Annotated in this window: 55 protein-coding genes, 5 tRNA genes and 2 riboswitches (2 of these 62 cut by a window edge); of the genes, 5 read left to right on the forward strand and 55 right to left on the reverse strand. The window is 33.7% G+C overall.

What is annotated here, in order from left to right:
- A protein-coding gene (locus ACYUJ6_RS15530; protein ID WP_461843605.1) for a hypothetical protein crosses the window boundary here: on the reverse strand, positions 1–1,018 show its 5' portion. The gene continues 740 nt to the left of window position 1, outside the view; 1,018 of the gene's 1,758 nt are visible here — the first part of the coding sequence; its start codon is at positions 1,016–1,018; its stop codon lies off the left edge, out of view.
- A gap of 126 nt (positions 1,019–1,144) precedes the next feature.
- Positions 1,145–1,771 carry an ECF transporter S component gene (locus ACYUJ6_RS15535; RefSeq protein ID WP_461843606.1) on the reverse strand — a complete coding sequence of 209 codons (627 nt, stop codon included), beginning with the start codon at positions 1,769–1,771 and terminating at the stop codon, positions 1,145–1,147.
- 99 nt (positions 1,772–1,870) lie between these two features.
- A riboswitch (FMN riboswitch) is annotated at positions 1,871–1,987 on the reverse strand.
- A 152-nt stretch (positions 1,988–2,139) separates the two neighbouring features.
- Here ACYUJ6_RS15535 and ACYUJ6_RS15540 point away from each other — a divergent pair.
- Positions 2,140–2,400, forward strand: a complete 261-nt coding sequence (locus tag ACYUJ6_RS15540; protein WP_461843607.1) for a glutaredoxin family protein — start codon at positions 2,140–2,142, stop codon at positions 2,398–2,400.
- An 87-nt stretch (positions 2,401–2,487) separates the two neighbouring features.
- Here the strand turns inward: ACYUJ6_RS15540 and ACYUJ6_RS15545 are convergent, their stop codons facing one another.
- Positions 2,488–4,641 (reverse strand): Tex family protein, encoded by a 2,154-nt coding sequence (locus tag ACYUJ6_RS15545; protein WP_461843608.1) that lies wholly within the window; start codon positions 4,639–4,641, stop codon positions 2,488–2,490.
- Between the two features lie 120 nt (positions 4,642–4,761).
- Here ACYUJ6_RS15545 and ACYUJ6_RS15550 point away from each other — a divergent pair, with 120 nt between their 5' ends.
- Positions 4,762–6,099 carry a M28 family metallopeptidase gene (locus tag ACYUJ6_RS15550; protein WP_461843609.1) on the forward strand — a complete coding sequence of 446 codons (1,338 nt, stop codon included), beginning with the start codon at positions 4,762–4,764 and terminating at the stop codon, positions 6,097–6,099.
- Here the strand turns inward: ACYUJ6_RS15550 and ACYUJ6_RS15555 are convergent.
- The 15 genes from ACYUJ6_RS15555 to ACYUJ6_RS15625 form a co-directional block, all read right to left on the reverse strand.
- Entirely contained in the window at positions 6,076–7,323 is a 1,248-nt protein-coding gene (locus ACYUJ6_RS15555; protein WP_461843610.1) for an MFS transporter, read from the reverse strand. The two genes, ACYUJ6_RS15550 and ACYUJ6_RS15555, sit on opposite strands and share 24 nt — an antisense overlap.
- 74 nt (positions 7,324–7,397) lie before the next feature.
- Positions 7,398–8,505, reverse strand: a protein-coding gene (prfB, locus tag ACYUJ6_RS15560; RefSeq protein ID WP_461843611.1) for a peptide chain release factor 2 whose coding sequence is annotated in 2 segments (ribosomal slippage) — positions 7,398–8,426 and positions 8,428–8,505 — 1,107 coding nt in all. Because the reading frame shifts where the segments join, the coding sequence is not laid out codon by codon here.
- Positions 8,506–8,535: 30 nt separating this feature from the next.
- Positions 8,536–11,043 carry a preprotein translocase subunit SecA gene (gene secA, locus ACYUJ6_RS15565; protein ID WP_461843612.1) on the reverse strand — a complete coding sequence of 836 codons (2,508 nt, stop codon included), beginning with the start codon at positions 11,041–11,043 and terminating at the stop codon, positions 8,536–8,538.
- 170 nt (positions 11,044–11,213) lie between these two features.
- Complete coding sequence (gene hpf, locus ACYUJ6_RS15570) at positions 11,214–11,741, reverse strand: ribosome hibernation-promoting factor, HPF/YfiA family (protein ID WP_461843613.1); 528 nt, start codon at positions 11,739–11,741, stop codon at positions 11,214–11,216.
- Between the two features lie 297 nt (positions 11,742–12,038).
- The gene (locus ACYUJ6_RS15575) at positions 12,039–12,233 is read right to left on the reverse strand and encodes an alpha/beta-type small acid-soluble spore protein (RefSeq protein ID WP_369703166.1); all 195 of its coding nucleotides are present in this window, start codon (positions 12,231–12,233) and stop codon (positions 12,039–12,041) included.
- A 208-nt stretch (positions 12,234–12,441) separates the two neighbouring features.
- A complete protein-coding gene (locus ACYUJ6_RS15580) occupies positions 12,442–13,215 on the reverse strand; it encodes an SDR family NAD(P)-dependent oxidoreductase (RefSeq protein ID WP_461843614.1) in 774 nt (257 codons plus the stop codon).
- A 565-nt stretch (positions 13,216–13,780) separates the two neighbouring features.
- The gene (locus tag ACYUJ6_RS15585; protein ID WP_461843615.1) at positions 13,781–14,428 is read right to left on the reverse strand and encodes a ComF family protein; all 648 of its coding nucleotides are present in this window, start codon (positions 14,426–14,428) and stop codon (positions 13,781–13,783) included.
- A 5-nt stretch (positions 14,429–14,433) separates the two neighbouring features.
- The gene (locus ACYUJ6_RS15590; RefSeq protein WP_461843616.1) at positions 14,434–15,456 is read right to left on the reverse strand and encodes a hypothetical protein; all 1,023 of its coding nucleotides are present in this window, start codon (positions 15,454–15,456) and stop codon (positions 14,434–14,436) included.
- Positions 15,440–17,677: an SF1B family DNA helicase RecD2 gene (recD2, locus tag ACYUJ6_RS15595; RefSeq protein WP_461843617.1), complete on the reverse strand. Its 2,238-nt coding sequence runs from the start codon at positions 17,675–17,677 to the stop codon at positions 15,440–15,442. The genes ACYUJ6_RS15590 and recD2 overlap by 17 nt, the downstream gene beginning before the upstream one ends.
- Positions 17,678–17,791: 114 nt before the next feature.
- Complete coding sequence (gene metK, locus ACYUJ6_RS15600; protein WP_461843618.1) at positions 17,792–18,967, reverse strand: methionine adenosyltransferase; 1,176 nt, start codon at positions 18,965–18,967, stop codon at positions 17,792–17,794.
- A gap of 71 nt (positions 18,968–19,038) precedes the next feature.
- A riboswitch (SAM riboswitch) is annotated at positions 19,039–19,143 on the reverse strand.
- Positions 19,144–19,213: 70 nt separating this feature from the next.
- Positions 19,214–19,298 (reverse strand) — tRNA-Tyr (locus tag ACYUJ6_RS15605).
- Between the two features lie 5 nt (positions 19,299–19,303).
- Positions 19,304–19,379, reverse strand: a tRNA-Thr gene (locus ACYUJ6_RS15610).
- 16 nt (positions 19,380–19,395) lie between these two features.
- A tRNA-Val gene (locus ACYUJ6_RS15615) sits at positions 19,396–19,471 on the reverse strand.
- Positions 19,472–19,479: 8 nt separating this feature from the next.
- Positions 19,480–19,564: transfer RNA gene (locus tag ACYUJ6_RS15620), tRNA-Tyr, on the reverse strand.
- 5 nt (positions 19,565–19,569) lie between these two features.
- Positions 19,570–19,645, reverse strand: a tRNA-Thr gene (locus ACYUJ6_RS15625).
- A 272-nt stretch (positions 19,646–19,917) separates the two neighbouring features.
- Here ACYUJ6_RS15625 and yyaC point away from each other — a divergent pair.
- A complete protein-coding gene (yyaC, locus tag ACYUJ6_RS15630) occupies positions 19,918–20,457 on the forward strand; it encodes a spore protease YyaC (protein WP_461843619.1) in 540 nt (179 codons plus the stop codon).
- Positions 20,458–20,494: 37 nt separating this feature from the next.
- On the opposite strand, the gene mreB is transcribed toward yyaC, so the two are convergent.
- From mreB to ACYUJ6_RS15770, 28 genes are all read right to left on the reverse strand, one after another.
- Positions 20,495–21,526, reverse strand: a complete 1,032-nt coding sequence (gene mreB / locus ACYUJ6_RS15635) for a rod shape-determining protein MreB (protein WP_461843620.1) — start codon at positions 21,524–21,526, stop codon at positions 20,495–20,497.
- 100 nt (positions 21,527–21,626) lie between these two features.
- Positions 21,627–21,881 (reverse strand): sporulation transcriptional regulator SpoIIID, encoded by a 255-nt coding sequence (spoIIID, locus tag ACYUJ6_RS15640; protein WP_461843621.1) that lies wholly within the window; start codon positions 21,879–21,881, stop codon positions 21,627–21,629.
- A gap of 264 nt (positions 21,882–22,145) precedes the next feature.
- Complete coding sequence (locus ACYUJ6_RS15645) at positions 22,146–22,853, reverse strand: peptidoglycan DD-metalloendopeptidase family protein (RefSeq protein WP_461843622.1); 708 nt, start codon at positions 22,851–22,853, stop codon at positions 22,146–22,148.
- A 135-nt stretch (positions 22,854–22,988) separates the two neighbouring features.
- Complete coding sequence (gene spoIID, locus ACYUJ6_RS15650; protein ID WP_461843623.1) at positions 22,989–24,017, reverse strand: stage II sporulation protein D; 1,029 nt, start codon at positions 24,015–24,017, stop codon at positions 22,989–22,991.
- Positions 24,018–24,183: 166 nt separating this feature from the next.
- Entirely contained in the window at positions 24,184–25,440 is a 1,257-nt protein-coding gene (gene murA, locus ACYUJ6_RS15655) for a UDP-N-acetylglucosamine 1-carboxyvinyltransferase (protein WP_461843624.1), read from the reverse strand.
- Between the two features lie 54 nt (positions 25,441–25,494).
- A complete protein-coding gene (locus tag ACYUJ6_RS15660) occupies positions 25,495–26,229 on the reverse strand; it encodes a hypothetical protein (protein WP_461843625.1) in 735 nt (244 codons plus the stop codon).
- Positions 26,230–26,472: 243 nt separating this feature from the next.
- Entirely contained in the window at positions 26,473–26,874 is a 402-nt protein-coding gene (locus ACYUJ6_RS15665) for a F0F1 ATP synthase subunit epsilon (RefSeq protein ID WP_461843626.1), read from the reverse strand.
- Between the two features lie 12 nt (positions 26,875–26,886).
- Positions 26,887–28,281, reverse strand: coding sequence for a F0F1 ATP synthase subunit beta (gene atpD, locus ACYUJ6_RS15670; protein ID WP_461843627.1), 1,395 nt, complete (start codon positions 28,279–28,281; stop codon positions 26,887–26,889).
- 12 nt (positions 28,282–28,293) lie between these two features.
- Positions 28,294–29,145 carry an ATP synthase F1 subunit gamma gene (atpG, locus tag ACYUJ6_RS15675; RefSeq protein WP_461843628.1) on the reverse strand — a complete coding sequence of 284 codons (852 nt, stop codon included), beginning with the start codon at positions 29,143–29,145 and terminating at the stop codon, positions 28,294–28,296.
- 25 nt (positions 29,146–29,170) lie between these two features.
- Entirely contained in the window at positions 29,171–30,682 is a 1,512-nt protein-coding gene (gene atpA, locus ACYUJ6_RS15680) for a F0F1 ATP synthase subunit alpha (RefSeq protein ID WP_461843629.1), read from the reverse strand.
- Between the two features lie 4 nt (positions 30,683–30,686).
- Complete coding sequence (locus tag ACYUJ6_RS15685; RefSeq protein ID WP_461843630.1) at positions 30,687–31,232, reverse strand: F0F1 ATP synthase subunit delta; 546 nt, start codon at positions 31,230–31,232, stop codon at positions 30,687–30,689.
- A gap of 4 nt (positions 31,233–31,236) precedes the next feature.
- Entirely contained in the window at positions 31,237–31,716 is a 480-nt protein-coding gene (locus ACYUJ6_RS15690) for a F0F1 ATP synthase subunit B (RefSeq protein WP_461843631.1), read from the reverse strand.
- Between the two features lie 50 nt (positions 31,717–31,766).
- Positions 31,767–32,009, reverse strand: a complete 243-nt coding sequence (gene atpE / locus ACYUJ6_RS15695; protein ID WP_461843632.1) for an ATP synthase F0 subunit C — start codon at positions 32,007–32,009, stop codon at positions 31,767–31,769.
- A 68-nt stretch (positions 32,010–32,077) separates the two neighbouring features.
- Positions 32,078–32,758 (reverse strand): F0F1 ATP synthase subunit A, encoded by a 681-nt coding sequence (locus ACYUJ6_RS15700; protein ID WP_461843633.1) that lies wholly within the window; start codon positions 32,756–32,758, stop codon positions 32,078–32,080.
- A 29-nt stretch (positions 32,759–32,787) separates the two neighbouring features.
- Positions 32,788–33,156: a hypothetical protein gene (locus tag ACYUJ6_RS15705; RefSeq protein ID WP_461843634.1), complete on the reverse strand. Its 369-nt coding sequence runs from the start codon at positions 33,154–33,156 to the stop codon at positions 32,788–32,790.
- A gap of 267 nt (positions 33,157–33,423) precedes the next feature.
- A complete protein-coding gene (locus ACYUJ6_RS15710) occupies positions 33,424–34,602 on the reverse strand; it encodes an acetyl-CoA C-acetyltransferase (RefSeq protein ID WP_461843635.1) in 1,179 nt (392 codons plus the stop codon).
- 177 nt (positions 34,603–34,779) lie between these two features.
- A complete protein-coding gene (wecB, locus tag ACYUJ6_RS15715) occupies positions 34,780–35,928 on the reverse strand; it encodes a non-hydrolyzing UDP-N-acetylglucosamine 2-epimerase (RefSeq protein WP_461843636.1) in 1,149 nt (382 codons plus the stop codon).
- Positions 35,929–35,943: 15 nt separating this feature from the next.
- Complete coding sequence (locus tag ACYUJ6_RS15720) at positions 35,944–36,972, reverse strand: MraY family glycosyltransferase (RefSeq protein ID WP_461843637.1); 1,029 nt, start codon at positions 36,970–36,972, stop codon at positions 35,944–35,946.
- A 44-nt stretch (positions 36,973–37,016) separates the two neighbouring features.
- Entirely contained in the window at positions 37,017–37,433 is a 417-nt protein-coding gene (locus tag ACYUJ6_RS15725) for a deoxycytidylate deaminase (RefSeq protein WP_461843638.1), read from the reverse strand.
- A 213-nt stretch (positions 37,434–37,646) separates the two neighbouring features.
- Positions 37,647–38,276, reverse strand: coding sequence for a uracil phosphoribosyltransferase (gene upp, locus ACYUJ6_RS15730; RefSeq protein ID WP_461843639.1), 630 nt, complete (start codon positions 38,274–38,276; stop codon positions 37,647–37,649).
- A gap of 56 nt (positions 38,277–38,332) precedes the next feature.
- The gene (rpiB, locus tag ACYUJ6_RS15735) at positions 38,333–38,782 is read right to left on the reverse strand and encodes a ribose 5-phosphate isomerase B (protein WP_461843640.1); all 450 of its coding nucleotides are present in this window, start codon (positions 38,780–38,782) and stop codon (positions 38,333–38,335) included.
- Between the two features lie 81 nt (positions 38,783–38,863).
- Positions 38,864–39,322: a low molecular weight protein arginine phosphatase gene (locus ACYUJ6_RS15740; RefSeq protein ID WP_461843641.1), complete on the reverse strand. Its 459-nt coding sequence runs from the start codon at positions 39,320–39,322 to the stop codon at positions 38,864–38,866.
- A gap of 65 nt (positions 39,323–39,387) precedes the next feature.
- Entirely contained in the window at positions 39,388–40,440 is a 1,053-nt protein-coding gene (locus tag ACYUJ6_RS15745; RefSeq protein ID WP_461843642.1) for an L-threonylcarbamoyladenylate synthase, read from the reverse strand.
- Between the two features lie 62 nt (positions 40,441–40,502).
- Positions 40,503–41,225 carry a ZIP family metal transporter gene (locus ACYUJ6_RS15750; protein WP_461843643.1) on the reverse strand — a complete coding sequence of 241 codons (723 nt, stop codon included), beginning with the start codon at positions 41,223–41,225 and terminating at the stop codon, positions 40,503–40,505.
- Between the two features lie 70 nt (positions 41,226–41,295).
- On the reverse strand, positions 41,296–41,922 hold the full coding sequence (locus ACYUJ6_RS15755) for a hypothetical protein (RefSeq protein ID WP_461843644.1): 627 nt from the start codon (positions 41,920–41,922) through the stop codon (positions 41,296–41,298).
- A gap of 80 nt (positions 41,923–42,002) precedes the next feature.
- Complete coding sequence (gene prfA, locus ACYUJ6_RS15760) at positions 42,003–43,076, reverse strand: peptide chain release factor 1 (protein WP_461843645.1); 1,074 nt, start codon at positions 43,074–43,076, stop codon at positions 42,003–42,005.
- Between the two features lie 108 nt (positions 43,077–43,184).
- Positions 43,185–44,051 carry a peptide chain release factor N(5)-glutamine methyltransferase gene (prmC, locus tag ACYUJ6_RS15765; RefSeq protein WP_461843646.1) on the reverse strand — a complete coding sequence of 289 codons (867 nt, stop codon included), beginning with the start codon at positions 44,049–44,051 and terminating at the stop codon, positions 43,185–43,187.
- Entirely contained in the window at positions 44,041–45,087 is a 1,047-nt protein-coding gene (locus tag ACYUJ6_RS15770) for a DUF1385 domain-containing protein (RefSeq protein ID WP_461843647.1), read from the reverse strand. The genes prmC and ACYUJ6_RS15770 overlap by 11 nt, the downstream gene beginning before the upstream one ends.
- A gap of 371 nt (positions 45,088–45,458) precedes the next feature.
- On the opposite strand from ACYUJ6_RS15770, the gene rpmE reads away from it, so the two are divergent.
- The gene (rpmE, locus tag ACYUJ6_RS15775) at positions 45,459–45,671 is read left to right on the forward strand and encodes a 50S ribosomal protein L31 (RefSeq protein ID WP_461843648.1); all 213 of its coding nucleotides are present in this window, start codon (positions 45,459–45,461) and stop codon (positions 45,669–45,671) included.
- Positions 45,672–45,736: 65 nt separating this feature from the next.
- Here rpmE and rho read toward each other — a convergent pair whose 3' ends face one another.
- The 6 genes from rho to ypeB form a co-directional block, all read right to left on the reverse strand.
- Positions 45,737–47,197 (reverse strand): transcription termination factor Rho, encoded by a 1,461-nt coding sequence (rho, locus tag ACYUJ6_RS15780; protein ID WP_461843649.1) that lies wholly within the window; start codon positions 47,195–47,197, stop codon positions 45,737–45,739.
- Positions 47,198–47,403: 206 nt separating this feature from the next.
- Positions 47,404–47,748, reverse strand: a complete 345-nt coding sequence (locus ACYUJ6_RS15785; RefSeq protein WP_369703215.1) for a hypothetical protein — start codon at positions 47,746–47,748, stop codon at positions 47,404–47,406.
- A gap of 205 nt (positions 47,749–47,953) precedes the next feature.
- Positions 47,954–49,564 (reverse strand): CTP synthase, encoded by a 1,611-nt coding sequence (locus ACYUJ6_RS15790; protein WP_461843650.1) that lies wholly within the window; start codon positions 49,562–49,564, stop codon positions 47,954–47,956.
- 268 nt (positions 49,565–49,832) lie between these two features.
- On the reverse strand, positions 49,833–50,141 hold the full coding sequence (locus ACYUJ6_RS15795; protein WP_461843651.1) for a ribose-5-phosphate isomerase: 309 nt from the start codon (positions 50,139–50,141) through the stop codon (positions 49,833–49,835).
- Between the two features lie 211 nt (positions 50,142–50,352).
- Entirely contained in the window at positions 50,353–50,769 is a 417-nt protein-coding gene (locus tag ACYUJ6_RS15800) for a YwiB family protein (protein ID WP_461843652.1), read from the reverse strand.
- Positions 50,770–50,976: 207 nt separating this feature from the next.
- Positions 50,977–52,347 (reverse strand): germination protein YpeB, encoded by a 1,371-nt coding sequence (gene ypeB, locus ACYUJ6_RS15805; protein WP_461843653.1) that lies wholly within the window; start codon positions 52,345–52,347, stop codon positions 50,977–50,979.
- 236 nt (positions 52,348–52,583) lie between these two features.
- Between ypeB and ACYUJ6_RS15810 the strand changes: the two genes are divergently transcribed.
- Positions 52,584–53,825 carry an MGDG synthase family glycosyltransferase gene (locus tag ACYUJ6_RS15810; RefSeq protein ID WP_461843654.1) on the forward strand — a complete coding sequence of 414 codons (1,242 nt, stop codon included), beginning with the start codon at positions 52,584–52,586 and terminating at the stop codon, positions 53,823–53,825.
- 152 nt (positions 53,826–53,977) lie between these two features.
- On the opposite strand, the gene spoIIR is transcribed toward ACYUJ6_RS15810, so the two are convergent.
- The 3 genes from spoIIR to ACYUJ6_RS15825 all read right to left on the reverse strand — a co-directional run.
- Entirely contained in the window at positions 53,978–54,622 is a 645-nt protein-coding gene (gene spoIIR / locus ACYUJ6_RS15815) for a stage II sporulation protein R (RefSeq protein WP_461843655.1), read from the reverse strand.
- An 85-nt stretch (positions 54,623–54,707) separates the two neighbouring features.
- Positions 54,708–56,963, reverse strand: a complete 2,256-nt coding sequence (locus tag ACYUJ6_RS15820) for a Ger(x)C family spore germination protein (protein ID WP_461843656.1) — start codon at positions 56,961–56,963, stop codon at positions 54,708–54,710.
- A gap of 72 nt (positions 56,964–57,035) precedes the next feature.
- Positions 57,036–57,671, reverse strand: partial view of a spore germination protein gene (locus ACYUJ6_RS15825; RefSeq protein WP_461843657.1) — the end only. 822 nt of this gene lie beyond the right edge of the window; the window shows 636 of its 1,458 coding nt (coding positions 823–1,458); the start codon falls outside the window, past its right edge; its stop codon occupies positions 57,036–57,038.

Raw genomic sequence — 57,671 nt, forward strand, 5'->3', positions numbered from 1 at the left:
TGCTTTCTCCTTTCAAAGTCACCTCGCCACTTTTTAAGGCTTCCCCTCCTTTTAAAGTTCCATCACCCTTTAAGTCTTTCACCTCATGAATTTCTTGATTATCTGCCGATTTTTTTAAAATATCAGTTTTCACACTGCCATTGTTTTCTCCGCTTTGCTGTATGGCTGGTTGGTTTTTATTAACATTCACGCTGTTTTTATCAGTACTATCCATATTGTTTTCTTTTAAACTATTTAAGGCATTTTCAGCTTCATTCTGCAATTGGACATTTTCCAATATATTCTGCTGGACAATCTGCTTTGGTAAAAGCTGTCCTAGATTTTTAATCTCATTATATATAGTGCCCTGTTTTTTAAATACACTGTTAAAACTTTTTATATTGTTTTCACTTAATTCCATATTGTTTTCCAAAAAAGTCAGCAGATCATCCCTGCTCATACTTTTTAACTGATTGAAAAAACTTTTAAGGGTAGTGCTTATAGAACTGCCCTCCTGATGGTTAAGCGATATGTTTTTACTTAGTAAATACTTCTGTATAAACACATCTTCTTCCTCTGGGTTCTGCCTTATTTTATTTATAAAATCCAACGTACTCTTTATATTTGAAATATTATCCTTTGTAAGGGGTATGTCACGCTTCACCATTTTATCTATGAGCTCATAATCTTCATTACTGAGATTAAAATCATTTTCTTTAATGAATAGACTAACGGGATTCTTGTCCCCATTATTATGCTCCTGTTCCGGGTTCACAATTCTTAATTTAAGTTTTCCATTTTCAAATCCTTCTACTTCCAATCTTATCAGTTGATTTTCCAATACATTTTGAAAATTTTCTATTTCTCCGGAAAACTGCCAGCCGTCTAAAAGCTTTAAAAGTATTTCACCTGTGGACTTATTCAGCTGTACAACTCTAGCAGAAAATTTCTCTCCTATTTCAAAAGATAGTTTTGTGGATATCTTTCTGTTGTTCACATTATAGGTACTGTTTATATTCCATATTCCTGCCAAATTCATCACCCTTTATAATTTACTATAAAAATCTTCCCTTTAATCTATATATAATTTATCGTTCAAATCCCCTATTTCATAAATAAAAAAATCCGGGAATATCCCAGATCTTCTTATTATTAATTATATCCGTTAATTTTTATTTTCTGCCAGTTTCCCATCTTTTATCTGCTCCTGCTTCAATATTGGAGATACACTTTTATAAAGGACAAGTGTTAGGGCAGTAAGCGCTATTCCCTTTAACAGGTTAAATGGAATAATAGCAAATAGTACCAATGTATTCAAATCCGTTATACTTCCGTTTATCTTTCCTGCTACTGCTACCATTGCACTTATAGGGAAATTAAGTACTTTTTCATAAAGAGGAAGCAATATAAAATAATTTAACAGCGCAGCAGCTGCGGACATGGTGATGGTTCCAGCTCCCAGGCTGATCACAGCTGACTTTTTAGTCTTCTTTTTACTGTATATATATCCTGCTGTAAAAACCAGAACCGATCCTACTGCAAAATTGGCAACTTCTCCTATGAAAGCAGTCTTTCCATCAAATATTCCATGAAGTATGTTCTTTAAAAATTCTATGGCAATTCCAGCTCCTGGTCCCAATGCAAAAGTACCCATTAAAGCTGGCAGGTCACTTATATCAACTTTCAAAAAAGATGGAAATATTGGAATGGCAAACTCTATAAACATAAGCAGAAACCCTACTACCCCTAATAATGACACCTTGATCAACCTATTTAATTTGTTACCTTTCATGGTTAACACCCTCCTAAAACATTGAGTATAATCTACCAGGTGAATAAGCATAATAAAAAAACCTGATAAATAGAATATCAGGGCTTAATAAACATTATATTTTCACTTCTTCCATCCAGACTTTACTGTCGGCCTCGGAATTTCACCGAATCATACCACTTGTGGCTCGCGGGCTATACCGCCGGTGGGGAATCACACCCCGCCCTGAAGATTATCTTTTAAATTTTCAAATTTATTATAATACTTTTATCTATACATTGCAATAGGTTTTTTAGATCACATCATGAAAAATATAGTCTGTTGGTATATAATTAAATTGTAAAATGTAAATAATATTAGAAAAATATATAAAGTTGGGTGATGATAATATGAAACCTGTACACATGTTTGTTACAAGCTGGTGTCCCTATTGTAAACAGGCACTTTCATGGATGAATGAACTTCAGAGCAAAACTCCCGAATATAAAAATGTAGATGTAGAAATAATTGACGAAGAAAAGCAGCCTGAAATAGCTAAGAAATATGACTATTATTATGTACCTACATATTTTGTGGGAAATACTAAAATTCATGAGGGAGTTCCATCCAAGGAAATCATAAAAGAGGTTTTTGAAAAGTCCCTTCATTAGGGAAGATTATATTCATTAAAGGATTTAGTGTTTAAAATGCACTAAATCCTATTTTTATCTATGGTATACACTTAACCCTTGTTCCATTTATTTCATACTGAGAGAAATCCTCTTTCTCTTTTCATCAACATCAAGTACGGTTACCTGTACAATATCTCCCACCTGTACTACATCAAGGGGATGTTTTACAAATTTATCAGAAAGCTGACTTATATGCACCAGACCATCCTGATGTACTCCAATATCCACAAAGGCGCCAAAATCAGCTACATTTCTAACTGTACCTGTAAGCACCATTCCAGGTTTCAGCTGGTTAAGATCTACAATACCAGTTTTAAGCACTGGTTTTGGAAGTTCCTCCCTTGGATCTCTCCCTGGTTTTTTTATTTCCTTTATTATATCTTCCAGGGTAGGTATACCTACCTGCAGCTTTTCAGAAAGAGTTCCCATTCCCACTTTCTCAACCCGGTCATCTATATGGGAAATGCCTGACTTTTTAAGATCTTCTGCAGTATAACCAATGGTCTCCAGGAGTCCTCTTGCTGCATCATAGGATTCTGGATGCACCGAGGTGTTGTCTAAAGGATCGCTGCTTTCCATTACCCTCAAAAATCCGGCACACTGCTCAAATGCCTTGTCTCCAAGCCTTTTCACCTTTAAAAGCTCTTTCCTGTTTTTAAATTTTCCATTTTCCTCTCTATAAGCCACAATATTAGCTGCTATAGTTGAATTTATTCCTGATATATAAGATAAAAGAGCCGGTGTTGCTATATTCAAATCCACTCCTACACTGTTTACACAGTCTTCTACTACACCCCTTAAGGATTCATCCAGTTTTTTAGGAGCAACATCGTGCTGATACTGTCCTACCCCTATGGATTTAGGATCTATCTTCACAAGTTCCGCCAGCGGATCCTGGAGCCTTCTGCCTATGGATATGGCCCCTCTCAGAGATACGTTTATGTCCGGATATTCCTTTGCTGCAAGTTCAGATGCAGAGTAAATAGAAGCTCCTGCTTCAGATACTATTACATAATAAAGTTCTTTATCTTTCTCTTCCTTTACTTCTTTTATGAGCCTGCCAATGACTTCTTCAGATTCCCTGCTGGCAGTTCCATTCCCAAGGGATATTACATCCACATTACATTTATAGACTAAGTCTTTAAGTTTTCTTATGGAACCTTCTATGTCATTTTGAGGTGCAGTGGCATAAACTATGGCAGTATCAAGCAGCTTGCCTGTATCATCCAATACCGCAATCTTACATCCATTTCTAAATCCGGGATCATAGCCAAGTACATTTTTGCCTTTTATAGGAGGCTGCATTAAAAGAGCCTTTAAATTTGCCTTAAATATTTTTATTGCCCCTTCTTCTCCCTTGTCTGTAAGTTCTGATCTTATTTCTCTTTCAATAGAGGGATAAATAAGCCTTTTCAGAGAATCTTCCACACTTTTTTCTATATATGTATCAGTTATACTGTTGCCTTTCAGGCATTGATTTTTCAGATAGATAATTATATTGTCCATATCACAGATTATTTTTACGGATAAAACCTTTTCCTTTTCTCCTCTGTTTATTGCAAGTATTCTATGGGCAGGAATGGACTTTACAGCCTCTCTATAATCATAATACATTTCATAGGGTGTTGGTTCCTTGCTTTCACCTCTGGTTTCAATTATGCCGCTGTCATGGACAAATTTCCTTATCCACTTTCTATACTGAGCGTTGTCTGAAATAATTTCACTTATTATATCTACAGCACCATCCAGTGACTCATCTGCTGACTTTACCCCCTTTTCTTCATTTATAAACTGTTTTGCATATTGTTTTATATCCTCTTTAAAGTCTCCGCTTAAAATGACTTTTGAAAGTGGTTCCAGTCCCTTTTGTTTTGCAATAATAGCTCTGGTTCTTTTTTTAGGTTTGTAAGGTCTGTATATGTCTTCAACCTCTGTAAGGGTGGTGGATTTTTCTATTGATTTTTTTAAGTCTTCTGTAAGTTTATTCTGCTCTCCTATTATTCTTATTATATCTTCCTTTCTGGTTTTAAGGTTTCTAAGATATGTAAGCCTTTCCTCAAGCTTTCTTAAGATCACATCACTCATGCTTCCAGTGAGCTCTTTTCTATATCTGGCTATAAAGGGTACTGTGTTACCCGAATCTAAAAGCTCAATTACATTATTTATGTATTTTTTATTTACATCCAGCTCTAAAGCCAATGTATTTATTATATTATCCATGTTTTCCTCCTGATATCTTTTTGTTTGAAATAATATGGCTAAAAATATATTACAACAGTTATATACATTTTGGCAAATTAATATATTTATAAAGACATTAATTGAAGGGATTTATTTATAATGAAAAATTTCATACTGCATTTACTCCTGACTGTATTGTGCTTAATCTGCTCATTAAGCTTTCAATACTGCTATTTTATAACTCCCATGAATTCAAATGAGGTGAAAGACAACATATCCTATTTATCTTCTGACTCATTTAAAGGCAGACTTGCCGGAACTTTGGAAAACTACGAAGCAGTTACGTTTATAAAAAACTATTTTGAAAGTCAGCACCTTACTCCATATAAAGGCAGCTATCTGGAAGGCTTTAATGTTCTTTATCCCAAAAGAACAGCTGGCACACCCTACCTGAAAGTTCTGGATAAAAATGGTTTCATAGTAAAACAATATAAATACGGTGTGGATTATAAAGAGGACATGTTAAATTTTAAAGACAATAACATATCTTTTAAAAAAGCTGATATTCTCATGGAAAGAGGGAACAACTTTCAAATACATAAGGATAACAAATACTTTATATTCTATAATCCGGAGGATGATAATCTAAATTTCAGAAGTTCCTTTATTGCAAACTCCAGCCAGGACATGTATATAATGATAAAAAAGCAAACTGCCCGGGATATAAAAAAATATGTGGATTCAGGATGTGAAATCAGTTGTTTTATACCTTTCAAAAACGAACCAACTTCCATATACAATATAATAGGATACATAAAAGGAAAAAATCCAAATCTTCCGCCTCTTGTTTTATCTGCACATTTTGACCATCTTGGTACTGATTTATCCGGAAAAGTATACAGTGGTTCACTGGACAATGCCTCCGGCACTTCCTTTTTACTTGGACTTGTAAAATATATAAACTCTCTTGGAAGACCAGATAGAAATATAATAATTGCATCTTTTAATGCAGAAGAATTTGGATGTCTGGGTTCAAAAGAATTTGTCCAAAAATATTCAAATGATTTAAAAGGAAGTAAAGTAATAAATTTTGACATGATAGGAAGCAATAAAAAGATACCACTTACTATAATGGGGGGCAAATGGGATACAAAAAACTCAAATTTTATAAATGAAATAGCTAATTTATGCCGCAAAAACAAAGTGGACTTTAAATATACCTTTGAAAACTGCAGTGACCATGAATATTTCAGAGCTTATAATATAGATGCTGTAACCCTGTCAGATGAGGATATGTCAAAAATCCATACCCCCAAAGATAAGGAACGGTATATAAATGCACAATCCATAGACAGATGTTTTGACATGGTCTCAAAAGAAATTAAAAATTATGCTTTTAAAGATAATTTCTATGTTTTATATTGCCGCAATTTATTTATACTATCCCTCATAAGCCTGATTATAGTATCAAAGCTATGTATTAGCAGAAGTTTTTAAATGATTTTTTCTGGATTGAATAAAAAACACTATGCCAATAGTGACTAAAAATATGGCTAAACCACAGCTGAAAAATCCAAATTTCCCACCGAATCTTTCCATTACTATACCTGCAAAGGCACTCCCAAGAGGGGTGCTTCCTATATTTAAAAGAGAATATATGCTCATTACCCTTCCTCTATACTCATCTTCAGTATTAAATTGAAGTATGGTATTTGCTTTGTTTAAAAATGTAAGATTAAAAAATCCTATTAGTATGAAAATTATGCCTACAGATACATAGTTCCTTGTAAACAAAGTTATTATCTGCAAAATGGCAATTATGAAAGAATCTATAATAAGGTAGTATTTATTCTTGATTCTCCTGCCCTGACCTGCCATAAACATGGCTCCAAAAAGAGATCCTAGTCCTATAAGGCTTAGAAGTAAACTATAGACTTTAGAACTGCCATTCATCACTTCTTTTGCAAAAACAGGCACAATAACATTGCTGTTAAATGCAAAAGTACATACTATAGCCATTATAAACATGGTAGATACAATTATTCTCTTATTCATTGTATATATTATACCGTCTTTCAGATCCCTAAACAGGCTGGATTTTTTATTCTTAACTACAGGATTACCTTTGGTCTTTATTTTAACTACACCATATATTACAGGTATGAAGCTAAAAGCATTTATCAGAAAGCACTGAAGCACTCCAAAATCATCCATAAGTATTCCCGCTGCTGCAGGCCCAATTATACGTGACATATTAAATATAGTGGAATTTAGTGATATTGCATTGGGTAAATCACTTTTTCCCACAAGTTCAATAAAAAAGGACTGCCTTGTAGGCATGTCAAAACTTGTTATAATTCCATTTACAGCAGCCAGCGCTGCAAGTATCCAGTATTTGTTATCACCGCTATATACAAAAAAACTCAAGGTAAAAGCCTGAACCATATAACACACCTGAGTTATAAGAAGAATATTTTTCTTTGGATGTCTTTCCACTATGACACCGCTTAAAAGTGTTATCAAAAGTACGGGAGCATATTGAAACACACCTATAAGTCCAAGTAAGAAAGGAGAATTAGTTATTTTATAGACATACCAGCTTAAAGCCGTATTCTGAATCATAGTTCCCATAAGTGAGAGAAATTGTCCTGATAAAAAGTACCTGAAATCCCTGTGGTTAAGAGAAACAAAGGTGCCCTTAAATTTTATTCTAGTACCCATATTATTACAATCCTTTCGTAAATATTTAAAATTAAGATACTGTCAGATTTTTATCATCGGACAGTATCTTAATTTTATCTATTTGCCTGCTGTTGTAAATACTCTTTTATAAAATCATCTATGTTCCCATCCATTACAGAAGATATATTTCCGGTTTCTACACCTGTCCTATGATCCTTTACAAGGGTATAGGGATGAAATACGTAGGATCTTATCTGGCTTCCCCATCCCATGTCCTTCAGTTCTCCTGTTAAATCCTCTATCTTATCTTTATGTGCTCTTTCCTTTAGCTCCACCAGTTTTGACTTTAACATTCTCAGAGCCTGTTCTTTATTATAATGCTGACTTCTTTCATTTTGGCACTGTACAATTATGCCCGTAGGTATATGAGTTATTCTCACCGCAGATTCAGTTTTATTTACATGCTGTCCACCTGCACCGGAAGATCTGTAGGTATCAACTTTTAGATCCTCCGGCCTTATATTTATATCCTGGCTATCTGTAAGCTCAGGAAGCACTTCCACTGATGTAAAAGAGGTCTGTCTTTTCCCATTGGCATTAAAGGGGGATATCCTAACCAGACGATGAATTCCTTTCTCAGACTTTAAATACCCGTAGGCAAATTCCCCCATAATCCTCAGTGTAACACTTTTTATTCCTGCATCGTCAGCTTGAAGTATATCCAGAGTTTCAATTTTATAACCTTTTTTTTCTGCCCATCTTGTATACATCCTGAGGAGCATTTCCGTCCAATCCTGTGCATCCTTTCCTCCAACACCTACATGTAAATTTAGTATGGCATTATTTTTATCATACTCACCGCATAAAAGTATTTCCGTTTTAAATTTTTCTATGTTAAATTCAATATCTTTTATTTCATTTACAATGTCCTTAAGCAAAATACTCTCATCTTCCGATGCAATTTCAATTAAAACCCGGGCATCTTCTATCCTCTGCAATAAATTATTGTACTCACTGAGTTTATTCTCTAAATTTTTTTCTTCAGTGGATATTTTTTGTGCCTTTTGAGAATCATCCCAGAAACCAGCTTCCTGCATTTTCATTTGAAGCTCTTCTATTCTATTTTTAGAACCTTCTATGTCAAAGTGAATCCCTTATTTGTGTTATATTTTGTTCTAAACCGTCTAACTTATTCAAACTTTCTTCCAGCTGAAATATCATTTAATCACTCTCCATCATGTATTTACAATTTTAGGCAGTTCTTCCACAGCAATTTTTATATTTTTTCCCACTGCCGCAAGGACAAGGATCATTTCTTCCTACAGTCTTTTCCTTTCTTACAGGTCTTTTCTTTACCACACTGTCTTCCTGTTGATTGGTGCTCAAATTTTTAGCCACTCTCTCTCTTTCCGGTGCTCTCTCTATTTGAACATGAAGCAAATACTTTATAGTATCCACCTTGATGTTGTAGATCATTTCATTAAACATTTCGCTGCCTTCAAATTGATATGCCTGAGCAGGCTCCTGCTGCCTGTAAGCCCTCAGTCCAATAGCCCTCTTTAAATGCTCCATGTCATCTATATGATCCATCCATCTTGTATCAACGACCCTCAGCAGAATGACCCTCTCAATTTCCCTCATCTGCTCTGGAGTAAATTCTCTTTCTTTTTCTTCATAAATCTTTACACCTATGTCTGTAAATTTAGCTTTAATTTCTTCATTGGCAAGATTGATAATGTCTTCTTCTTTAACAGAACCCTTAGGTATATACACTTCTTCCATATAGTCAATTAACTTTGCTATTTCATCTTCAAAGTCCTCTTCTACACCAGATATATGAGAATCCACGATAGAAGATACCATATCTTTTATCATGTTCAGCATATCTTCTCTCAAATCCTCACCTTCAAGAACCTGAGATCTCTGTCTATATATAATTTCTCTCTGTTTATTTATTACATCGTCATATTGAAGCAGTGTTTTTCTTATGTCAAAATTGTTTCCTTCTACTTTCTTCTGGGCATTTTCTATAGCGTTGCTAACCATTTTGCTCTCTATAGCCTCATCATCTTTAAGGCCTAATTTTTCAACTATGCCCTGAAGTCTGTCTGATCCGAATATTCTCATAAGATCATCCTCAAGAGATACATAAAATCTCGACATTCCTGGATCTCCCTGACGACCTGAACGTCCTCTAAGCTGGTTGTCAATTCGTCTGGATTCATGCCTTTCCGTACCTATTATCTTGAGTCCCCCTAGGGCAACTACGCCTTTACCAAGTTTTATATCCGTACCACGTCCAGCCATATTAGTTGCTATGGTAATAGTTCCCTTTTCGCCTGCATGAGAAATTATATCTGCCTCTTTTTCATGAAACTTTGCATTTAAAACTTGATGTGGAACTCCTCTCTTCTTAAGCATATCTGAAAGCAGTTCGGACTTTTCTATACTTACCGTACCTACAAGCACCGGCTGGCCTTTTTTATATGTTTCATATATTTCATCGGCTATAGCCTTAAATTTCCCCTTGGCATTTTTATAGACTATGTCCGGCAAATCCTTTCTTATAACCGGTTCATGGGTAGGTATAGCTATTACATCCAGCTCATATATTTCCCTAAATTCATTTTCCTCAGTCTGGGCAGTACCCGTCATACCTGATAACTTGTTGAACATCCTAAAATAATTCTGATATGTAATAGTGGCCAGAGTTTTAGATTCCCTCTCAACCTTGACTCCCTCTTTGGCTTCTATAGCCTGATGAAGTCCATCACTATATCTTCTTCCCTCCATCATTCTTCCTGTGAATTCATCTACTATTAATACTTCACCGTTTTTTACCATGTAGTCCTTATCTCTCTTCATTATATAATTGGCCTTTAAGGACTGAACCACGTAATGTTGTATTTCCATATTTTCCGGATCTGCATAATTGTCAAAATGGAAGAAATCTTCGGCTTTCTTTACACCTGTATCCGTAAGTATTACCGCATTTGCCTTTTCATCTACAGTGTAATCCTCTTTTTGCAGGGATTTTGCAAAACTGTCTGCTACATTATAGAATTCAGTTGACTTTTCGCCCTCTCCTGAAATAATAAGCGGTGTTCTTGCTTCATCAATTAAAATTGAGTCAACCTCATCCACTATGGCAAAGTTCAATCCTCTCTGAACTCTTTCTTCTTTATATATAACCATATTGTCCCTCAAATAATCAAAACCAAATTCACTGTTTGTTCCATAGGTTATATCACAATTATAAGCTTCCTGTCTCTGAGCCTGATCCATGTCATGTAAAATTACACCTACTTTAAGGCCCAATGCTTCATATATTGGTGCCATAGAATCTCTGTCCCTTTTTGCAAGGTAGTCATTTACTGTAATTATATGCACGCCTTTACCTGTAAGGGCATTTAAATAAGCTGGTGCAGTGGCAACCAATGTTTTACCTTCACCAGTTTTCATCTCCGATATCCTTCCTTGATGCAGCACTATTCCACCTATTAACTGCTCTTTATACTGTTTTAAACCTATATTCCTATATCCTGCTTCTCTAACAACTGCAAAAGCTTCAGGCAGTATTGAATCCAAAGACTCACCTTTAGAAATTCTATCCTTAAATTCAGCTGTTTTAGCTTTAAGTTCCTCATTAGTTAATTTCTTCATTATTAAATCCATGCTATCTATTTTATCTGCTATAGGGATAACTCTTTTTACTTCTCGCTCACTGTATGATCCAAATATTTTTTGAAAAAGTTTCATTTTTTTCATCCTCACCACGTTAAATTTTATAAAAATTCATGCATTATAAATTATATCATCTAATTATTAGCTATTCAACTCATATGGGTAATAGTTTACTTTAGCTTAATAATATAAGCTGTATTTTAAAGTATAAAAAGAGGAAGCATTTGCTTCCTCTACGCTGCTAATTAAAATTCAGGTTCTATTAACCCGTAATTTCCATCCCGTCTTCTATAAACCACATTTACTTCTCCATTTTCAGCATCCCTGTATACGAAAAAGCTATGACCCAAGAGCTCCATTTGAAGAACTGCCTCTTCTGATGACATAGGTTTCACTGCAAATCTCTTAGTTCTTACTATTTTATGTTCTTCATTATCCTCTTCCACATCATTTTGTATGAATTGGAATTTTAAAGATTTAGAATTGTTTCTCCTTAAAAGTTTTGTTTTCTGTTTACGTATCTGTCCTTCTAACTTATCTAAAACCAAATCTATTGAAGCATACATATCCTCATTTTCTTCTTCTCCTCTTAGTATAACTCCTGCAAAAGGAATTGTGACTTCAATTTTCTGCCTATTTTTTTGTACACTTAATGTAGCATGAGCCTCTACATCAGGGTTGAAATACTTATCAAGCCTAGATAGTTTTTTCCTCACAACATTTTTCAATGCATCAGTTATCACAATATTCTTTCCAGTTACAGTTATTTTCATATTTTCAGCCCCTTCCTTATTGTTGTCCCAAACAAATTAAATATGTTCAGGGTTAAATTACTTTATATTTATTAATATTATTGTAATACTACTTGGTATAAATTACAATAGTCACTGATTTACACCTTTTTCCATTCTTAATAGAATAGTTCCAGTGCCTCTATTTAAACATTTCTATAGTGACACCGTATTCATCCGTGAAAACATGAAATAGATAAGCAACTGTCCATTAAAAATTCACATAAAAAAACCTGTACCTTATAAATTAAAAGTACAGGTTTTTCAATATATTATCTACTACTTCAAATTTTGCTCATATGCTTCAATCATTTTTTTAACCATATTTCCACCTATTGAACCAGCTTCTCTAGAAGTTAAATCCCCATTGTATCCATTTTTTAAATTTACTCCAACTTCTTTTGCTGATTCCATCTTAAATTGATTCAGTGCTTCTTTAGCCTGTGGAACCACTGGTTTATTACTGTATGCCATAATACTCACTCCTTTTTATAGTAAACTTTACTGCTTACAATTACAGTTTGTACTTTACTACAAAAATTATTCCCGGTAATTAAGTGAGCTTTTGTAAATATTTAGAACTTAAAATCATGCTTTATTACCATCAACTTCTTCCACAAATTCCATCTGCTCACTTGTCTCTGTGTTTTCTACACAATCACCATCCTGTTTTTTTGATCCTCTATAATTTTCTTATTAACTCCCATATAAGCATCATAATCTCATGTGGAATAAATTTAGCTGCTATTCGATGAATAAAACATATTGGTCCCGGAGTGGATACTGGAAGTCCTATTCTGCTGTCATTAAGTGCACTACTCACTACATTTTCTGCCTTACTTGCAAATATAAAATTCTTTATTTCTTTTCCATCTCCATTATATTTTGCTTTGGAAATAAATTCAGTGTCCTTAATCCAGTAAGGACAAACTGCTGTTACGTGTATACCTCTTGGCAGCAATTCTAATCTAAGAGCCCTGCTATATCTATAGAGGAATGCCTTTGTAGCAGCATATACATTCAGGTATTGAAAAGGCTGAAAAGCAGACGTTGAACAAATTTCAAGAATACGGCTTTTCTTTTTCATGTATGGCAATACAGCTATAGTCATGTCCACAGCAGCACGACAATTTAAATCTATCATATTATCGCTGTCCAGGCGGCTTATATCATTATAATTTCCTATCTTACCAAATCCCGCTGCATTTACTAAAATATTTACCTGAGGTTTTCGGATTTTCAAATATTCTATGAAGCCATCAATATTTTCTCTCCTGGTAAGATCAAGAGGGAAAACTACAATTGGAACGTCAACCTTGCTAGCCAATTCCTCAAGACGTTGTTTTCGCCTTGCAATCACCCAGATTTCACTAACATATTTTTCTTTAGAGGCAATTTGCCGAACAAACTCCCTGCCTAATCCACTTGAAGCTCCAGTTATTATAGCAATACCCATTTTCCCCTCCTTATGGTTTTAGCATATTTTTGCGGTCTTAAAATTTTTTGCAGATTAATTATTTTTTCATAAAAAACACAATTTGATATTAAAGTCATTATTCATTATTATTAACATAAACCCGGAAACTATAGCTATTATAAAATAATCTACTGATATGTTATTTACATTTTTAATTTTAATTTTTCCCACTGCATCTTTGCTATTAGGAAATCATAAACTTGCCGTATCTAAGACATAATTTAGTGTGTTTCAATTTTTCTAGGTCGGGAATAGGTCGGAATTTTTTATTTTCAAAAGAAAACATAGCAGCCCTTTATGAGCTGCCATGACGCACCATTGGTGCAATGTCAAGCCAGCTGACCTGGTCTTTGACCCCACACTCGCCTGCTGGAATTTTCACTACCCGGAATTATCCTCTCACTACTAACCCTCTCGTATTCTTACGGCAGGACTTACTTCTAAGCCGCACCATGCTCATTAAACATTTTATTTAACTTACGTGGATCGTTTCGCCTGCGACTGGCATCGACTTTCAACCACAAACCTAGCTTGACTATTAAAATTATACCCTACTTTTTGCTCCAGTCAATATATTAATTTTTTTTGCTCCATTTTTCAAGAGTTCCTCACTACAGTAAAAAGCCGTAGCACCAGTAGTTATAACATCGTCTATCAATAAAATTTTCTTATTTTTAATATGATAATTATCATGAACTTTAAAGCTTCCCTGTATATTGTTCCATCTATCCTCCCTGCTCAATCCTATTTGATCTTTAGTATCCCTGGTTTTGGTCAAACAGCATACAACAGGTTTACCAACATATTTTCCCAGAGTCCTTGCCAGGTATTCACTTTGGTTGTATCCCCTTTTTTTAAGAGATTTCTTTGTCATAGGAACATAAGTTAAAATATCAAAAGCTATATTGCTGTTGTAGATAGTATCTTTCATATATGAAGCTATAATATCTCCAGATCTAAAAGAATTTTTATATTTCAATTTTATTACAAGTTCCATCATAGCACCTGAATAATATGCACTGCTGTAGCAGATGAATTCACGATCATAATTTCCAATTTGAAAACTGTCCCTGCAAATTCTTATATTGTCTTTACACATTTTGCATATGTTTTCATCATCATATATATCTTTTTTACACAATACGCATTTTCCATCACCACAATATACCAACTCCAATACACAGTCCAACAAAAACTCTAACTTCTCAATAAACCCATATCCCATGCTTCTCTGTTAAAGTTTCTAGTTATACTTCTGGCCTTTTCCATATCTTCCGTTTCCAAATTTGCCACCAGTATAACCTCTCCCTTTACATTTTTTTCACCTCTTCTCATATTTCCACATAAATAAACAAATTTTTTATAGTTGAGATTTGTATTATCAGCAAAGTACACCATTATATCTGAATTCTTTCCATTAGATAGGATTTGTTGAAAACTGTCAGTTATTAATATTGAATTCTTTACCTGTAAGAATTTATTTATAGATTTCTTATTAGATTCTTCCTCTACAAAATATATAATACTTTTACAAAAATTCTTGCAATACTTATGAATATAGGAATAGACATTTTCCACTTTAAGTCCATCCGGCACATATATTATGGCCTTTCTTCCCTGACTTAAGGACCACTTCAAGTAGTCATATACTACAAATGGTATATCTTTATTCATGTCAAATCTGGTAAGTATAGTTCTAGGCTCTACTATAGGACCTTCTTCTGCAATGGGAAAAAACAATTCCCTTCTATTCTTAAGTATATTTTGTATTGAATATACAATTACCTTGCTCTGCTTATAGATTAATCTGTCAACTAAGTAAATTATTTCATAACTGTTATACATAGAAAAACTATTTATATCATCGTATATAACCAGCTGAAACTTTTCTTTTAATCTTAAAGCATTTTGAAAGCTGCATATTTTAAATATACAATTCACATTATTTTCTGCATTTCTTAAGTAAGCATAATTTCTAAAACTTGTATATTTCTTTATATTTTTTATTATGTCAATGTTATCAGGATTTTCGTCTGTAATATAAATTACATTTCTATTTTGTTTAATATATGTGATAATAATGTCCATAAAAACCTTAGAGGAATTGTATGGGACAGAAATAACATTTAAAAATTTTTCTCCAATGCTATCCCATTTCACTATTTCTTTTTCTATTTCCTTAATCTTATGAATAAAATTCATCTTATTCCACAACAACATTTGTTTCACTCTCCATTATATCCATTATTCTGTGTTTTAATAATGAATATCTTTCAAAGCTTTTATTATTATTTATCATAAAATTCAAGGCTTTCAAATCTCCTACCAATACTACCATCTGCTTTGCTCTGGTTATAGCTGTATACAATAAGTTTCTGTTCATAAGTAAAGGCGGACCCATAAATACAGGTAAAATAATTACCGGAAATTCACTTCCTTGACTTTTATGTATGGTTATTGCATAGGACAAATCCAGTTCATCTAAATGCATGTTATCGTAAACAACCCTCCTGCCTTCATCAAATACAACCGTTACTGTATTTTTTTCTTCATCTATATGGTCAATGCATCCAAAATCTCCATTAAAAATTCCCATGCCTTCTTCTGAGTTTTCTTCTGAAATTTCGGTCCACTTTAAAGTATAATCATTTTTAATCTGCATTACCTTGTCACCTAATCTAAAAATAGTATTTCCAATCTTTTTCTCCTTTTTTTCAGGGATTTTAGGATTCAAAACCTCCTGAAGTTCAGCATTTAAATTGGACACTCCCAAAATACCTTTTCTCATTGGAGATAATATTTGAATGTGCTGCATTTTGTTCCAGTTTTTATTGAAGTTTGGCAATCTTCTGTTAATCAGGCTTATCACTGTATCCAATATATCTGAAGGTTTTTTACACCTTATAAAATAAAAATCCTTGAGTCTTTTATTCAAGATAGGCATTTCTCCTGAATTTATCTTATGGGCATTTACTATAATCATGCTTTCTTTTGACTGCCTAAATATTTCCTTCAACCTAACTACTTTAATACAATTACTATCTATAAAATCCCGGAGTACATTTCCCGGTCCCACTGAAGGAAGCTGCTGTGCATCTCCTACTATTATAAGTCTGGTCCCAACTGAAATGGCCCTTAATAAATTATTCATAAGCATTATATCTATCATGGAAGCTTCATCTATAATTACCACATCACATTGAAGGGGTGATTCCTCTCCTCTTGAGAAAAACATGGCTTCTTTATCATTCTCCACCCCCATCTCCAGTAATCTATGTATGGTTTTTGCTTCTCTTTCAGTAGCTTCTGACATTCTTTTGGCCGCCCTGCCAGTAGGCGCTCCCATAAGTACCTTGTAATTTGCCTTTTCAAATAATTGAATTATACAATTGATTATGGTGGTTTTGCCTGTGCCTGGCCCACCTGTTATTATTTCTACACCATTTTTTACTGCTCCCCTAATAGCATCTTTCTGAGAAGGTGCAAATTCAATATGATTTTTGTCTTCAAAATTTTTAATTTCTTCATCCACATCAAAACCTATGTCCTTGTAATCACTGAAAGCAAGGGTTAAAATTTTTTTGGTTACACTTAATTCACAATAATAATATGTCATTGGAAATACACAGAGATTGTCATCATATTGCTCCAGCTTTATCTTCCCATTTATAGAGTTTTCATATATATTTTCTTCTAACTCCGCTTTAGTTACTCCAAGTATGCCTTCTCCTTCTTTAATAAGTTTATCTATGGGCATATAAGTATTCCCCAAAGTGCAGAACTGATTTACCACATATCTTATTCCACTTTGTATTCTAAAGGGGGAGTTTCTTTCTATTCCAAGGCTCCTTGCTATTCTGTCCGCTGTTTTGAATCCTATGCCTCCTATTTCTTCCGTAAGGATATATGGGTTTTCTTTTACTTTGCGTATTGAATCAGCTCCAAATTTTTTGTGTATTTTTACACATTGGTTTGGAGTCACTCCATAAGTTTGTAAAAATATCATTACATTTCTTATTTCATTTTGTCTGGAATAAGATTCTGCTATTAAAGCTATCTTTTTTTCTCCTATACCTTCTATTTCCCTCAGTCTGTTTATGTTGTCATCCAGCACATGAAGAGTATCTTCTCCAAATTTTTTAACTATTTTTCTGGCAGTAACAGGTCCTATACCAGATATAATTCCCGAGGATAAATACCTTTCTATACCCATAGCAGTATCAGGTACTATTTCTTCACAAACCTGGACCTTAAACTGGCGCCCGAAGTGAGGATGTAATACCCATTCTCCTAAAACCTTCAAGTTTTGTCCTTCTGTTATATAAGGTATGCATCCCACTATAGTTACTGTATCTTCTTTTTTTTTCATCTTAGCAACTACATATCCATTGTCTTTATTTTGAAATATTATATCTTCTACAATTCCCTGTAAATCCTGCATAAGCTCTCTCCCACTTTAACAAACATATAAAATCTATATCTTTGAATATAATTATAGCACATAAGTTTAGCTTAAAAAAAGCTCTGTAAATTTACATACAGAGCTTCTACAATTCTAGATATATTTTTTTATATCATCAACCTTATTCAATTTTTCCCAGGGTAAATCTATATCGGTTCTTCCAAAATGCCCATAAGCTGCAACCTGTCTGTATATTGGCCTTCTCAAATCCAAGTCCCTTATTATAACAGCTGGTCTTAAATCAAATACCTTCTCTACTATATTAACTATTTTCTCTTCTGATACTTTTCCAGTGTTGAAAGTATCAATAGTTATAGATACGGGTTTTGCCACACCTATAGCATATGCAAGCTGTATTTCCAACTTATCTGCAACACCAGCAGCTACCAGATTTTTTGCCACCCATCTTGCAGCATAAGCAGCTGATCTATCCACCTTGGTTGGATCCTTCCCTGAAAATGCTCCACCACCATGTCTTCCATATCCGCCATAGGTGTCCACTATTATCTTTCTTCCTGTAAGACCAGAGTCTCCCTGAGGTCCGCCAACTACAAATCTACCTGTTGGATTTATGAAGTATTTGGTATTTTCATCCAGAAACTTCTGTGACACAACAGGCTTTATAACATGTTCAATTATATCACTTTCAATTTGTTCTTTAGTTACCAGTTCATCATGCTGTGCAGATACAACTATAGTATCAACTCTAATGGGTTTATTATCATCATATTCTATAGTCACCTGAGTTTTTCCGTCTGGTCTCAAGTACCTTAAAGTTCCATCCTTTCTAACCTGTGCCAGTCTTTTTGCCAGCTTATGAGCCAAACTTATGGGCATAGGCATATATTCCGGAGTTTCATTAGTGGCAAATCCAAACATCATACCTTGATCTCCTGCTCCTATGGCATCTGTTTCCTCCATCTGTCCTTTTTTGGCTTCCAGGGATTGATTGACTCCCATAGCTATATCTGATGATTGTTCATCAATTGAGCTCAGCACTGAGCAGGTATCACAATCAAATCCATATTTGGCTCTGGTGTATCCTATTTCCTTTACAGTTTTCCTAACTATTTTAGAAATATCTACATAGCATTTAGTTGATATCTCTCCCATAACCAAAATCATACCTGTAGTAGTAGCAGTTTCACATGCTACTCTTCCATACGGGTCTTGTTTTAATATGGCATCCAGAATTGCATCTGAAATTTGATCGCACATTTTATCTGGATGACCTTCTGTAACTGACTCAGACGTAAATAATTTTTTCATTTTCAATACCTCCATACTGTATAAAAAATAAAAACCTCTTCAAATAAGAAGAGGTTAAATAATTAACTGCTCTCTTATCTTGCAAAATTAACTTGCAGGAATTGGCACCTTGGCAAAACTTCTACTGGTTGCCGGGTTTCATCGGGCCTTTTTCCCTCCGCCTCTCTGGATAAGAGTCTATATTATTGATTTACAACAATTATAAAAATTTTAATAAAATAAAAAACACCCTAACAGTGCTTTTTATGGTGGAGGAAGATGGATTCGAACCATCGAAGTCACTGACAACAGATTTACAGTCTGCCCCCTTTGGCCACTCGGGAATTCCTCCGCATTTGGTGCTGGCAGTAGGCTTCGAACCCACGACCTACTGATTACAAGTCAGTTGCTCTACCTGCTGAGCTATGCCAGCTTATTTTGTTATAATGTGGTGGGCACAACAGGGCTCGAACCTGTGACCCTCTGCTTGTAAGGCAGATGCTCTCCCAGCTGAGCTATGCGCCCCCAATATTTGGTGGAGGAAGATGGATTCGAACCATCGAAGTCACTGACAACAGATTTACAGTCTGCCCCCTTTGGCCACTCGGGAATTCCTCCACATTTGGTGCTGGCAGTAGGCTTCGAACCCACGACCTACTGATTACAAGTCAGTTGCTCTACCTGCTGAGCTATGCCAGCTTATTTATTTCATATAAGTACACTAAAATAGAACATAAAGGCGTTTAACGTAGTTTAGTATACATTTTTGTGCAATTATTTTCAAATTTCATATTACATTAAAATCTAATGTTAAATGTTTATTTCTTCATGTATCTCGTTATTCCTTCAGAAATCACATACCTGTGATTTAGACATAATAATTTACATAATTCCATCATATAAATTATATATAGTATTCTCTTTGGATACTATCCATAGGCACTGCATACACATAAAGAAGGTGAAATATATTGAATAAAGTAAAATCCAACTATAAGAATCCACTGGCATATTACGATTTAGCCTATTTTTTAAAAGATCACATCAACAAGGATACCATCATCGTATGTATAGGTACAGATAGATATATAGGGGACTGTCTTGGCCCTTTAGTAGGTACCCTGCTAAAGTGCAAGCACTTTCCCCTGCCGGTTTATGGTACAATTTCAGAGCCCATACATGCTTTAAACATTGAAAGTAGACTAAATGAAATAAAATTGCTTCATCCCCATAGCAACATTATAGGTATTGATGCCTGTTTAGGAGATTCCAAAACCATTGGAGAAATACAGGCAAGAGACTTTCCTGTTCATCCCGGCAAAGGAGTGGGAAAATCTCTTCCCAATGTAGGAGACTCCTCAATAATAGGCATAGTTGATTCAAATGGCAATGAGGATATATTCAGCAATACCAGCAATATACGTTTGAATCTAATTTTAAATATGGCTGAAGTAATACTTTATTCACTAATTCATTCATATTATCTCTATTATAATAATATCTTATTGTAGATATATAGACAAATTTTTTAACACCAATAAAACATTTTCAATCTATTAAGGTTATATCATCACCAGTAAAAATGACTTCCATTTTGTCCAAATACTCAAGAACCTTTCCTGTACCTAAAGCTACACAGGATACCGGATCTTCAGCTACATAAACAGGTACATGAGTTACCTCCTGTATTAAATCACCTAATCCGTTTAGCAAGGCCCCTCCTCCAGTCATAACAATACCTTTTTCAGCTATGTCAGCAGATAATTCTGGAGGAGTTTTTTCCAATACCGCCCTAGCCGTATCTGCTATGGAATTTACAGTCTCCTTCAATGCTATTCTCATTTCTTTAGATGATACTTCCATATTCTTGGGAAGTCCTGTGATTAGATCTCTCCCTCTTATTTCCATACTTGTTTCTTCATCTTTGTTAAATGCAGAACCTATATTTATCTTTAAGTCTTCCGAAGTCCTCTCTCCAATCATCAATTTATGTTCTTTCCTAATATATTTCATTATGGCTTCATCAAACTTGTCTCCTGCCACTTTAATTGAGGATCTTACTACTATTCCCCCCAGTGAAATTATGGCCACATCAGTAGTTCCGCCACCTATGTCTATTACCATGCTTCCACTTGCCCTAGTTATATCGATTCCAGCTCCTATAGCTGCAGCCAGGGGCTCTTCAATTAAAAACACCTTCTTTGCGCCTGCATTTTTAGCTGCATCAATTACAGCTCTTTTTTCAACCTCAGTAGCCTCACAGGGAATACAAATAACTATCCGCGGTGCTGACATTCTTTTTTTTCCACAAGCTTTTTCTATAAAATACTTTAACATCTTCTCTGTTACATCGTAATCAGATATAACTCCATCTTTTAATGGTCGAATGGCAACAATGTTACCCGGCGTTCTGCCTATCATCTGCCATGCTTCTTCTCCCACTGCCAGTACTCTGTTTTTACTTTTATCTATGGCAACAACCGAAGGTTCTTTTAATATTACACCTTTGCCCTTAATATACACAAGCACTGTAGCCGTACCTAAATCTATTCCCATATCAGTTCCTATATTAAAAAACATCCCTTTTTTCACTCCTAATCCAACTTGCTTTTCGTAATAAAAACGTAAATTTATTTACTATTTATTATCATATCATATTCTAATTATAATGGGAATGTTTTTAACCTTCAATAGCTTTATATTTCATTTTAGTGGCCTCTCCACCTCTTATGTGTCTTTCTGCCTTATTATAATTCAATATACTCTTAGCCTCTTGTGCAACCTGTGGATTTATCTTAGGCAATCTTTCGGTCATATCTTTGTGTATGGTGCTTTTGCTCACTCCAAAAACTTTGGCAGTTTTTCTTATGGTAGCTTTAGAACCTATTATATATTTGGCAACCTCTAAAACTCTCTCTTCAATATAATCTTTCAAATTCATTCAACTCCTTTATTTCTTATACCATTTTTTATATCAAAACTTTTTCTGGATTTTCCGTTTACTTTTTACAGCTGTTCTTTATACAAATATCAGTTAATAATCAAAACCATATATATGTAAATGCTTACATGTATTTTTCTATTCAAAGAAATCTTTTAATCTGTAACTTGTCCCTCATATATAAATATGCCCTTTTATATTTTAAAATTCATTATATATGGGCCATTTCTCTATAGTACCCAGAGAAATGGCTGAATATTAATATTTTATATATTTGCCTGGATCAACAAATTCCTTTCCCTTTAAGACGGCAAAATGCAAATGATTCCCATATTTTTCATAGGCTGATCTCAGGGTGCTCTTACCCACTATTCCTATAACTGCTCCCTTTTTTACCGTTTGACCTGCACTGACCTTAACATTTGGATCCAAATTGGAATAAACAGTTTTCAATCCATTTTGATGATCTAAAATAATCTCTACTCCATCTTGTGTTGCAGTATTTACTTCTTCTACCTTTCCATCCATTGCTGCAAATACCGGTTTCCCCAAATCAGTCTGTATATCATAACCTAAATTTGGTCTATAAGTTGCCGTAGAATCCCAATACACCGGATCCTCTGAAAACCCCCTTGCAATAACTCCTTCTACTGGTTTTTGAAATACTGTACTTACTGAACTTGACACTTCTTTTGAAGTTTCCTGCTTGGCATTTGCGTTACTGCTCTTTTTAACTTGAAGTGCGTTATCATAACTTGAAGAAGGCTTATTATCTGCTTTTGCAGTTTGTTTAACCTGTTTTTGTTCTGTAGCTTTGCTGTTTTGCAGTTCAGCACTCTGATTTTTGTTATTTCTTGCAGTCAGCAGTGCAACTGTAGCCACTATACATAAACAGATAAATAATATTATGTAGAAGCCCTCCTTTTTAAAAAAGTTAACTGCTTTATTTGAAAATTTTTTGTCCATATGAACACCTCCTTTTTGTAGTTTGTCCAGACAATAACAAAAAATACATATTTTATGAACTTTTTTCTAAAATTTTTATAAAAAAATAAGATGAAACTTTTTATTTCATCTTTGTCATATATTAATATATTTTGTTTACTTTAAAAATGAAGCTGCACTTTTTAAATTTATGCCACTATAATAATGGCTTAATATCTGTATGTAGCTTTTTCCGTCTTTGGCCATGGCATTGGCACCCCACTGACTCATTCCCACTCTATGGCCATATCCTAGACATTGAATATAAATTTTGCCTTTAAAGTATATGGTGAAATCTGTAGAATTCAATCCCATAATAGATCTGAATCTGGTACCGGACACAGTGACTGATCCCAGTTTAATTTCCCTGACAGCTCCTCCTTCGGTCCTTCCTTCTATATTTACTTCTTTAGACAAATCTTCCTCATTCAATCCTGAACCGGAATAATAAAGATTTACTTTATCTATGAAGTTTTTATATGACATTTCCACGGAAGTTTTATATTTATGTGCATCTTCTTCTCCTGGGCTTTCTACACTCCTTAAATACCCTTCTCCTTCTCCAAATACATCTTCTGCATTTTCCGTCCTTCCTCCACTTACGGCGAAATAATAAGGTTCCATAACCAATTTGCCCTTATAGGCCAATACCTGCCCTGAGGTAGCTTGTACAGCCTGTTCCATCTTGTTCCAGTATTCTTCTGCCTTTGCCTTGGGCCATGCATTCATTCTATCCTCTTTGCTTTGAAAAACCTGACACGAAACGGTATCACATACATCTGCACCTGTAGTGCTTTTATATTTTTTCCCGCCATATGCCTCCATATGGGCAACCCCAAAGGTTCTTGCCGCCACAGCCTGGGCTTTAAGTGCCTCTTCTGAAAATTCCGCCGGCATTTCCCCTGCAACTACTCCCAATACGTATTCCTCTAAATTCATTTCTTTTATTTTATGCTCCTTGGTTATATAGACCTTTATCTTTTCTTCATTCCCGTTACTGTTTTTAAATATTATATTTCTTGATTTAATTATAAACCTTGGCAAACTATCCTGCCCACTTCCTTTTCCCGCCATGAACAGGGAAAGTACAATTATAAAAGCCATAGCCATAAATACCAATATAACAAATTTTTTTAAAAAGTTCATAATATACCCCTCTGCTGTTCTTCTTCCATTTACCATCTCATAATATTTTTATTATTAATATGCTGCAAATATTCCAACCCTATTGTGAACTGTAAAAATACATTTTAATACTATAAAAAAAGAGAAGATCCGTTTTAATCTTCTCTTTTTTTATAATATTAAATTTTCAATTTATCCTCTCAATGTCAGCGCCCAAGCCCTTAAGTTTTTTTTCAATATCTACATACCCTCTGTCTAAATGGTATATATCCATAACTTCCGTTTCCCCTTCTGCTGCCAGTCCGCAAAGTATGAGAGCCGCACCAGCTCTAAGATCCGTTGCCCTTACTTCCGCTCCCGTAAGCTTGTCAACGCCCTCTATAACAGCACTTCTTCCATCTATCTTTATGTTTGCTCCCATTCTTTTCATCTCCGCTGCGTGCATAAACCTATTTTCAAAAATAGTTTCAGTTATTATACTTGTTCCTTTAACTGTACATAAAAGTCCTGTCATCTGCGACTGCATATCGGTGGGGAATCCAGGATAAGGCATGGTTTTAATATCTATAGGATTTAGCTCCCTGTCCCCGTCTACAATCAAACTATTTCCCTCCGGTTTTATATATACTCCGGCTTCAGTCAATTTAGCAACTATGGGTTTCAAATGTTCCTCATTTATACCATTTATTTTAATCCTGCTCCTGGTTATGGAAGCAGCTACCATAAAGGTACCAGCTTCTATTCTGTCGCATATGGGTTTATGAGTACTTCCCTTTAGATCCTTAACTCCTATTATATGAATAGTTCCGGAACCTGCCCCAATAATACTTGCACCCATGCTGTTTAAAAACTTTGCCAAATCTTTTATTTCCGGTTCTTCTGCTGCATTTTCTATTATGGTTTCTCCCTGGGCCATTACTGCTGCCATCATTATATTTTCTGTAGCTCCCACGGATGGAAAATCTAAATATATCTTATTTCCTATTAGTTTTTTAGCCCGGGCCTCTACATATCCATGCCCTATATTCACTTCTGCTCCAAGGGCGCTAAATCCTTTCAGATGCAGGTCTATGGGTCTAGTTCCAATATTACAGCCTCCCGGAAGAGATAATTTAAATTTTCCAAACCTGGATATCATGGGACCCATTATTAAAAATGAAGCCCTCATTTTTTTTACAAGTTCACTACAGGAATTACAGTCCTTTATATTGGACGTGTCTATTATAATTCTATTTGTACTTTTATCTATATTTATATCTGCAAATATGCTCCTCAATATATCACTTATTACAAAAACATCTTCAAGCATGGGAACTTCTTCTATTATGCATTTATCGCCGCTCAAAATACAAGCTGCTATAATAGGCAGTACTGAATTTTTAGCAGTGCTGATATTCACTTCACCATGTAGTTTGTTTCCTCCCCTAACTACTATTTTGCTCATAATGTTCCTCCATTCTATAATTGTTGAATATGTTAATTACTTTGTACTACTCTATTAGTATGTTGTCATTATTTCCGGGGTTCCCATAATTATATAGGTTCCTGTGGAATACTTTACAACAGAATAATTAAAATCTATAAAATTCCCGTCACTCTGTATTGGATCAAACATATGAGTATTTGCAGTAGAACTATATCCCCCATTTAAAGGTATGGTTTTAATATTAGATGTACCTATGTTTTTCAAGATATTTTCTAATTTTTTATTTACAGTCGCAACATTTCCCCTTTGTGTTTTAGCCTTTACATATTGATAGCATTTGTACTTTTCTCCTATATTAGACAGGCACTCTTCCATCATATTTTTTAAATAAGGTAATTTATAATCACTATGTTTTTCTACAATATTAACAGTTATAATATTATAATTTTCATATTTAATGCTTTCTATGTAGCCGCTTATAGAATTATCATCAAATTCTATGGAATAAACATCATTATTCTTTAATATATCTTTATTTAATTTCTTGTATTTAAGTAATTTGTTAAATATATTATCTACAACTTTCTGCCCTGATTCGCCAGTATTAAAAATTGCCATTACACCACATTCCTCAGCAGTACTATCAGTATCATCCAGTATATATTTAAATAAGTCCATTTTTCTTTCATCTGAAATGGTTTCTCTTTGGAAACTCAAGTCATTTATGGTACTTCCATAAGCTTTCACATAATACTGGAAAGAAAATACACATAATAATAAGCAGAACAATATTTTTATATTTTTCATATTAACCAGCTCTGTAAAAATGTATCTCAGAGCCTCCCCCTCTTCTTTTTATTCTTTAAACATTATGGACAACTTTTATATTAATATTCAAAAAAATAAAAATTCCGTAGGGAGGACTTTATAATAATATATAAATTTATGCAATAAAAGGTGCACATTTTCGCATAAAAAAGCACTGTCAAATTTCATTTATCCAATGATTTTGACAGTGCTTTTTTATGTTTTACTAAATTATTTCAAATTCTATTGTTTCAGGTTAATTCTGGCCAATGCTCTAGCCAATGCCAGTTCTGCTCTTTGTACATCAATTCCATCTTTATTGCTGGACAGTCTCTTCTCAGCCCTGTTTTTAGCTTCTTCTGCCCTTTTTATGTCTATTTCCTCCGGCCATTCACAAACATCGCATAAAATCCTTAATTCATTTGCTTTTACTTCCAATATTCCAACAGATGTAAATGCTTTTAGCTTTTTATTATCTTTTTGAACAATTACTGTATCAGCAGGTTTTAAAGTAGTTATCAAAGGCATATGATCCGGAAGAATTGTTATGCCCCCTAAAGTACTTTCCGTTATCACTTCTACCGCTTCTCCCACGTAAAATTCCCTGTCGGGAGTAAGAATAGTTAATTTTAACACTTCTGACATATTAATCTCCTCTTAATCCTGTGCCATATTTTTAGCGGCTTCAATAACTGAGTCAATAGTTCCTTTAAATAGGAAAGCTGCCTCCGGCAAATCATCATATTTACCTTCAAGTATTTCCTTAAATCCTCTTATAGTTTCCTTTATAGGCACATATTCTCCCTTATAGCCTGTAAATTGTTCTGCAACAGTAAATGGCTGGGATAAAAATCTCTGTATTCTTCTAGCTCTTATAACTACCAATCTATCTTCTTCTGATAACTCATCTACACCAAGTATGGCTATGATATCCTGAAGTTCACTGTATCTTTCAAGTATATTTTTAACCTGTGAAGCTGTCTTATAATGCTCTTCCCCCACAATTCTAGGATCCAGAATCCTGGATGTAGATGCCAGCGGATCAACTGCCGGGTAAATTCCAAGTTCCGATATGGATCTTGAAAGCACCGTAGTAGCATCAAGGTGGGTAAATGTGGTTGCAGGCGCAGGATCAGTTAAATCATCTGCTGGAACATATACAGCCTGAACAGATGTAATTGACCCCTGTTTTGTAGATGTTATCCTTTCCTGAAGAGCACCCATCTCTGTGGCAAGTGTGGGCTGATATCCAACAGCACTAGGTATTCTTCCAAGCAATGCGGAAACTTCCGAACCTGCCTGTGTGAATCTAAATATATTGTCTATAAATAAAAGCACATCCTGACCCTGATCCCTAAAATACTCTGCCATGGTAAGCCCTGTAAGTGCAACTCTCATTCTTGCACCAGGCGGTTCATTCATTTGACCAAATACCAATGCAGTCTTTTTTATAACTCCAGATTCCTGCATTTCATAATATAGATCATTTCCCTCTCTTGTTCTCTCTCCAACACCTGTAAAAACAGACAATCCACCATGCTCTTTAGCTATATTATTTATAAGCTCCTGAATGATAACTGTCTTACCAACACCAGCTCCGCCAAATAGTCCTATCTTTCCACCTCTCTGATATGGTGCAATAAGATCTATAACCTTAATACCAGTTTCAAACATCTCAGGTTTAACTGATTGATCTTCAAAACTTGGAGCCTGCCTGTGAATAGGATAATACTTATCTGCTTTTACTTCTCCATTTTCATCAATAGGCTGGCCTAACATATTAAAAAGTCTTCCTAAAACTGGCTGCCCTACAGGTATGGATATAGGTGAACCCGTATCCGTGGCATCCATTCCTCTAACAAGTCCATCTGTACTTTCCATAGATATAGTTCTTACTATATCGTCTCCCAGGTGCTGGGCAACTTCCGTAATAATTTTTTTATCTCCTGACTGTATGTCTATGGCATTGTATATATTAGGGAGGCTTTCTGTATTAAATTTTATATCTACTACAGGTCCTATGACCTGAACAACTTTGCCTATATTTGGCATCAACGTCCCTCCTTACTTCAGAGCTTCCGCCCCTCCAACTATTTCAGTTATTTCCTGCGTTATGGCAGTTTGCCTTGCCCTATTGTATTTAAGATTCAAATTACTCAACAGATCATTTGCATTTTTAGTAGCTCCATCCATTGCTGTCATCCTAGAAGCTTGTTCACTGACTTTTGAATTTACCATACAATTAAGTATCTTCTGCTTTAAATGCAAAGCCACCACGTCATCTATCATCTCATCTGCAGATGGTTCGAATTTTACAAGAAAATTTCTTTTTTCAACTTTATTGCTCTCCAATGGGAGTAATTTCTCAACAATTACATTTTGTCTCACTGTGGAAATGAACCTGGTATATACTATGTTGACTTCTCCAACCTTACCGCTTCTGTAAAGATCCAGTGCTTTATACACTATGGTATCTGCCTCTTTTATTGTAGGAACGTCTGGAATATCCACATATTCTGCCTCTGTACTGTAATTAAGTCTTTTAAAATACATTCTGCCTTTTTGGCCTATGGCTATTAAAAGACATTTTTCCCTGTCTTTTGACATTATGGCATCTGCTTCATTAACCACATTGGCATTAAATCCTCCACACAGCCCTGTATCTGAATTTAAAGTTATGTAGAGTTTGTTTTTGGATCTATTACCACTTATATAAATATTATTTACTTCAGCTTCTAAAACAAATTCATTTACAATAGAACTAAAGAGTTCACAATATTTATTATTTACCTCAAGTTTTCTTCTAACCTTTCTAAGTTTAGAGGTGGCAATAAGTCCCATGGCCTTTGTTATCTTTTGGGTACTGGTTATTGATTTAATTCTTCTTTTAATTGTAACAAGTCCTGCCCCTGCCATACTTCACCTCCCGCAGAGAAAATTATTACTCTGCTAAAAATATTTTTTTAAATTCTTCTATAGCGTCATGAAGTTTATCACTCAATTCATCTGATAAAATTTTCTTTTCAAGAATTTCCTTCCCAATTTCACTATGGTGAGTATCCATATAGTCAAGAAACTCTTCTTCAAATTGAGAGATTTTTTCGACAGGTATATCCATTATATAATTTCTGGAAGCAGAAAATAATATCATTACCTGTTTTTCTACAGGCATTGGCTTATACTGCGGCTGTTTTAATATTTCCGTCAATCTTTTACCCTTTTCAAGTCTTCTCTTTGATTCTTTATCCAAATCAGATCCGAATTGAGCAAATGAAGCAAGCTCCCTGTATTGGGCTAAATCTATTCTAAGTGTTCCTGCAACCTGTTTCATAGCTTTAATCTGTGCATTACCACCAACTCTGGATACGGATATTCCTGCATTTATTGCCGGTCTCTGTCCTGCATAAAAAAGCTCTGATTCAAGAAATATCTGGCCATCTGTTATTGAAATAACATTGGTTGGTATATATGCAGTAACATCCCCTGCCATAGTTTCTATTATAGGAAGGGCAGTAAGCGAACCTCCCCCTAATTTATCAGAAAGTTTTGCGGCCCTTTCAAGTAATCTCGAATGCAAATAAAATACGTCTCCAGGATAAGCTTCCCTTCCTGGCGGTCTACGGAGTAATAATGACATTTCTCTATAAGCAACAGCATGTTTAGACAAATCATCATATATTATAAGTACATCTTTTCCCTTATTCATAAAATACTCACCCATAGAGCATCCTGCATAAGGAGCTATATATTGAAGCGGTGCCGATTCCGCCGCAGATGCAGATACAACTATGGTATAATCCATGGCACTAGTTTCCACTAAATCATTCACTATATGAGCTACTGTAGATTGTTTTTGTCCTATAGCCACATAAATACATATTACATCTTTTCCCTTTTGGTTTATTATAGTATCCATGGCAATTGCAGTTTTTCCTGTTTGCCTGTCTCCTATTATTAATTCTCTCTGTCCTTTTCCAATTGGTATTATGGAATCTATTGCCTTTATTCCAGTCTGAAGTGGTTCTTTAACAGATTGCCTGGTTATAACTCCTGGTGCCACCAAATCTACAGGTCTGGTCTCATCTGTTTTAACGGGACCTTTTCCGTCAATAGGCTGACCAAGGGAGTTTACCACCCTGCCCGTAAGCTCTTCACCCACAGGCACCTCTACAACTCTGCCAGTTCTTTTAACTGTATCTCCTTCTTTTATTCCCTCTTCAGAGCCTAAAAGAACACAACCTACATTGTCTTGTTCAAGATTTAAAGCCATACCATAAACATCCTTTGGAAACTCTAAAAGCTCTCCAGACATGCACTGATTAAGACCATAAACCCTGGCAATACCATCACCAATTTGAATTATTGTACCTGAATCAACCGTCTCTATTTTCTTTTCATATTTTTGTATTTCATCTTTTATGATTGAAGTTATCTCTTCAGGTTTTACGTTCATAGGCTCACCTCTGTTCTCCCTTAAGCATTATTTTTTTCATTTCAGAAAGTTTTGATTTTACAGTGCCGTCAATGACTTCATTGTCCACATCCACATAAACTCCACCTATTATACTTGGATCTATCTCTTCTTCAATCAAAACCTTTTTATTAAACTTTTTTTCCAATTTCTGTGTAAGATCTTTTCTCTCATTATCCTCCAGTGGAATAACTGTTTTTACTTTTGCAACAACAGTATCATGCTTTTCAAGATATATATTTTTCATCTCTTTAAGCTTTCCATCCAGCTGACTGATTCTTCCTTTTTCTATAAGAACCAGCAGAAATGAAAGTATGTCTTCACTTACCCTGTTTTTAAATATTTCCATAAACATCCTTTTCTTTTCAAATGTACTAACTTCAGGATGCCGTATAATTTCTAAAAATTTGGTATCTTTATCAATAATATCTACAACCTGCTGTAATTCTTCCAGATATTCTTTTACTTTTCCCTTTCCCTCTGCTATTTCATAAAGTGCAAGAGCGTATCTTTTATCTAAATATTCATACATAGTTTTAGATACCTACCTTAGCTATAAAATCCTCAATAAGTTTCCTGTGCTGTTTTTCATCAATAGAACCTTCCAAAGCTTTTTGAGATACCAGAAGAGCAAGATCAACCACCTGATTTTTTATATCATCCTGTGCTTTTTCCTTTTCTCTTTCAGCCTCAGTCTTTGCCCTATTTAGTATAAGCTGTGCCTCATTTTGTGCATCTTCCACAATATTTGAGGAAACTTTATCGGCTTTTACTTTGTATTCTTCTATTATACTTTTACCCTTTTTCCTTGTTTCACTTAACTGTTTTTCATTTTCTACTTTTAAATTTTGAGCCTTTCTCATATCTTCTTCAGTAATATTTATCTTATCTACAATTTCATTTTGTCTATTGTCAATGGTCCTGTTTACCCTGTCAAATAAAAAATGTTTTAAAAGAAGAAGAAATACTGCAAAATTTATAATAGTAGCTATAATTCTAGATAAATAAAACTCCATACTACTATAAAAGCCTCCCTTCAGGCACGTAATAATAAAAATGCGATATTTTACATTTTAAATACCAACAGAAGGGCAACTAACAGTGCATAAATAGAAGTTGCCTCTGAAAATGCTGCACCGACAACCATTGTACTTATTATCTTACCACTTGCTTCTGGCTGTCTTGAAACTCCCTCAACAGCTTTTCCTGCTGCATTACCAGTTCCAATTCCTCCACCAAGACATCCTACTGCTGCCAGACCTGCACCTATTGCTGCCATTGCTGATATAAATGAATTCCCATCAATCATGTTTGTTTGTTCCTCCTTGAATTTATTAATTAATTTAATTTTTCCTATATAAATAAAATTACATAGGACTAATGCTCTCCAATAATTTTAATATTAATCATTGTAAGCATCATAAAAATTACCATTTGAATTACCCCATCAAAAACATCAAAATATGCATGAAATGGAATAGGTATAGCAAGTTGAGCTACCCAAGTTAGATTACCTAATTTTTCATAAATTAAATCTACAATAACCACAGCTGCTGTAATATTACCAAATAGCCTTAGAGTCAAAGATACAGGTAGCATAATTCTTTCCAAAAGATTTAAAGGCAACATTGGTGCATACGGTGAAAAGTAAGCTGAAAAATAATGCCCTAATCCTATCCTTTTTATAGCATTAGCTTGAACAACAACAAAGGTTATTAATGCCAATCCTGCTACTACACTAATATCTAATGTAGGTGGTTTGAGTCCAATAAGTCCTATTAGATTCATAGATAAAAGAAAAATTGCCAGAGTTCCTATGTACGGTACATAATTTTTATAAGACTCCCCCATGTTTTCCTTTACCAAAGAATTAACTGTCTGTACCAACAATTCCACTATTGTTTGTTTTTTATCGGGAACCTTATTTAAATTTCTAGTAACTAAAATTGCTAGTATGGTTATTATACCCATTATTATCCATTGATATAATATACTGGACGGAACATCAAACTTGTACCCAAACAATGGTATAGAAAATAGCGGTGCTAATTTTTCCAACTTATCACTTCCTTTCTATAAGATCATTTCTAGCCATCTTTTAAATCCAATCCATATAGGATTAGAGATATAAAATGTAAACTATAACCTAACATGTAAGCAAATATGCTATTTTTATTATATTTAAAGAGGATTAGTGCAATAATACATACTGCAGCTATCCTAAACATAAAACATATAATAGAAATTGACTTATAGGAACTTTTAAATTTCAAAAGTGCAATTTCTGTGGACACTACATTTATAACAACATTTAAAAATGCAATTCCAAACCCTAAAATGGCAAAAATCAAATAATTCCTAAATCTAAAATTAATTCCTATGCCGGTGGATATAAATAATATTATTATGTCGAAAAAAGCAATCTTTTTTAGCATATATGTAAGATCCTTACTCATTTCTTTTCCTCCAGCACAATATGATAATTATACATCTCAAATAAAGATAAATAAAATCCTTATTCGCATTTATATAATCTATATTCCGTGATTTTTTATAATTTTTAAATACTTATCTGCTAATTAAATAGCTTTTAATTAATTTAAAAATAAAATTTATAAGGCTATTATATCACAATTTATTTCAATAAACTAATAATTCTTAAATCATTTCAAAAAAGAGGGCAACGTTTCCATCCCCCTCTCTTTAAAAACATACAATTCTATTTATCTCTCCACTATTATGGCAGTTCCCATTCCACCACCTATGCATAATGTAGCAAGACCCTTTTTAACATCTCTTCTTCTCATTTCATAAAGCAGTGTAGTAAGTATTCTTGCACCTGAGCATCCAACTGGATGTCCAAGAGCCAGTGCTCCACCGTTTACATTTACTTTGCTCATATCAAATTTTAAATCTTTAGCTACAGCTAAACTTTGAGCTGCAAATGCTTCATTTGCTTCTATTAAATCCAAGTCTTCAACCTTTAACTTAGCTTTTTCCAATGCCAATTTAGTTGCATAAAATGGCCCATATCCCATTATCTTAGGGTCCAATCCTCTAGTACCATAGGAAACAATTTTTGCAAGTGGTTCTATTCCCATTTCCTTTGCCTTATCTGCACTCATTACAATCAATGCCGCTGCTGCATCATTTATTCCTGAAGCATTTCCAGCTGTAACAGTTCCATCCTTTTTAAATGCCGGTTTTAACTTTGATAAGGACTGAGCAGTTGTGCCAAATCTAGGAAATTCATCTGTATCAAAAACTATTTCTCCCTTCTTCCTGTCTTTTATAACAATTGGCACTATTTCATCTTTAAATTTTCCACCCTTTATAGCTGCTTCTGCTTTTTGTTGAGATGATGCCGCAAATTCATCCTGCATTTCTCTGGTTAAGTTCCATTTTTCTGCTATATTTTCAGCCGTAATTCCCATATGATAATTATTAAAGGCTTCCCACAAACTATCCTTTATCATGGAATCCACCAATTTTCCGTCTCCCATTCTCTGTCCCCATCTGGCATTTGGAAGCAAATACGGAGCAGCAGACATATTCTCCATTCCTCCAGCTACAATTATATCTTCATCCCCGGATTTTATAATTTGAGCTGCCAGGCTAACTGCCCTAAGCCCTGAACCACAGACTTTATTCAAGGTAAATGCTGGAATCTCCACAGGAATACCTGCTTTTACAGCAGCTTGTCTTGCTGGACTTTGCCCAAGACCTGCCTGTATCACATTTCCCATTATAACCTCGTCTATGAGCTCTGGTTTAATATTTGATCTTTTCACTGCTTCTTTTATAACTGCAGCACCTAAATCCACCGCAGAAACATTTTTTAACGCTCCCCCAAATTTTCCTATAGCAGTTCTTGCAGCACTTACAATAACTACATCCCTCATAACTAATCCTCCTTAATTAAATTATCTATTTTTTAATTTACAAAGTTTTCTGTCATCCTTTTTATTATACTAGTTAATTAAATTTTTATCAATATTTTTTGTTAAAAAAAACACAAAGTTTTCAATATAAATCAGTGCTGAATTTCTAGCTAATTTTCAATTCCACATAAAGAAATTTTACTCAAACTCTTTATACTCATTATTCTGTATATGAAAATACTGCAAAATAGCTGCTGTTATCCTTTTAGATGCCTTGCCGTCTCCATAAGGATTTATGGCTCTACTCATTATATTATATTCATTTGAATTCAATATAAGTTCATTTGCAAGTTTAACTATATCACTCTCATCAGTGCCAACCAATTTTACCGTCCCTGCTTCTACAGCTTCCGGTCTTTCAGTCACATTTCTCAGTACCAATACAGGTTTTCCAAGATGAGGTGCTTCTTCTTGAAGTCCTCCTGAATCGGTCATTACCATATAACATTTATTCATCAAATTGTGGGTTTCCTTGGTATCAAGAGGAGGCAGCAAATGTATTCTTGGAACTTCGCCCAATATTTTATATACCATGTCTTTTACTATAGGGTTCAAGTGTACAAGATAAATAACTTCTACTTCCTCATTATCCCTTGCAATCTTTTTAAGAGCATTACAAATGTTTTGAATTCCCTTTCCCCAATTTTCTCTTCTATGGGCAGTTACCATTATAACTTTCTTGTTATTATAATCTATCTGATTTAGTTCACTATTGTTAAATACATAACCATTTTCTACGGTAAAATTCATGGCATCTATAACCGTGTTTCCTGTAACAAATATTTTATTTTCAAGGACTCCCTCTCTGAGGAGGTTATTTTTAGAACCTGAAGTTGGTGCAAAGTGCAAGTCAGCTATAGCTCCAGTAAGTTTTCTGTTCATTTCTTCAGGGAAAGGAAAGTATTTATCATAAGTTCTAAGACCTGCCTCTACATGACCTACTGTTATTTTTTTATAGAAGGCCGCCAGAGCTCCTGCAAAAGTAGTAGTTGTATCTCCATGTACAATAACTAAATCCGGCTTTTCTTCTTCAAATATATTTTCAAGTCCTTGGAGAACCCTAGTGGTTATTCCCGTTAAAGTCTGCTTGTTTTTCATTATATTCAAATCAAAATCCGGCTGAATTTTAAAAAGCTCCAAAACTTGATCAAGCATTTGCCTGTGCTGAGCCGTGACACAAACCTTATTTTCTATCTTTTCTATCTTTTCAAATTCCTTAATTAAGGGAGCCATCTTTATTGCTTCAGGCCTTGTACCAAATATTGTAATACTTTTGATTTTCTTCATATAAAATCCTCCATTTCACTCTTTATGTTTAAAAAATCCAGCTTTCCAGGCTATCAGCACTAAAATAATCATAACCATAATCAACAGCAAATAAGACCTTTGTGCATTTATCTCCATAGCTATTATGGAAAAGCTGCCAAGAACTGCACTTATAACATACATTATTGCAACAGCCTGTTTCTGTGTAAGTCCCATATCAAGGAGCCTGTGATGTAGATGCCCTCTATCCGCTTGCATAATTGGTCTGCCGTTTATCTTTCTCCTTATCATGGCAAATAAAGTATCATATATGGGTATTCCAAGTGCAAGAATAGGCACTGCTATAGAAAAAGCCGCTGCTGATTTTACAGCTCCTTCAATGGATATGGCTGCCAGTAAAAATCCCAGCAATTGTGCTCCTGTGTCCCCCATAAATATAGATGCCGGATTAAAATTATAGGGCAGAAATCCAATTATGGCTCCTGACAATATAATTGTAAGTATAGCAGCCTCATTTCTGCCATTTAACAATGCTATAATAAAAATAGTTATAGAGGATATAAAAGCAATGCCTGCGGCCAATCCATCTAATCCATCTATTAAGTTCAGTGCATTGGTAATTCCAACTACCCAAATTAAAGTCAGGGGAATTGACATCATCCCTAAATTCACAAATTGATATAGTCCACTGAATGGATTAGTAATCAATACTATCTTAACCCCATAAATTATCAGAATCAAAGTTGCCGCCAACTGAAACAATAATTTACACCAAGGTTTTATATTGAATTTATCATCTAAAAATCCCCCTATTACTATTATAGTGGAACCTAATATAAGGCCAGTTTCAGAATTCGTAAGTTTGCCTACCTTTAAAAGCAAAGTGACTACAAAAGAAATATATATGGCAATTCCACCTAAAAGCGGTACAGGCTTAGTATGTACTCTTCTATTATCTTTAGGCACATCCAAAATCCGTAATTTTATAGCGTATTTTCTAACAAGTGGTGTAATCACAGCTGAAAGTACTGCTGAAACTAATACAAATAGATATAAATTATTCATAACAACCTTCCTTAATCACATCTTTTGTTCTATCAGATATTATGTTATTCTGCTCTTTTTACACATATTAATTCAATTTGTGGTGCTTTTTCAAACCAATTAATTTCAGGTTTATAATCTTCAGAATATACCACTCTTTTAATGCCACAGGTAATTATCAATTTTTGACATTCGGGGCAGGGCATATGTGTGACATATAATGTAGATTCCTCTCTGTCCTCCGGCGATACTTCAAGCAGACAATTCACTTCTGCATGAATTGTTCTTATACAATGATTATTTTTAAGATAACATCCAACATCATCACAGTGTTCCAATCCCTTGGGACTTCCATTATAACCGGTACCCTTTATTCTTCTGTTTTTAACAAGAACTGCCCCTACATGTAACCTAGGACATGTACTTCTTTCTGCAACCTTAAATGCTATATCCATAAAATAACTATCCCAATCTTTTCTCATTGACAAATATCTCCTTGCTTTATAAGAATACACTATACATTATAAACTATTGAATAATATTTTAAAACAATTGATACTATTTTTTAACATAACCCTCTTTCATTCACCTTATGACGAACCCTAATCCGGCCACTCTTTTTAACGATTAAGAGCCCACCTTGCAGTGGGCTCTTAATCGTTATATAATTTTATTCAATGAGCCAAGGAGTTTATTTATTTTGTTCCATATAACCTGTCTCCAGCATCTCCAAGGCCTGGTACTATATATCCATTTTCATTCAACTTTTCATCTATAGCTGCTGTGTACACATCTACATCAGGATGAGCTTTTATAACGGCTTCTACTCCTTCTCTTGCAGTTATCAAACACATAAGTCTTATATTTTTGGCACCCTTTCGCTTTAACATAGTTATTGCATCTATAGCGGATCCGCCTGTTGCAAGCATAGGATCAGTGACAATTACTTCTCTTTCCCCTATGTCCTGAGGCAATTTACAAAAATACTCTACAGGTTTTAATGTGCTTTCATCTCTATAGAGTCCTATATGACCTACCTTTGCTGCAGGTATAAGCTTCAACATTCCACCTACCATACCAAGTCCTGCTCTCAATATAGGTATTATGGCAACCTTTTTTCCGGAAAGCATTTTGCAGGTGGTTTTAGCTATGGGCGTTTCTATTTCCACATCCTCTGTCTGAAGATTTCTGGTTACCTCATAAGCCATAAGCATAGCTACTTCTTCTACCAGTTCTCTAAAATCCTTAGAGCCTGTATTTTTATCCCTTATCAAAGCCAATTTATGTAATACAAGCGGATGATCTATTTGTGTTACTTTACTCATTATGATTCCTCCAATTTAATAAGTGAACAGCTGCAGTTCACAGTTATAATCTACTGTTATTTATTATATTTTTTTTCTATTCCGGTAATTTTATCTATTCTTTTTTGATGTCTGTCTCCTTGAAACTCAGCGGATAAAAAGGTATCAACTATGTCAAGTGCAAGTCCCTGGCCTACTACTCTCTGACCCATTGCCAATATATTTGCATCATTATGTTCCCTGCATGCATGAGCGCTGAAAGTATCTCCACAAAGTGCCGCCCTTATTCCCGGTACTTTATTTGCAGCAATACTTATTCCAATTCCAGTGCCGCATATCAGTATTCCGAAGTCATAATCTTTGTTTGAAACTTTCTCTGCAACTTTTAGTGCATAATCAGGATAATCGCAGGAATCCTCCGAGAAGGTACCAAAATCTTCAAATCTCATTCCTTTTTCCTGTAAATATTTCATCACTTCCTTTTTCAAGGGAAATCCTGCATGGTCACTGCCTAAAGCAATTTTCATAAAAACACCTCCAAAAATATATTATTATTTTATCCCAGCGCCGCCTGAGCATATGCCCGCAAAAAAGGAAGATAATAACATCTAATTAATGCCCGTATCTTCCTTTAATTTGTTTAATAACAACAAAACACTATTTCTCAGCTGGCTATAAGTATGTTCATATTCGGCTATACTTTTTCCAAAAGGATCTTTTATGTCTTCCCCTAAAGAAACAAATTCACTTAAAGTATATATTTTATTTCTAAATTCAGGAAAACTATTTTGCAGTACATTTCTTATATATGAAGTCATTGTCAAAATAATAATTGAGTTTTCCACCATATATTCATTTACCTGGACAGCCCGTCTATTGCTTATATCTACATTTATATTTTTCTTTATAACCCATGCGGAATTCTTAGAAGCTATACTGTTATCCAATACCGCCATACCAGCAGAAGAAGCTTTTATATAGTCTGTATTACACATAGAATTAAATATAGCCTCCGCCATACAGCTTCTACAGGTATTACCCGTACAAACAAACAGTATGTTTTTCATAAATCAATCCCCCCAAAGCTGAAGTGTCCAAACAAACTAATGTCTGCTAAATGATGAAATATTTTTTATACTCTTGTAATATCAAAGCCGGCAGATTTATTTAATCTATTCATTACAGCCACTCCTATACCTTTTTCTTCAAATGCTTCAGCTAATATAACATCTACATTTTTGTCATCAAAACTTCTAAGAGTTTCAAATAAATTCTTAGATATGCTCAGCATATTATTCCTGCTGCCTAAAGATATTACCAATCCTTTGTTATAAAAATCCTTTGTTTCATCTGTAGCAATTATTCCAACTACCTTATTTTCATCTATATAATTTTGCACCATTTCATTGATTTTTGCAATAGTTTTTTTCAAATCTCCATTAACTATTTTTACCGGTGCCTTTGGAGCATAGTGTCTGTATTTCATTCCAGGTGCCTTAGGTTTTATATTTTTATTTGGTTTTTTCATCACTGCCGGATCAATATAAGCTTCTTTATCTATTTTTCTTAACATCTCAAGAGTTATACCTCCAGGCCTTAATACACAGGATGGCGTCACTGTACAGTCTATTACTGTAGACTCTACTCCTACCTGACACATTTCTCCTCCCAATATAAAGTCCACCTTCCCATTTAAATCTTCTATACATCTTTCCACATCCGTGGGACTGGGACGTCCGGATATGTTTGCAGAAGGTGCTGCTATTGGAACTTTTGATTTTTTAATAAGTTCTCTAGCTACTATATTGGATGGCATTCTGATTCCTACGCTGGGAAGGGATGCGCTGGTAACATCAGGAATAACAGATGATTTAGGAAGAATTAAAGTCATAGGTCCAGGCCAAAATTCTTCCATAAATTTATAGGCTATATCAGGTATATCATGCACTAGAGTTTCTATCTGTTTCTTATCCCATATATGCACGATTAGAGGGTTATCCTGAGGTCTTCCCTTTGCCTCAAATATCTTCTTTACTGCTTCGGGATCAAGAGCATTAGCTCCAAGTCCATATACAGTTTCCGTTGGAAAAGCTACAAGTCCGCCATCTCTTATTATTTTTCCAGCCTCTTCAATAATGCCTTCATCCAAATTTTTTTCATCTATCATCTTTATCTTTGTATCCATCTTACAAACCACCTTTTATATTTAAAACTATAAGTTTATTGTATCTTAAGATCGCTTAGATTTTATAATACCCGTATTATTACAAGTCCTAAAATAATACCGCAAAGGGTACCAAGTGTACTTGTTACACCTTCCCATAATTTTGAGGACTCCGGTATCATCTCACCGCATACAACATACAGCATTATTCCTGATGCAACAGAAAGACATGCACCTAATACATTTTCAGATATATTTGCTATGTATGTACCTGCAAAGGCCCCCAAGGCTGTTGGAAAAGCTGTAATAAATGCATAGAAAAGTATTTTTGAAACCCTGACCCTAGATGCCATAAGTGGTGCTGATACAGCAATCCCCTCTGGTATATCATGAATTGCAATTACAATGCTCATCTTTAAGCCAAGAGTGCTGCCTGCTGCGAATCCACACCCCATTATTATTCCCTCCGGGAAATTATGAATCATGAGACCCAGTGAAGCCATAAATGCCATTTTCATGTGCTTATTGCTGCTGTTTATATTTACCTTCTCATCAATTATTGCAATTATTGCAATTCCCAAAACTGCAAATACTATAGTTAAACCAAAACTCCATTTTTCAATAGACTGGGGAATCAAATCAAACACTACTACCGATAACATTATTCCCCCGGCAAACCCTATTATAAACCCCAGCAACTTATTAGAGGGCTCTTTCACTGCAACTCCCAGAGAAGCTCCTATCATAGTACCTGTAAGAGATACCAAACTGCCTATTGCCACTATGTTAATCAGATTTGTACTCAAAAAATCACCTTATATTTATTACTTATATTTCATGTTTATTTTAAGATTCTATAATATATGAATTATATTTCTATTTTTTATTTTTTATAATATAATTTTCCGAGTTCTGCCTATAATATTTTATCTTTTCTATAGTTGCCTGGGTAAACCAGGCATAAACACAGCTTTTATAAACTGTATTCAAAAATGGATATTTACTCAGCTCACCTCTTTTTATTATAGTATAATAAAATTTGTCCTCAGGGCGTAAAACTTTAAGTTTATTATATTCATGGGCAATATAAGCATGCTTCCTGAGAAATCCTCTATGTATGGGTATCATCCTGTCGCTTCTAAATTTAGAGGTTGAAAGGAGTATAATTCTAAATCCGTATTCTCCTGTATTTCTCTGTGTATATTCTTCCACATGCACCAATACGATTTTATCACATATTATATTTAACCTTCCACTCTTTATTCCCATATTTATTTTTAATTTATAGCCGTCATAAGTAAAGTCCAGCAGTGAATTATTGATTTTTATAATAATTGCTAAAAAAATAAGCACTTCCAATAGTACAAGATAGGTTATATAAAATGTATAAAATTTACTTGTTAAGATAAGGCATACTGGGAGTATAAAAAAAATAAGACATACGGAAAGCATAAATATCCTATAAGCTCTTTTTTGCCTTCTGATAGTTTTATCTATATTCATGCTTTCCCGTCAGATAGAATTTAACGGTTATTTCAGCTCCTTCTGTCTAATAATTTATATTTATACTGTACCACTATTTATCAGCTGTTTCCGATGGCCTTCATCTTCTCAGCCTGATCTGAAGTTATAAGGGCATCTATTATTTCATCTATATCTCCATCCAAAAATGCATCCAGTTTATATAAAGTCATTCCTATCCTATGATCCGTAACTCTCCCCTGAGGATAATTATAAGTCCTTATCCTCTCACTTCTATCACCTGTACCTACCTGACTCTTTCTATCTTCTGCTATACTTGCACTTCTCTCGGCTTCCGCCTTTTCATAAAGCCTTGACTTAAGAACCTTCATGGCTTTTTCTTTATTCTTAAGCTGAGATTTTTCATCCTGACAGGATACTACAAGTCCTGTTGGTAAATGTGTGATCCTAACCGCTGAATCCGTAGTATTGACACACTGTCCACCATGACCTGATGCTCTAAAAACATCTATCCTTATATCATTGGGATTTACTACTATATCCACATCATCAACTTCCGGAAGTACTGCCACAGTTGCAGTAGAAGTATGAATTCTTCCGCTGGATTCTGTATCTGGAACCCTTTGAACCCTGTGAGTTCCACTTTCATATTTTAATCTGCTGTAAGCTCCTTTTCCTTTCACCATAAATACAATTTCCTTAAACCCGCCTATGTCCGTGGCATTTAAACTTATGGTTTCTATTTTCCATCCTTTGCGTTCTGCATATCTTGTATACATTCTTGTAAGGTTTGCTGCAAATAAAGCTGCCTCTTCTCCTCCTGCTCCACCTCTAATTTCCACAAATACATTTTTATCATCATTTGGATCCTTGGGAATAAGAAGAACTTTCAATTCATCTTCGATTTCATCTGTATGCTCTGTAAGTTTTTTTATCTCTTCCTGTTCCATATCTCTCATTTCTTTATCCGTTTCTTCTTTAAACATCTCTTTGTTGTCTTCTAAATCCTGGGCAGTTTTTTTGTATTCCCTATATTTTATTACTATTTCTTCCATTTCAGCATGTTCCTTACACAATTTCTGCCATTCTTTTTGGTTTTCCATAACTGTAGGATCACTTATCTTAATGGATAATTCCTCGTATTTATTTTCTATGAAATTAAGTCTTTCTAACATAATTTTTATCACTCCGTATAAGTATTTTCACAATATATTATTATATCATAATATTTTTATCTATAGCAATAAACCTGAAAAGCAGTAAAATACCTGTTAAACTTTATTCTACAATGCCTTTCCCCATACTGCCCTAATTACTCTATTCTTTCCTGATAAGTCTTTTATGCAGGATATATTCTGAAAGCCGTTTTTTTTCAATATACAGCTTACTTCATCCTTTTGATCATATCCTATTTCAAGCATAAGTACTCCGCCTTTATTTAAAACCTTCAGACTCTCTTCAGCTATTTTTCTATAAAACTCCAGCCCATCTTCCCCTCCGCAAAGCGCCTCATAGGGCTCATAGTTTTTTACATCATCCATTAATTTGTCTATCATGTTTTTTTCTATATAAGGCGGATTTGATACAATCATATTAAATTTTATCTTGTTTTTAATAAAATACTGAAGCAAATCACTTTTAACTACCTGTACTCTTTTTTGAAGAGAAAATCTTTTTATATTTTCAGCTGTAACCTTCAGGGCCACAGGAGATATGTCACAACATTTCACACTTATATTATCTGTAAATTTGGCTATAGATAATCCAATTGCCCCGGTTCCACAGCATAAATCACATATATTGCAAATACCGCTGCCCTTTATTTCCTGCAAAGCCTGTTCTACTAAAGTTTCAGTATCTGGTCTGGGTATTAACACCCCAGGAGTTACCATGAAATTCATCCCCATAAATTCACACTCTCCCAATATGTATTTTACAGGCATTTTTTTCTCTCTTAATTTTAAATATTTATAATAATTTTCGGCTTCTTCTCTGGTAACTTCATAATTGCCATTTATAAATATAAACAGCCTATCTTTATTTATGGCTTTTCCCAAAAGCAGCTGTACATCTAAAACATAACTATCTATTTTTTTATTCTTTAAAATTCCATATCCATATTTTAAAAGTTCATTTATTTTATTCTCCATAAGAATTCTCTACTTTCACTGAATTCGCCTTATTGTATTTACTGCATGTTTCCAGTTGTAATCCATCCTTATCCACGTTTATAATACTTTTTATTTGTCCATCTTCACAGTACTTGCTTTCTTCATTTTCTTCTTCTATTCCCTCTGCGTATTTCAATGCCACAATTGCAACTTCCAACTGGCTGTAATCAGGTTCTTTTGTAGTAAGTTTTTGGAGCATAAGTCCAGGATATGATAAAACCCTGGATAAAAATCCATTACTTTTGCCCATCCACCTTATAAGTTCGTAAGTGATTCCAGATACTAAGGGCAGTAAAATTATTCTGCACAAAATTCTCTGCCCGATACTACCCCATCCGGTTAGTGAAAAAAGTATTATACTTACTATCATTACCAGGAACAAAAAATTTGTACCGCATCTTGGATGAAATCTACTAAATTTCTCCGCATTCTCTGGAGTCAGTTCTCTCTCATTTTCATAACAAAAAATAGTTTTATGCTCGGCACCATGATATTGAAATACCCTATTTATATCAGACATCTTACTTATCAAAAATATATAAGTCAAAAACATGGCTACTCTGATTATACCTTCAACTATATTAAGACTTACAGACCCATATACCCCAAATTTTTTAAACATATTTGCTGCAAAAGTGGGAAAAATAAAAAACAGCAGAACTGCTATACCAAGAGATACAAGAAAAGTTATACCCATGAGTACAGCCTCACTTTTTTCCTTAAATATATTTTTAAACCAATTATCAAATTTCGTAGGCTTTTCTTCATCCTGGAAAAAAGATGCTGAATAATTCAACGTGTTTATACCTATAATCAGCGATTCTATTAAAGATACAAAACCTCTTATAATGGGCAGTCCAAAAAACTTATTCTTTTTACTATAGGGTATGCTTTCTTCCCTATTGACTGCAATTTCACCATTGGACTTTCTCACTGCAGTGGCTATACCCTGCATCCCCCTCATCATAACTCCTTCTATTACGGCTTGCCCTCCAACAGATGTTTTTCTTGACATTGTATTCACCTCTCATTACAATTCTCTTTAATCTTTAATATCAAGTGATTCTCAGGTCCAGATAGGATTTGCTCATAAGAAATATCTTTCTACCCGAGCCCTCGAAGAACTTATCCAGGAGCAGAGTATTGCTTATCCAAGCTCTGCAAAGCTTAGGTTGTTAACAATGACCACCTTTGAATAAATTTTTATATAACCAAATACATTCTAACAGAGGTAGCGCGCAGATTAAAGTGCAGATTTCATTTTTACAAAATAAATTAGCCCGCTTACCCGCTTGCTTACTTTTATTGACTTAGTTTCATGCCTATGTTATAATACAGAAGTTAAAATTAGAGTTTTGTCATTTAAACTTGAAAGAGGTGAACAATATGAAAAAAGGCATACATCCAGAATACTATCATGATGCGGTAGTCAAGTGTGCATGTGGAAACACTTTTACAACTGGTTCAACAGAAAAAGAGTTAAAAGTGGAAATATGCTCTAAATGCCATCCTTTCTTTACTGGTAAGCAAAAGATAGTTGATGCCGGTGGAAGAGTTGATAGATTCTTAAAGAAATTTAATTTAAAAAATGAAGAATAATTATAATAAGATGTATCATTTTATTATAGAACCTGTCTCTTTAATTCAAAAGGCAGGTTTTTGTTTTAACGTTTATCAAAGGATTTATTCAACTCCATTTTACTGGCAATGTTCATAAACTCTATATTATTCTTGGTCTTAGCCAGCAAATTTATTAGCTGTTCAGTAATATTTTGAGTGTTATTATTATCATCATATAATACTTTTCTTATATTAAATGCACTTTCCCTTTCCAGCTGACTTTCAAAAAGTAAATCCTCTCTCCTTGTACCAGATTTATACACATCTATGGCAGGGAATATTCTTCTTTCCTGAAGCTTTCTATTTAAATGTACTTCCATATTTCCAGTACCCTTAAATTCTTCAAATATCATATCATCCATTCTACTTCCAGTTTCAATTAATGCAGTGGCAAGTATAGTTAAACTTCCACCTTCTTCTATATTTCTAGCTGCACCGAAAAACTTTTTAGGCATTATAAGTGCTCCTGGATCTAATCCTCCTGATAGAGTTCTGCCCGTTGGAGTTATAGTCAAGTTATATGCTCTGGAAAGCCTGGTTATACTATCCAGAAGTATTACTACATCCTGACCCTGCTCTACCATTCTTTTGGTCCTCTCAAGCACCATATAGGCAACCTTAGTATGATGTTCCGGCTCTTCATCAAAAGTAGAATAAATCACTTCACCATTTATGGATCTTTGCATATCAGTAACTTCCTCGGGACGCTCGTCTATAAGTAAAACTATAAGCTTTATTCCTGGATGATTTTTTGAAATACTCTGGGCTATTTTTTTTAGAAGAGTAGTTTTACCCGCCTTAGGTGGAGCAACTATAATTCCTCTCTGTCCTTTACCTATAGGGGATATTATATCCATAAGCCTAGTAGACAAATTTGAACTTTGAGTTTCTAATCTCAATCTTTGATTAGGATATATAGGAGTGAGGGTTTCAAAAGGTTTTCTTCCAACTGCTCTTTCCGGATTCTCTCCATTTACTTCTTGAACATATAATAATGCCTTGAACTTTTCTCCCTCTTTTGGAATTCTGACTTTTCCACAGACCTCATCACCGGTTTTTAAATTAAATCTCCTTATTTGAGATGGTGATACATATATATCATCAGGACCTGTGAGATAATTTTTCCCTCTTAAAAATCCATAGTTATTATTTTCAATTATCTCAAGTACCCCTCTTGCACTATCTGATTCATTTATCATCTCTTTAAGTTTTTCTCTTTTTTCATCACAATTTGTTTTCTGTTCCTGGGATTTAGCTTCATGAGCTTTGTCATCTGATGTCTTTATACTATGCTCCGGTTCCCTGTGCTTGATTACTTCCTCTTTTTTAGGACTTATTTTTTCTCTAAGCACAATACCACCTTTATTTATATAGGCAGGAGAAACCTTTTTTATCTCCTCAATTAATTCAGACTTTTTATATTTAGATATGTTCCTTATCTCCAAGGTTTTTGCAATATCTTTTAATTTTGCAACTGTCATATTGTCTATATCTTTATTGTTCAAAAAGTAACACCTCACAATTATTTAGTTTTATATTATAACATAATCTTGGGAAATTTTTAAAATAAAATTGAAAATATAATATGAAAATATCATATTTATAAGTAAAGAATTCCTATATAGAAAGGTTACACTTCAGGATACATTATACCCCTTTTTTTCACTTTAATCCATATTATTTTATGACAATCACAAAAACAGTTAAAATATCATATAAGTGCATATGTCTTTTCCACGATTTCATTATGCCTTGAAATTCTATTTTTTATAGTATTATAATTTCCTATATATAAAATTGGGAAACCCAACACTTCGCAGCCCCCAATTATAATATCTTTTTTAATCAAGTGATTGATATTATATTTATAGTAGTGAACATTCCCACAGAATTCACATTTAACTCCTATAAGTAATGTTTTGTTATTTATAAAGTTTATTTTTAAAGAGGTGAAACTCTTATTGATCTTATTCACATCAAATATGGAGAAATTTTTAATATCATACTTTTCTTCCAAATTTTTAACAGCAATACTTATATTTGTTTGAAATATCACAAAGCTCACCTCCCATGAATATTCATCAGCTTTTTAATATGGTTTTAATTAAGAATAATTAAATCATATTATTTATATTTCTATAAATATCTCCAAAATCCTTCATGAAAACTCATTATATTATTTTATTTTTACAATTATAATTGGTACATATCATAAGAATATATGTACCAAATATAATTATAAAATAGACTTTATTTAATAATTAGTCATTATTCTTATAGTTTAAAGATGCTTTTATAAATTCTCTAAATAGAGGATGTGGCCTATTTGGTCTGGATCTAAGTTCTGGATGAAACTGTACCCCTACAAACCAAGGATGATTTTTTATTTCTACAATTTCCACCAACTTGGAATCGGGACTTACCCCAGAAAGTACCAATCCTGCTTTCTCTAACTTATCTCTATAAAAATTATTAAATTCATACCTGTGTCTGTGTCTTTCATATATAACTTTTTCACCATAAGCTTTAAAAGAGTTGCTTTCATTTAAAAGTTTGCATGGATATACCCCCAGCCTCATGGTACCGCCTTTTTCATCTATATTTTTTTGATCCGGCATCAAATCTATAACAGGATATTTAGTATCAGGATTTATCTCCGAACTATGCGCTCCCTCGTAACCAAGAATATTTCTTGCAAATTCTATTACGGCACACTGCATACCCAAACATATACCAAAGAAAGGTACCTTATTTTTTCTAGCCCATCCTGCGGACAATATTTTTCCTTCTATTCCTCTATCGCCAAATCCTCCTGGAATTAATACACCATCTGCATCTTTCAGATAACCTTCTACATTTTCCTCAGTAACATCTTCAGAATTTATCCATTTTATATCCACATTTGCCCCATTTGCATATCCTCCATGATTCAACGCTTCAACTACAGATATATAGGCATCATGAAGTTCTACATATTTTCCAACTAAAGCTATAGTTACATTCTTTGATAATTTTTTTATTTTATCTACCATGTCAATCCATTCAGTATTATCTATCTTACTGGTTTTTAGCTTTAATTTTCTGCATACCAAATCATCCAATCCTTCTTTATGAAGCATCAGTGGGACTTCATATAAATTTTCTGCATCTAAATTTTGAATTACAGAATCTCTCTCCACATTACAGAATAAACCTATCTTTTCTTTTAGATCATTGGAAATTACCTTTTCTGAACGGCATACTATTATGTCCGGCTGTATTCCGATACTCCTCAATTCCTTAACTGAATGTTGGGTAGGCTTGGTTTTTAATTCTCCTGATTTTTTTAAATAAGGAACCAGCGTAACATGTATAAAACACACATTCTCTATGCCCACGTCATATTTTATCTGCCTTATAGCTTCTAAAAAAGGCAATGACTCTATATCTCCTACCGTTCCTCCAATTTCTGTTATAACTACATCAATATCTTTTTCCTCTGCCACCCTATATACCCTGGACTTTATCTCATTGGTTATGTGTGGAATTACTTGGACCGTGCTTCCCAAGTATTCTCCCTTTCTTTCCTTTGATATAACTGACCAATATATTTTTCCTGTGGTTACATTGTTGCTTTTACTTAAATTTTCATCTATAAATCTTTCATAGTGACCCAAATCCAAGTCCGTTTCTGCTCCATCATCTGTAACAAAAACCTCTCCGTGCTGATAGGGACTCATAGTACCTGGATCTACATTTATATATGGATCAAATTTTTGAATTGAAACTTTAATCCCCCTATTTTTCAAAAGTCGTCCTAATGAAGCTGCCGTTATTCCCTTTCCTAGTGAAGATACTACTCCTCCAGTTACAAATATATATTTTGTATTCATAAGTTTCTGCTTTTAAAAGCAGTGTCACCCCCTGTTTTTTATCCTGGTAAAATCTAAATTATATATCTTTTAATAAATTATTTGGAAAAACATAAATAATATTAAAAAAAGTCTTTCATCTGTCATTGACAAAATATTTAATTAGTTTTATAATAAAAATTACCCTTATAATATAAAATAGTATGTTTTGTCTAAAAACATACTTAATATAATATCACATTTTTTATTTATATTCTAGGTTTTTTATGCTTTTATAAAAATATTTATTTTATTCCACTTTATCTATTACCTCTTCTGCTTCAAAGTACATATCTCTTATACGTTTGTTCAATAACAGTTTTTTTTCTGCTCTTTTTATATTATTTTTCATGTTGTTTCCTTTTACAGAGGGAAAATCTTTTCTCAATATCTCCAAATCATAACATTCATACTTATTGACAAGTAAAAAAAATAAATATCTACAGGATTCATCTTTTAGAATTTCAAACATTTCTTCCTTAGTCAGTCCCTTATATTTGCACAATATATCAATTATCTTAGAATACACCTTTTCTTTGTCATTAAAATATTTTCTCATATGTATCCTCCTTTTTGACACTTATCTATATATTTAATTAATTGCCACAATATGAAGCTTTTAATCATGAAATAATCAAAAAAATAAACTTTAAGCTAAAAACCAAGAGTAAATATCCAAAAATCGTCAAAATTCCTGCTTTACTCTTAATTTTCACTTTCAATTTTTAACTTCTGGGATACAATTACCATCTTTAAATTTTTAATCCTATTTATTCCTGAGTTTTTATATTTATTCTTAACTGCGTATCCTGTGTAGCTTGTCCTGCTAAACTCATACTATAATCAATGATCACGTCTCCCCCATATTCATTTATATTTATATCCATTTCGTTAGTCCTTATTTTCAGCTCTATAATTCCGTAAGGTGTTTTATACATAGACATACTCTTTTGATTTTTATTAAAATCCATGTTGGCATTAGTACTTCCCATCCTTATAAGAGAAAATTTATTATTTTTTATTTTTAAGGTAGTAGTAGTTCCCTCCATTCCAGATAATTGGGTTTCTTTATAAACCGCATAATAGGAATCATTTTTTTTGTAAAAATCTCCGGGAGTTACCACTTCTATGACTTCATCATCACCAGATTGTTTACTGGATACAGATATGACTGCCTTTTTCTTCATGATTAAATCTTCACCTGCCCCATTCAATTTTATATTATATAAAGCAAATCTTAAAACTAATTTTATTATATCAAATCGATTAGTATATTTAAATGCATAAAAGCTTTATTTGTCTTAAGGCTTAGGATAATTTATCCAGAGGCATATCATTGCCTATCCACAGCTTTACAAAACCTGGAATGCCGGCAATGACAGCCATGGAATAAACTATATGGTCAACTGACCGTTAGGAGTATTGATTATTTGAATTATCCTCTCTTCATATCCAGTGTCGGCATTTATATAAACTTTAAAATTATCACCATTATAATTGCCTGAAAACTCATAACATAGTATTTCTGCATTTGTTTCTGAAGGAATTATAACAAGCCTCTTACTGGTTATATTTAATCTTTTGCCAACTCTTTCTCTAGCTTTTTCATAATTCACTTTAGGATTTGATATTTTTCTCTTCTCACTATGAGATATTAAATACTTGTCTGCCTCTATACCTATAATATCTCCATTGTCCAAAGCTATTTTTAATTTTATCTGATCTGGATATATCAATATGCCATCTTGATTATACACATAATTTATAACTGCTATATTATTATATTTAAGTGAATATGTAGGAACCATATTGTCATATCCTAGGTTTTTCAGATATTTTGTTCCAATACTTACAGCTTTTTTTACATCCATAGAGCTATTATTTACAACTCTATCATTTATTAAATATGATATTTTCCCGCCCCTTTTGCTTATTTCACATACAACCCCATCTTCTTTTCCAGTCCTTCCTTTAAGGGCAGCGGTAAATCTATATACATCTATATCAGCTTTTCCTTTAATTGAAGATACATTTAAACTCTCTATCTTTTCCTCTCCTATTATTCGCTTGGCTATTATTTCTGCTTCACCTTGAGAAATTTGTTTTTGGGAGTCAATCTTAGGTTTTACCTGAAGTGCATTATCTGAAAATGGTCCATCATAAATCAATGCAGGATATTGAACTACCTGCTTCTGTATTCCTTGAAATTGTTCAGATATGGAATTATCATTTCCTTTAGCAAATGCACCAGTGATTTTTTTCCTTATTTCTCCCCATTTTACTTTTCCCTTGTTTATATCGTCAGCAGTTGTCTTCAGTTGTCCTTCCAAAATAACAGATTGTTTTTTTAACCTTTCTATATTATTATAATCTCCATCAGTTAATTGTTTGCCGTTGCTGGACACCTTGCCCAGATTATAGCAGAAATCTCCAGTTTGAGATAAAAACTTACTGGTATCGGATATGGTGGGCTGGGATACCGGAAGTGAATGCAGCTTATCATTGGCTATGGCAGAATATCTGAATATTTCTTCAAAAACAACTATTGACTGTTCTCTTGATCCAACTATGGCTGCCTTTGTCAAGTTTACCCTAATATTTTGAACTGCATCTATTAATTCATACATACTCTTGCCATATTCACCCTGCAGATAATTCCTGTAATCATTTCTTTCCAATGTCATAAGAACTGCAAAAGTACTTGAAAAAACTACGATCAGAGTTACCACAGCTGTATATATAATTCTTTTTTTTGCAATTTTCATGGAGCTGCACCTCTTTCTTATAGACAATTTTATATATCAAACACATAATCTCTTACTTTATTTATATTATCTGCATTTATCCAATTGTTATGTATTATTTAGTTTAATAATAATTATAAAAGCTAATACTATTTTATAATTATTATTAATTTTTTCTTAAATGTTCATTAAATGAGTTTATTATTTTCACCACATTTTATATAATAAGATTACATACTTAATCAGAAGGTGATTAGATGAAAGTTTTATTTTTTTCAATTTCTGCCGGTGGCGGGCATGGTAATGCCGCTGAAGGTCTAAAAAGTTACATATCCCTGAGGGATCCGGCTTCAAAGGTAAAAATTATTGATACTTTAAAATATATAAATCCAATAATAGATAAGGTAGTAATAGGAAGTTACTTAAAGTCCCTAAAAGTATCTCCTTCTTTATACGGAAAACTTTACAGATATTCAGAAGGTGATTATACAATTACAACTACAATAAGTTCAAAACTTATTGAAGCTCTGACTTGTAAGCTTCTTCCCCTTATAGATGAGTTTAAACCTGATATATTGATATCTACTCATTCATTTGCTACAGAAATGCTGTCTGTATTAAAATCGAAATACCATATAAATATACCCTGTTTGTGTATAATTACTGATTATTATTCTCATAGTTCCTGGCTTCATCCTTATATAGATGCCTATGTGATTTCCAATACGGACATGATAAATAAAATGATATCCAAGGGAATATCTAAGGACACCATTTATAATTTAGGAATACCTGTCAGACCTGAATTTAATATAAGTTATGATAAAGCTGATACACTGAAGAGACTAGATTTATCCCAATCAAAATTTACCATCTTGGTTATGGGTGGGAGTTTAGGTCTGGGTAAAATAACAGACATATACAAACAGCTGAACAGAGTCAATGAAGACATTCAAATAATAATTATAACTGGCAAAAACAAGAAACTTTATTCGGAACTTTTAAAAATTAAAATGTCTTCTTCTAAGGAGACCCGTATTATAGGCTTTACTGACCAGGTAAACAAATATATGCAGGCCAGTGATCTCCTTTTGACTAAGCCCGGTGGACTTACTATTTCCGAAGCTTTAATATGCAGGATACCTCTTGGATTGTTTTCCCCCATACCCGGTCAAGAGGAAAAAAATGCTCAATTTTTATTGAAAAATAATTTGGCCGTAAATTTAACTGACATAAGTAAATGTAAAGAAAATATTGAAAAACTTCTCAACTCTAAAGATGAGCTGAAAATTATAAGTAAAAATTGCAGTAAGTTTGCCAAACCATATGCTGTAAATAATATATTTGATTTAATTAATTGGCTTATACAAAATAATTTGGCTAAAACAACTTTAGTGGGAAGTAAGAAAAACTATAATAAAGATACCACTAAGACATTTTTAAAATCTGCAGAAGAATATTTTTTGAAAACTGCCCAAAAATTATTTGCAGGAAATTAATTAATATAAATCACAGCTTTAATCACAATACAAGTGAGGGCTAATCAGAACATGATTCTACATATACTTTATCAATTAAAATTTAATATCTGTAGAGCCCACTTGTATATATTATATTTTTAAGGTTATTGTCTGCCATATGTTATGTCATTCTACACTCCCATATTTTTCAGTACTTCCAATATCTTAAATTTTAATTTTATATCTTTTTTCTTATTTAATCCCAGTGAATTATTATCCACCATTTTATATTCTTCCGGTGTCAGAACCTTTTTCATCTCCTTTTCCGTTTTTGTATAAGATACTTGTCCCTTTGTAATATCAACAAAGCATAATGGAGGAAACATAACACACCACCAATTTTGCCCCTTTCCACTGCCTATAACTATCCTATAGGCCTCATATCTTCCCTGGGGAAGAGTTATATTTCCATAGGTTTTTATGGGAAAGTTCACCTTGGATAAGGTGCTCTCAACTTTATAGCTATAACCTTCTTTCTTTATTTCACTGCTGGCTATTTTCAATATTTTTTCATTATTTTCTTTTAAAATTTCTCTGGATTCCTCTATGTTTTTTGAATTTTTTAACTTAGGAGCCACATATTTTAACACTTTATCTCTCACCTTTAATTTAAGAGCTTGGTCACTTTCTGAATCACTGTTTGCTATGACATGAAATCTTATAATTCTGGATGCCATATCATTTTGTATATCATTACTTTTTACTTCATCTAAAAAGGAATATGAAGCAAATACACTTAAAATACTTATAATAAATATCAATAAAACCTTTTTCATAATCTCATCCCCACTTTCTTTAATTATCTTCTAACTTACTAGTAATTATTGACATATATTCAAGTTGTATTCACTCCATATCAATTTATTTTGTTACACCAATTCTTCTTATTTTTGTATCCACATTTATATTTACAACTGCATCTTTATAAGTATCATCCCATTTATATTTTACTTGCCTCCATACACCAGGGTGATATTTCTCCACATATTCCCTGAATCCTATAGGATCAACCTGAAGCTCTCTTTGAGTAGACCTTACTACACTTTTACATTCCTTTGTTATAGCTTCATTAAAATTATGTTCAATTTGATTTAACTTATCCACTGAAAAAGCTGCATTGCCGGTATAATAATTTTTTATCTGACCTTCTATATCCAAATCTATATTAAATATCAGTTTTCCACCTTTTTGAAGCATCCTTATTTTTCTGCTGGTATTGTCAATTCTTATATCCAAGGGATGATCATCTGCATATATCATTTTCTTTCCACCCCTTAAGCTGCCCTTCAACAGTTCTATATTTGACGTCTGGGTGGAATTTAAAATTCCTTTCTGTGCAAAATTTTTTATGACAAAGGTACCCGATATTTTTATATTATTATTGTCCTTATCCACAACAACCCTAGGTACTATGCTATTTCCATCTTCACTCATTTCAACTAAAAAATCATTTAAGGTTACGGGAAAAACTGCACTATTTCTAAGGTCACTTTCAACCATTCCCAATATATAATTTTCAACACTGATTTCCGAAGGAGTGTTAAACTTTATATATTTTTCTGCATCTCCATCTGACATAACTATGTATATATTTCTATTTAAAGAAGGCTCTCTTTGAAGATAATCAATAACTTCCTTTACTGCATCAGGATATTTCATTAAATTTTCACCTAATATCAGTATCCTCACATGACTGAATCTTATGGATCTGCTGCTTTCGGCTACGGCATTACTCACTGCATCCTGAATGGAATATCCATCCACATCTATATATTTATCCTGTGATACCCCTCCCTTACCTGGTTCCAATTTACTTAAATCCGGAACACCAAAGGTCACATGAAATTTTTTCAAATCTATGGACGTTAATGGATCTGTTGGTTTTATATTTTTCAGTTCTTTTGTTTTTCCTATATCCGCTCCTGCATCTACTCCCATTATAGATACCAGATCTGTTCTTTCTATTTCGACTTTATCCCAGCACCCGGTCAATATAACACAAATTAATAGTAGAGATATGGCCTTTCCTCTGTTTCCCCTATTCTTCATCTTGCCAGACAAAAATATGATTACAGGCAGTACAATCAAGCTATATATAAAAAGCGGAGGTATAAACTTATTGCCTATATTATAAAGCTCCGCTATGTTTTGGGGATATAATGCAGTTATATATATAAACGGAGCTATGAGGGCTGATGAAAGTTTTACATCTCCAAGCCTTAACACATCCTTCACCATATCAGATGATAAATAGTATATATTACAGAAAGTAGTAAAATAGAATATAACCCATATGGCCATAACTACTCCTTCCCACCTTTCTATAAAGGCTCCGTTTATATTTATCGAATTTATCATAGTTATTGTGGGCCATAATAATATTTTAGTCTGCTCTTTGGAGAAAATAGCCAGTGAAAAAACAACAATTATAACATAAAACACTGTTATAAATACAATACTTTTCATGGCGGTTTTATTTATATGCAATTTATTTTTCGCAAATGGCCCAATCAAATATATTATCTCTATTCCAGCAAAATTATATATTGTACTTTTAAGTGCCGTCAAATAGGTTTGGGGCTTATTGGACAGTACAGGTAAAACGTTGGTAAAATCCGTCCTATTTAAAGTAAACAGCAATATCAGACCTATAGATATAAACATTATCCAAAAAGAAACTTCGTTGAATTTTATTAAATTTTCCAATTCGCTTCTTACAAGGTAAATACCGGAAATTATGGTTATAATTATCAAGAACTCCGTGGGTGTTTTTTCAAGTAAATACATCTTTATAACTTCTACAAATATTCTCATACCAATTGATATAGTAAACACATTATATACAACAAATATAACAGCTAAAATTCCTCCTAATATTTTTCCAAAATTATCTTCAAGTATTATATTGAATTTATTATACCCATTGGATTTAAGAGTTCTATAGGCTATATAAATCAGGAGATAAGTTTCAACTCCTGCCATTATAGTCACAATCCACCCATCAGTACCCACAATACTTGTTACTTCCCTCGGGTAGGAAAATATGCCCACCCCTATAACAGTTACTATTATAGTGGTAAATACTCCAGACGCAGTTATAAAATCCTTATCTTTCATACAATGGCCTCCTCCCTTAGTTCAAAATTAAAAAAATACAGCTTAATTACCAATAACCGTTGTCTGATTCAACTATCTTTGTCTTATTTTATCCCCGGTATTCATATATCTGGGTCTTTTCCTTAAAAATCTAATAGGAGCCCTAATATACATGTCTTTAAAATCATTACTATTTTCATTTACCATAGGTGATAAGTAAGATACTCCAAAACTCTTCAATCTCACTAAGTGCACTAAAGTAAATATAAGTCCAATCATAATTCCATAAAGTCCTGCTACAGCTGATGCAATTATGAGTAAAAATCTAATTAATCTAAATGCACAAGTCATCTCATAGTTAGGGGTAGTAAAACTGGTTATAGCAGTAACAGATACTATTATTATCATTATGGGGCTTACTATACCAGCTTGAACTGCCGCTTGACCTATAATTAACCCCCCTACTATTCCGGTGGTTGCACCTATGGATTTGGGAAGTCTGGCCACAGACTCCAAAAGCAGAGCAAAGCTCAGTTCCATAATTATAGCTTCCATGAAAGCCGGGAAAGGCACTCCTTCTCTTGAAGCTGCAATAAAATACGCCAGCTTTGTAGGTAATATTCCCGTATGAAAAGAAGTAACCGCCACATAAAAAGCAGGCATTATCAATGTAATAATTATAGACATAAACCTTATTATTCTTATTGTTGAACTATATATCCATCTTTG

The organism is Clostridium sp. JNZ X4-2, assembly GCF_054889485.1.

Coding starts and splice junctions, on each gene's coding strand:
- ACYUJ6_RS15535 (WP_461843606.1), bottom strand. CDS start 1,771: ATGAAAGGTAACAAATTAAATAGGTTGATCAAGGTGTCATTATTAGGG.
- ACYUJ6_RS15540 (WP_461843607.1), top strand. CDS start 2,140: ATGAAACCTGTACACATGTTTGTTACAAGCTGGTGTCCCTATTGTAAA.
- ACYUJ6_RS15545 (WP_461843608.1), bottom strand. CDS start 4,641: ATGGATAATATAATAAATACATTGGCTTTAGAGCTGGATGTAAATAAA.
- ACYUJ6_RS15550 (WP_461843609.1), top strand. CDS start 4,762: ATGAAAAATTTCATACTGCATTTACTCCTGACTGTATTGTGCTTAATC.
- ACYUJ6_RS15555 (WP_461843610.1), bottom strand. CDS start 7,323: ATGGGTACTAGAATAAAATTTAAGGGCACCTTTGTTTCTCTTAACCAC.
- secA (WP_461843612.1), bottom strand. CDS start 11,043: ATGAAACTTTTTCAAAAAATATTTGGATCATACAGTGAGCGAGAAGTA.
- hpf (WP_461843613.1), bottom strand. CDS start 11,741: ATGAAAATAACTGTAACTGGAAAGAATATTGTGATAACTGATGCATTG.
- ACYUJ6_RS15575 (WP_369703166.1), bottom strand. CDS start 12,233: ATGGCATACAGTAATAAACCAGTGGTTCCACAGGCTAAAGAAGCACTG.
- ACYUJ6_RS15580 (WP_461843614.1), bottom strand. CDS start 13,215: ATGGGTATTGCTATAATAACTGGAGCTTCAAGTGGATTAGGCAGGGAG.
- ACYUJ6_RS15590 (WP_461843616.1), bottom strand. CDS start 15,456: ATGTTGTTGTGGAATAAGATGAATTTTATTCATAAGATTAAGGAAATA.
- recD2 (WP_461843617.1), bottom strand. CDS start 17,677: ATGCAGGATTTACAGGGAATTGTAGAAGATATAATATTTCAAAATAAA.
- metK (WP_461843618.1), bottom strand. CDS start 18,967: ATGAAAAAATTATTTACGTCTGAGTCAGTTACAGAAGGTCATCCAGAT.
- mreB (WP_461843620.1), bottom strand. CDS start 21,526: ATGTTTTTTAATATAGGAACTGATATGGGAATAGATTTAGGTACGGCT.
- ACYUJ6_RS15645 (WP_461843622.1), bottom strand. CDS start 22,853: ATGGACAAAAAATTTTCAAATAAAGCAGTTAACTTTTTTAAAAAGGAG.
- spoIID (WP_461843623.1), bottom strand. CDS start 24,017: ATGAACTTTTTAAAAAAATTTGTTATATTGGTATTTATGGCTATGGCT.
- murA (WP_461843624.1), bottom strand. CDS start 25,440: ATGAGCAAAATAGTAGTTAGGGGAGGAAACAAACTACATGGTGAAGTG.
- ACYUJ6_RS15660 (WP_461843625.1), bottom strand. CDS start 26,229: ATGAAAAATATAAAAATATTGTTCTGCTTATTATTATGTGTATTTTCT.
- ACYUJ6_RS15665 (WP_461843626.1), bottom strand. CDS start 26,874: ATGTCAGAAGTGTTAAAATTAACTATTCTTACTCCCGACAGGGAATTT.
- atpD (WP_461843627.1), bottom strand. CDS start 28,281: ATGCCAAATATAGGCAAAGTTGTTCAGGTCATAGGACCTGTAGTAGAT.
- atpG (WP_461843628.1), bottom strand. CDS start 29,145: ATGGCAGGGGCAGGACTTGTTACAATTAAAAGAAGAATTAAATCAATA.
- atpA (WP_461843629.1), bottom strand. CDS start 30,682: ATGAACGTAAAACCTGAAGAGATAACTTCAATCATAAAAGATGAAATA.
- ACYUJ6_RS15685 (WP_461843630.1), bottom strand. CDS start 31,232: ATGTATGAATATTTAGATAAAAGATACGCTCTTGCACTTTATGAAATA.
- ACYUJ6_RS15690 (WP_461843631.1), bottom strand. CDS start 31,716: ATGGAGTTTTATTTATCTAGAATTATAGCTACTATTATAAATTTTGCA.
- atpE (WP_461843632.1), bottom strand. CDS start 32,009: ATGATTGATGGGAATTCATTTATATCAGCAATGGCAGCAATAGGTGCA.
- ACYUJ6_RS15705 (WP_461843634.1), bottom strand. CDS start 33,156: ATGAGTAAGGATCTTACATATATGCTAAAAAAGATTGCTTTTTTCGAC.
- ACYUJ6_RS15710 (WP_461843635.1), bottom strand. CDS start 34,602: ATGAGGGATGTAGTTATTGTAAGTGCTGCAAGAACTGCTATAGGAAAA.
- wecB (WP_461843636.1), bottom strand. CDS start 35,928: ATGAAGAAAATCAAAAGTATTACAATATTTGGTACAAGGCCTGAAGCA.
- ACYUJ6_RS15720 (WP_461843637.1), bottom strand. CDS start 36,972: ATGAATAATTTATATCTATTTGTATTAGTTTCAGCAGTACTTTCAGCT.
- ACYUJ6_RS15725 (WP_461843638.1), bottom strand. CDS start 37,433: ATGAGAAAAGATTGGGATAGTTATTTTATGGATATAGCATTTAAGGTT.
- upp (WP_461843639.1), bottom strand. CDS start 38,276: ATGAGTAAAGTAACACAAATAGATCATCCGCTTGTATTACATAAATTG.
- rpiB (WP_461843640.1), bottom strand. CDS start 38,782: ATGAAAATTGCTTTAGGCAGTGACCATGCAGGATTTCCCTTGAAAAAG.
- ACYUJ6_RS15740 (WP_461843641.1), bottom strand. CDS start 39,322: ATGAAAAACATACTGTTTGTTTGTACGGGTAATACCTGTAGAAGCTGT.
- ACYUJ6_RS15745 (WP_461843642.1), bottom strand. CDS start 40,440: ATGGATACAAAGATAAAGATGATAGATGAAAAAAATTTGGATGAAGGC.
- ACYUJ6_RS15755 (WP_461843644.1), bottom strand. CDS start 41,922: ATGAATATAGATAAAACTATCAGAAGGCAAAAAAGAGCTTATAGGATA.
- prfA (WP_461843645.1), bottom strand. CDS start 43,076: ATGTTAGAAAGACTTAATTTCATAGAAAATAAATACGAGGAATTATCC.
- prmC (WP_461843646.1), bottom strand. CDS start 44,051: ATGGAGAATAAAATAAATGAACTTTTAAAATATGGATATGGAATTTTA.
- ACYUJ6_RS15770 (WP_461843647.1), bottom strand. CDS start 45,087: ATGTCAAGAAAAACATCTGTTGGAGGGCAAGCCGTAATAGAAGGAGTT.
- rpmE (WP_461843648.1), top strand. CDS start 45,459: ATGAAAAAAGGCATACATCCAGAATACTATCATGATGCGGTAGTCAAG.
- ACYUJ6_RS15790 (WP_461843650.1), bottom strand. CDS start 49,564: ATGAATACAAAATATATATTTGTAACTGGAGGAGTAGTATCTTCACTA.
- ACYUJ6_RS15795 (WP_461843651.1), bottom strand. CDS start 50,141: ATGAGAAAATATTTTAATGACAAAGAAAAGGTGTATTCTAAGATAATT.
- ACYUJ6_RS15800 (WP_461843652.1), bottom strand. CDS start 50,769: ATGAAGAAAAAGGCAGTCATATCTGTATCCAGTAAACAATCTGGTGAT.
- ypeB (WP_461843653.1), bottom strand. CDS start 52,347: ATGAAAATTGCAAAAAAAAGAATTATATATACAGCTGTGGTAACTCTG.
- ACYUJ6_RS15810 (WP_461843654.1), top strand. CDS start 52,584: ATGAAAGTTTTATTTTTTTCAATTTCTGCCGGTGGCGGGCATGGTAAT.
- spoIIR (WP_461843655.1), bottom strand. CDS start 54,622: ATGAAAAAGGTTTTATTGATATTTATTATAAGTATTTTAAGTGTATTT.
- ACYUJ6_RS15820 (WP_461843656.1), bottom strand. CDS start 56,963: ATGAAAGATAAGGATTTTATAACTGCGTCTGGAGTATTTACCACTATA.